This window comes from Kribbella sp. NPDC005582, assembly GCF_040605415.1.
GTDB lineage: Bacteria > Actinomycetota > Actinomycetes > Propionibacteriales > Kribbellaceae > Kribbella.
Genome location: NZ_JBEXCU010000002.1, coordinates 1,010,130 through 1,066,703 on the forward strand (window position 1 = coordinate 1,010,130; position 56,574 = coordinate 1,066,703).

General features: G+C 68.5%; 54 protein-coding genes (2 of these 54 running past the window's edge). 31 read left to right on the plus strand and 23 right to left on the minus strand.

The window, feature by feature from the left end; genetic code table 11:
- Positions 1-844 carry the 5' portion of an MFS transporter gene (locus tag ABZS29_RS16410; protein WP_355462609.1) on the minus strand. The gene continues 347 nt to the left of window position 1, outside the view, so 844 of the gene's 1,191 nt are visible here — the first part of the coding sequence; it begins with the start codon at positions 842-844; its stop codon lies off the left edge, out of view.
- A gap of 180 nt (positions 845-1,024) precedes the next feature.
- Here ABZS29_RS16410 and ABZS29_RS16415 point away from each other — a divergent pair, with 180 nt between their 5' ends.
- Positions 1,025-1,951 carry a helix-turn-helix transcriptional regulator gene (locus ABZS29_RS16415; protein ID WP_355462611.1) on the plus strand — a complete coding sequence of 309 codons (927 nt, stop codon included), beginning with the start codon at positions 1,025-1,027 and terminating at the stop codon, positions 1,949-1,951.
- On the opposite strand, the gene ABZS29_RS16420 is transcribed toward ABZS29_RS16415, so the two are convergent.
- The 5 genes from ABZS29_RS16420 to ABZS29_RS16440 all read right to left on the minus strand — a co-directional run bounded on the left by ABZS29_RS16420 (position 1,948) and on the right by ABZS29_RS16440 (position 5,354).
- Positions 1,948-2,655, minus strand: coding sequence for a GAF and ANTAR domain-containing protein (locus ABZS29_RS16420; protein ID WP_355462613.1), 708 nt, complete (start codon positions 2,653-2,655; stop codon positions 1,948-1,950). The genes ABZS29_RS16415 and ABZS29_RS16420 overlap by 4 nt on opposite strands.
- Before the next feature lie 163 nt (positions 2,656-2,818).
- Positions 2,819-2,992, minus strand: a complete 174-nt coding sequence (locus tag ABZS29_RS16425; RefSeq protein WP_355462615.1) for a hypothetical protein — start codon at positions 2,990-2,992, stop codon at positions 2,819-2,821.
- 10 nt (positions 2,993-3,002) lie between these two features.
- Positions 3,003-3,968 (minus strand): TIGR03557 family F420-dependent LLM class oxidoreductase, encoded by a 966-nt coding sequence (locus ABZS29_RS16430; protein WP_355462616.1) that lies wholly within the window; start codon positions 3,966-3,968, stop codon positions 3,003-3,005.
- Positions 3,969-4,027: 59 nt separating this feature from the next.
- Complete coding sequence (locus ABZS29_RS16435; RefSeq protein WP_355462618.1) at positions 4,028-4,672, minus strand: HAD hydrolase-like protein; 645 nt, start codon at positions 4,670-4,672, stop codon at positions 4,028-4,030.
- Positions 4,673-4,682: 10 nt separating this feature from the next.
- Positions 4,683-5,354, minus strand: a complete 672-nt coding sequence (locus ABZS29_RS16440; RefSeq protein WP_355462620.1) for a TetR/AcrR family transcriptional regulator — start codon at positions 5,352-5,354, stop codon at positions 4,683-4,685.
- A 100-nt stretch (positions 5,355-5,454) separates the two neighbouring features.
- On the opposite strand from ABZS29_RS16440, the gene ABZS29_RS16445 reads away from it, so the two are divergent.
- Entirely contained in the window at positions 5,455-6,792 is a 1,338-nt protein-coding gene (locus ABZS29_RS16445) for an MFS transporter (protein WP_355462622.1), read from the plus strand.
- Here the strand turns inward: ABZS29_RS16445 and ABZS29_RS16450 are convergent.
- Entirely contained in the window at positions 6,779-7,663 is an 885-nt protein-coding gene (locus tag ABZS29_RS16450) for a polysaccharide lyase (RefSeq protein ID WP_355462623.1), read from the minus strand. The genes ABZS29_RS16445 and ABZS29_RS16450 overlap by 14 nt on opposite strands.
- Positions 7,664-7,805: 142 nt before the next feature.
- On the opposite strand from ABZS29_RS16450, the gene ABZS29_RS16455 reads away from it, so the two are divergent.
- The 9 genes from ABZS29_RS16455 to ABZS29_RS16495 all read left to right on the plus strand — a co-directional run bounded on the left by ABZS29_RS16455 (position 7,806) and on the right by ABZS29_RS16495 (position 24,326).
- Positions 7,806-8,930, plus strand: a complete 1,125-nt coding sequence (locus ABZS29_RS16455; protein WP_355462625.1) for a substrate-binding domain-containing protein — start codon at positions 7,806-7,808, stop codon at positions 8,928-8,930.
- Complete coding sequence (locus ABZS29_RS16460; RefSeq protein ID WP_355462626.1) at positions 8,927-13,273, plus strand: heparinase II/III family protein; 4,347 nt, start codon at positions 8,927-8,929, stop codon at positions 13,271-13,273. Before ABZS29_RS16455 ends, ABZS29_RS16460 begins: the two co-directional genes overlap by 4 nt.
- The gene (locus tag ABZS29_RS16465; protein WP_355462628.1) at positions 13,266-14,021 is read left to right on the plus strand and encodes an acyltransferase domain-containing protein; all 756 of its coding nucleotides are present in this window, start codon (positions 13,266-13,268) and stop codon (positions 14,019-14,021) included. The genes ABZS29_RS16460 and ABZS29_RS16465 overlap by 8 nt, the downstream gene beginning before the upstream one ends.
- Entirely contained in the window at positions 14,018-14,545 is a 528-nt protein-coding gene (locus ABZS29_RS16470) for a CDP-alcohol phosphatidyltransferase family protein (protein ID WP_355462630.1), read from the plus strand. The genes ABZS29_RS16465 and ABZS29_RS16470 overlap by 4 nt, the downstream gene beginning before the upstream one ends.
- Positions 14,546-14,642: 97 nt before the next feature.
- Positions 14,643-15,833 carry a hypothetical protein gene (locus ABZS29_RS16475; protein ID WP_355462631.1) on the plus strand — a complete coding sequence of 397 codons (1,191 nt, stop codon included), beginning with the start codon at positions 14,643-14,645 and terminating at the stop codon, positions 15,831-15,833.
- Positions 15,830-17,437, plus strand: a complete 1,608-nt coding sequence (locus ABZS29_RS16480) for an IucA/IucC family protein (RefSeq protein ID WP_355462632.1) — start codon at positions 15,830-15,832, stop codon at positions 17,435-17,437. Before ABZS29_RS16475 ends, ABZS29_RS16480 begins: the two co-directional genes overlap by 4 nt.
- Entirely contained in the window at positions 17,434-20,349 is a 2,916-nt protein-coding gene (locus ABZS29_RS16485; protein ID WP_355462633.1) for an MFS transporter, read from the plus strand. Before ABZS29_RS16480 ends, ABZS29_RS16485 begins: the two co-directional genes overlap by 4 nt.
- Complete coding sequence (locus ABZS29_RS16490) at positions 20,346-21,581, plus strand: type III PLP-dependent enzyme (RefSeq protein WP_355462634.1); 1,236 nt, start codon at positions 20,346-20,348, stop codon at positions 21,579-21,581. The genes ABZS29_RS16485 and ABZS29_RS16490 overlap by 4 nt, the downstream gene beginning before the upstream one ends.
- A gap of 123 nt (positions 21,582-21,704) precedes the next feature.
- On the plus strand, positions 21,705-24,326 hold the full coding sequence (locus ABZS29_RS16495) for a YfhO family protein (RefSeq protein WP_355462636.1): 2,622 nt from the start codon (positions 21,705-21,707) through the stop codon (positions 24,324-24,326).
- 1 nt (position 24,327) lies between these two features.
- On the opposite strand, the gene ABZS29_RS16500 is transcribed toward ABZS29_RS16495, so the two are convergent.
- Complete coding sequence (locus ABZS29_RS16500) at positions 24,328-24,762, minus strand: Rrf2 family transcriptional regulator (RefSeq protein ID WP_355462638.1); 435 nt, start codon at positions 24,760-24,762, stop codon at positions 24,328-24,330.
- Between the two features lie 78 nt (positions 24,763-24,840).
- Here ABZS29_RS16500 and ABZS29_RS16505 point away from each other — a divergent pair, with 78 nt between their 5' ends.
- Positions 24,841-25,587: an SDR family oxidoreductase gene (locus ABZS29_RS16505; protein ID WP_355462639.1), complete on the plus strand. Its 747-nt coding sequence runs from the start codon at positions 24,841-24,843 to the stop codon at positions 25,585-25,587.
- Here ABZS29_RS16505 and ABZS29_RS16510 read toward each other — a convergent pair.
- Positions 25,584-26,489, minus strand: coding sequence for an alpha/beta hydrolase (locus ABZS29_RS16510; protein WP_355462641.1), 906 nt, complete (start codon positions 26,487-26,489; stop codon positions 25,584-25,586). The two genes, ABZS29_RS16505 and ABZS29_RS16510, sit on opposite strands and share 4 nt — an antisense overlap.
- Positions 26,490-26,617: 128 nt before the next feature.
- On the opposite strand from ABZS29_RS16510, the gene ABZS29_RS16515 reads away from it, so the two are divergent.
- Complete coding sequence (locus ABZS29_RS16515) at positions 26,618-27,448, plus strand: helix-turn-helix domain-containing protein (protein WP_355462643.1); 831 nt, start codon at positions 26,618-26,620, stop codon at positions 27,446-27,448.
- On the opposite strand, the gene ABZS29_RS16520 is transcribed toward ABZS29_RS16515, so the two are convergent.
- Both ABZS29_RS16520 and ABZS29_RS16525 read right to left on the minus strand, forming a co-directional pair.
- Positions 27,429-28,622 (minus strand): MFS transporter, encoded by a 1,194-nt coding sequence (locus tag ABZS29_RS16520; RefSeq protein WP_355462645.1) that lies wholly within the window; start codon positions 28,620-28,622, stop codon positions 27,429-27,431. The two genes, ABZS29_RS16515 and ABZS29_RS16520, sit on opposite strands and share 20 nt — an antisense overlap.
- 89 nt (positions 28,623-28,711) lie before the next feature.
- A complete protein-coding gene (locus ABZS29_RS16525) occupies positions 28,712-29,137 on the minus strand; it encodes a hypothetical protein (protein WP_355462647.1) in 426 nt (141 codons plus the stop codon).
- A 115-nt stretch (positions 29,138-29,252) separates the two neighbouring features.
- On the opposite strand from ABZS29_RS16525, the gene ABZS29_RS16530 reads away from it, so the two are divergent.
- From ABZS29_RS16530 to ABZS29_RS16545, 4 genes are all read left to right on the plus strand, one after another.
- Positions 29,253-29,930, plus strand: coding sequence for a response regulator transcription factor (locus ABZS29_RS16530; RefSeq protein ID WP_355462648.1), 678 nt, complete (start codon positions 29,253-29,255; stop codon positions 29,928-29,930).
- A 1-nt stretch (position 29,931) separates the two neighbouring features.
- Positions 29,932-31,440, plus strand: coding sequence for a HAMP domain-containing sensor histidine kinase (locus ABZS29_RS16535; RefSeq protein ID WP_355462649.1), 1,509 nt, complete (start codon positions 29,932-29,934; stop codon positions 31,438-31,440).
- 115 nt (positions 31,441-31,555) lie between these two features.
- Entirely contained in the window at positions 31,556-32,293 is a 738-nt protein-coding gene (locus tag ABZS29_RS16540; protein ID WP_355462651.1) for a peptide deformylase, read from the plus strand.
- A 106-nt stretch (positions 32,294-32,399) separates the two neighbouring features.
- Positions 32,400-33,743, plus strand: coding sequence for an FAD-dependent oxidoreductase (locus ABZS29_RS16545; protein ID WP_355462653.1), 1,344 nt, complete (start codon positions 32,400-32,402; stop codon positions 33,741-33,743).
- Positions 33,744-33,746: 3 nt separating this feature from the next.
- Here the strand turns inward: ABZS29_RS16545 and ABZS29_RS16550 are convergent, their stop codons facing one another.
- On the minus strand, positions 33,747-34,370 hold the full coding sequence (locus tag ABZS29_RS16550) for a VOC family protein (RefSeq protein WP_355462655.1): 624 nt from the start codon (positions 34,368-34,370) through the stop codon (positions 33,747-33,749).
- Positions 34,367-35,212: an NAD(P)-dependent oxidoreductase gene (locus ABZS29_RS16555; RefSeq protein WP_355462656.1), complete on the minus strand. Its 846-nt coding sequence runs from the start codon at positions 35,210-35,212 to the stop codon at positions 34,367-34,369. The genes ABZS29_RS16550 and ABZS29_RS16555 overlap by 4 nt, the downstream gene beginning before the upstream one ends.
- A gap of 29 nt (positions 35,213-35,241) precedes the next feature.
- Here ABZS29_RS16555 and ABZS29_RS16560 point away from each other — a divergent pair, with 29 nt between their 5' ends.
- The gene (locus tag ABZS29_RS16560; RefSeq protein WP_355462658.1) at positions 35,242-35,589 is read left to right on the plus strand and encodes a hypothetical protein; all 348 of its coding nucleotides are present in this window, start codon (positions 35,242-35,244) and stop codon (positions 35,587-35,589) included.
- Between the two features lie 49 nt (positions 35,590-35,638).
- Here ABZS29_RS16560 and ABZS29_RS16565 read toward each other — a convergent pair whose 3' ends face one another.
- Together ABZS29_RS16565 and ABZS29_RS16570 are read right to left on the minus strand one after the other, a co-directional pair.
- Complete coding sequence (locus tag ABZS29_RS16565) at positions 35,639-38,419, minus strand: hypothetical protein (protein WP_355462660.1); 2,781 nt, start codon at positions 38,417-38,419, stop codon at positions 35,639-35,641.
- Positions 38,416-39,000, minus strand: coding sequence for a hypothetical protein (locus ABZS29_RS16570; protein ID WP_355462661.1), 585 nt, complete (start codon positions 38,998-39,000; stop codon positions 38,416-38,418). The genes ABZS29_RS16565 and ABZS29_RS16570 overlap by 4 nt, the downstream gene beginning before the upstream one ends.
- A 219-nt stretch (positions 39,001-39,219) precedes the next feature.
- Here ABZS29_RS16570 and ABZS29_RS16575 point away from each other — a divergent pair, with 219 nt between their 5' ends.
- From ABZS29_RS16575 to ABZS29_RS16600, 6 genes are all read left to right on the plus strand, one after another.
- Entirely contained in the window at positions 39,220-39,651 is a 432-nt protein-coding gene (locus tag ABZS29_RS16575; protein ID WP_355462663.1) for a hypothetical protein, read from the plus strand.
- Positions 39,648-40,877 carry a divalent metal cation transporter gene (locus ABZS29_RS16580; RefSeq protein ID WP_355462664.1) on the plus strand — a complete coding sequence of 410 codons (1,230 nt, stop codon included), beginning with the start codon at positions 39,648-39,650 and terminating at the stop codon, positions 40,875-40,877. Before ABZS29_RS16575 ends, ABZS29_RS16580 begins: the two co-directional genes overlap by 4 nt.
- A gap of 1 nt (position 40,878) precedes the next feature.
- Positions 40,879-41,172 (plus strand): hypothetical protein, encoded by a 294-nt coding sequence (locus ABZS29_RS16585; RefSeq protein WP_355462666.1) that lies wholly within the window; start codon positions 40,879-40,881, stop codon positions 41,170-41,172.
- Positions 41,159-41,497 (plus strand): hypothetical protein, encoded by a 339-nt coding sequence (locus tag ABZS29_RS16590; protein ID WP_355462668.1) that lies wholly within the window; start codon positions 41,159-41,161, stop codon positions 41,495-41,497. The genes ABZS29_RS16585 and ABZS29_RS16590 overlap by 14 nt, the downstream gene beginning before the upstream one ends.
- A 67-nt stretch (positions 41,498-41,564) precedes the next feature.
- The gene (locus tag ABZS29_RS16595; protein ID WP_355462670.1) at positions 41,565-42,569 is read left to right on the plus strand and encodes a 1-aminocyclopropane-1-carboxylate deaminase; all 1,005 of its coding nucleotides are present in this window, start codon (positions 41,565-41,567) and stop codon (positions 42,567-42,569) included.
- 32 nt (positions 42,570-42,601) lie between these two features.
- The gene (locus ABZS29_RS16600) at positions 42,602-43,321 is read left to right on the plus strand and encodes a GNAT family N-acetyltransferase (RefSeq protein ID WP_355462672.1); all 720 of its coding nucleotides are present in this window, start codon (positions 42,602-42,604) and stop codon (positions 43,319-43,321) included.
- Here the strand turns inward: ABZS29_RS16600 and ABZS29_RS16605 are convergent.
- The 3 genes from ABZS29_RS16605 to ABZS29_RS16615 are packed head-to-tail and all read right to left on the minus strand — an operon-like array spanning position 43,284 to position 45,178.
- A complete protein-coding gene (locus ABZS29_RS16605) occupies positions 43,284-44,036 on the minus strand; it encodes a DUF4184 family protein (RefSeq protein WP_355462674.1) in 753 nt (250 codons plus the stop codon). The genes ABZS29_RS16600 and ABZS29_RS16605 overlap by 38 nt on opposite strands.
- 57 nt (positions 44,037-44,093) lie before the next feature.
- Positions 44,094-44,846 carry a hypothetical protein gene (locus ABZS29_RS16610; protein ID WP_355462676.1) on the minus strand — a complete coding sequence of 251 codons (753 nt, stop codon included), beginning with the start codon at positions 44,844-44,846 and terminating at the stop codon, positions 44,094-44,096.
- On the minus strand, positions 44,843-45,178 hold the full coding sequence (locus ABZS29_RS16615) for a PadR family transcriptional regulator (RefSeq protein ID WP_355462678.1): 336 nt from the start codon (positions 45,176-45,178) through the stop codon (positions 44,843-44,845). The genes ABZS29_RS16610 and ABZS29_RS16615 overlap by 4 nt, the downstream gene beginning before the upstream one ends.
- 99 nt (positions 45,179-45,277) lie before the next feature.
- Here ABZS29_RS16615 and ABZS29_RS16620 point away from each other — a divergent pair, with 99 nt between their 5' ends.
- Positions 45,278-47,182, plus strand: coding sequence for a protein-arginine deiminase family protein (locus ABZS29_RS16620; protein ID WP_355462679.1), 1,905 nt, complete (start codon positions 45,278-45,280; stop codon positions 47,180-47,182).
- On the opposite strand, the gene ABZS29_RS16625 is transcribed toward ABZS29_RS16620, so the two are convergent.
- Positions 47,151-48,170, minus strand: coding sequence for a saccharopine dehydrogenase NADP-binding domain-containing protein (locus ABZS29_RS16625; RefSeq protein ID WP_355462681.1), 1,020 nt, complete (start codon positions 48,168-48,170; stop codon positions 47,151-47,153). The two genes, ABZS29_RS16620 and ABZS29_RS16625, sit on opposite strands and share 32 nt — an antisense overlap.
- Before the next feature lie 70 nt (positions 48,171-48,240).
- Here ABZS29_RS16625 and ABZS29_RS16630 point away from each other — a divergent pair, with 70 nt between their 5' ends.
- A complete protein-coding gene (locus ABZS29_RS16630) occupies positions 48,241-49,185 on the plus strand; it encodes a helix-turn-helix domain-containing protein (protein ID WP_355462683.1) in 945 nt (314 codons plus the stop codon).
- Here ABZS29_RS16630 and ABZS29_RS16635 read toward each other — a convergent pair.
- Genes ABZS29_RS16635 through ABZS29_RS16645 form a run of 3 tightly spaced genes read right to left on the minus strand, consistent with a single transcriptional unit; the run spans position 49,168 to position 52,555 of the window.
- Entirely contained in the window at positions 49,168-50,937 is a 1,770-nt protein-coding gene (locus ABZS29_RS16635) for an ATP-binding protein (protein ID WP_355462685.1), read from the minus strand. The two genes, ABZS29_RS16630 and ABZS29_RS16635, sit on opposite strands and share 18 nt — an antisense overlap.
- A gap of 1 nt (position 50,938) precedes the next feature.
- Positions 50,939-51,622, minus strand: a complete 684-nt coding sequence (locus ABZS29_RS16640; protein ID WP_355462686.1) for a response regulator transcription factor — start codon at positions 51,620-51,622, stop codon at positions 50,939-50,941.
- Positions 51,623-51,643: 21 nt separating this feature from the next.
- Positions 51,644-52,555 (minus strand): chlorophyllase, encoded by a 912-nt coding sequence (locus ABZS29_RS16645; protein WP_355462687.1) that lies wholly within the window; start codon positions 52,553-52,555, stop codon positions 51,644-51,646.
- A gap of 120 nt (positions 52,556-52,675) precedes the next feature.
- On the opposite strand from ABZS29_RS16645, the gene ABZS29_RS16650 reads away from it, so the two are divergent.
- Positions 52,676-53,239, plus strand: coding sequence for a TetR/AcrR family transcriptional regulator (locus ABZS29_RS16650; protein ID WP_355462689.1), 564 nt, complete (start codon positions 52,676-52,678; stop codon positions 53,237-53,239).
- Here ABZS29_RS16650 and ABZS29_RS16655 read toward each other — a convergent pair.
- Complete coding sequence (locus tag ABZS29_RS16655; protein ID WP_355463201.1) at positions 53,205-53,798, minus strand: TetR/AcrR family transcriptional regulator; 594 nt, start codon at positions 53,796-53,798, stop codon at positions 53,205-53,207. The two genes, ABZS29_RS16650 and ABZS29_RS16655, sit on opposite strands and share 35 nt — an antisense overlap.
- Positions 53,799-53,864: 66 nt before the next feature.
- On the opposite strand from ABZS29_RS16655, the gene ABZS29_RS16660 reads away from it, so the two are divergent.
- The 4 genes in view from ABZS29_RS16660 to ABZS29_RS16675 are tightly spaced (at most 41 nt apart) and all read left to right on the plus strand, a layout consistent with a single transcriptional unit that may run on beyond the window.
- Positions 53,865-54,461: a DUF2867 domain-containing protein gene (locus ABZS29_RS16660; protein ID WP_355462691.1), complete on the plus strand. Its 597-nt coding sequence runs from the start codon at positions 53,865-53,867 to the stop codon at positions 54,459-54,461.
- A 41-nt stretch (positions 54,462-54,502) separates the two neighbouring features.
- Entirely contained in the window at positions 54,503-55,090 is a 588-nt protein-coding gene (locus ABZS29_RS16665; RefSeq protein ID WP_355462693.1) for a helix-turn-helix domain-containing protein, read from the plus strand.
- Between the two features lie 4 nt (positions 55,091-55,094).
- A complete protein-coding gene (locus tag ABZS29_RS16670) occupies positions 55,095-56,165 on the plus strand; it encodes an epoxide hydrolase family protein (protein WP_355462694.1) in 1,071 nt (356 codons plus the stop codon).
- Positions 56,166-56,203: 38 nt separating this feature from the next.
- Positions 56,204-56,574, plus strand: the start of a protein-coding gene (locus ABZS29_RS16675; protein ID WP_355462696.1) for a BTAD domain-containing putative transcriptional regulator. Its footprint extends 2,758 nt past the window's final position; the window shows 371 of its 3,129 coding nt (coding positions 1-371); it begins with the start codon at positions 56,204-56,206; the stop codon falls past the right edge of the window.

Sequence of the window (56,574 nt, forward strand, 5' to 3'; positions counted from 1 at the left end):
GGCCGGCCAGAACGACGGTCAGCACTCGGAGCGGGGTGAAGCGGTCGGTGAGCCGGCCGGTCACGGCGTTCCCGAGCATGCTGCTCAGGCCGTAGCCGAACATGATCACGATGATCGCCCAGTCGGCCTTGAAGGTCGGCCCGAAGATCAGCGTCGCGTAGGTGAAACAGGTGTAGCTGCTGCACAGGATGCCGACCGTGACGAGCAGGCCGGCCAGAAGTCGCGGCTGGCCGAGTGGCCGGAGCCGGTCGGCCAACGTGCCGGCCGGAAGATGCAGGTGCGGGAGCTTCAGCAGGATGCCGATCAGCGCGATCGTGCCGACCACCGCGACCAGGATCATCGGGAAGCGCCAGTTGGACTGCCCGATCACCAGCCCGACCGGTACGCCGAGCGCGGTCGCGGTCATCCAGCCGCCGAGGACGAACGAGAGCGCCTTGCCGCGGTGCCGGATCGGTGTCTGCGCGATCACGTAGCCGAGCATGACCGCGTTCAGCAGGCAGCCGCCGAGCGCCGCGATCACCCGGCCGCCGAGGGCGATCCCGTAGTTCGGCGCGAGGGCGACGACCAGGTTGCCGATCACGAAGACGGCCAGTGACCACGCGATCGTCCGGCGGCGCTCCCACCGGCTGGTCGCCGTACCGAGGATCGGGGCCGCGATCGCGGAGGTCAGCGCGAAGACGGTCATCAGCTGGCCGGCGGCCGGCTCGGTGACGTCGAGGTCGGCGGCGATGGCGGGCAGCAGCCCGGCCAGCACGTAGCCGTCGATACCGGTCGAGAACGCCGCCACGGCGAGCCAGATCAACGTCCGGTACGAGACTCCGTCGTCCTGCCGAGTGTGCTCCACATCCGCTATCGAACCGCTGCTGCCCTGCTCGGTGCAAGCGCAAAGCCGCGCATTCTCGCCCTATAGACACAACTTTGCGCAGCGGTAGGCCCAATGGCCCGATCGGTTGCGGAGGGTGATTACGATGTCCTCCGGCTCAAGAATCGGGCCGGCAGTGCGGTAGTCGGTGGGGGGAGTCTGGTGGAATCCCTGAAGTTCGAGAGCCGTGATCTGGAGGTCACCGAGGCGTTCCTGAACCGGGCGTACACGAAGATGCGGATCGGGAGCTCCGACCAGGACGTCAGTGCCCGGATCAGCCGGCAGGCGGTGGCCTCGATCAGTCTCGATCGGCTCGAGCTCGGGTTCGAGATGCGGTACGAAGCGGACCCGCTCGGCCGGATCTGCTTGTGCGTGGTCGAGTCCGGGTCGTTGCAGGACCACAGCACGGACGGGTGGAGCGACTCGTTCGGGCCGGGTGACGTGGTGTCGATCGCGCCGCCCGACCGGCCTTACGCCGGCAAGGTGGTCCGGGCTCGGTGCAGCATCACGATGTTCGATCCGGCCCTGCTCACCCGGGTCGCCGGGCCGGGCGAACCGGTCCGGTTGCTCGGTCACCGGCCGCGGTCAGCAGCTGCGGCCGGACAGGTGACGCGGACGATCAGCTACCTGAGCGACGACGTTCTGCCGAACCCGGCCGCCCGGACCTCCCGGTTGTTGCTGCGCTCGGTCGAAGACCTGCTGGCGTCGAGCGTGCTGGCTGCCTTCCCCAACACCGCCATGGACTCCGGCAGGCGGGATGTCGTCCGTCCGCAGACGGTCCGGCGGGCGCTGACCTTCCTGGAGTCGAGTGTCGACCGGGAGGTCAGTATCGGGGATATCGCCGCGGCCGCGGGGGTCACCGTCCGCGCGGTGCAGAGCGCCTTCCAGCGCAGCCTGGGGACGACGCCGCTGGCCTACCTGCGGCAGCTTCGGCTGGCCGAGGCGAGAGCCGAGTTGCTGGCCGCCGATCCGGGCCGGGTGACCGTGACGGCGGTCGGGGCGCGTTGGGGGTTCCACCACCTCGGACGCTTCGCATCGGCGTACAAGGAGCGGTACGGCGAGACCCCCAGCGAGACCCTTCGGCGCTAGCGGGGCAGTCGCCGCGTGTCGATCAGCTCGGCGGCGACATCGCGCAGCTTGGTGTTGGTGTCCTGGGAGTAGCGGCGCAGGACGGCGAACGCCTGGTCGGGGCTGATGTCGAAGCGTTCCATCAGGATGCCCATCGCCTGACCGACCAGTTTGCGGGCGTCCACCGCCTGGGTCAGGTTGGCCTGGTGCCGAGCGGTGCCGACGGCGACCATCGCGTGCCGGGCCAGGATGTGCGCCACGGCCTCGTCGTCGGGTCCGAAGGCGTCCGGCTCCGGGCTGTACAAGCCCAGTACGCCGACCGGGCCCGTACCCGGGACGCTGGAGATCAACGGCACGTCCAGCACGCTCCGCACGCCGAGGGCAGCGACCTTGGCGGCCCACCCGGGCCAGCGCTCCTCGGACAGAGTGTCCGGGACCAGCACGGTGGTCCGGCTCTCCAGCGACGTGATCAGCGGACCTTCGCCACTCCCGAGCTGGACTTCGTAGATATCGGCGACGACCGGGTCGGTCACCGCGGCGATCTCGGGCGCGGATCGCGACGCCCAGAGCGCCAGGCCGGCGTACGAGCAGCTCAACGCCTGCAGGGCGAACTCGACGACGGCTTCGACCGTCTCTTCCACCCCGTCGAGGTTGTGCAGCTCCAGCGCCAGCCGGGCGAAGTCGGCGGCGGTGTTGTTCCCCGTCACCGGGTCGGTCGCGAACATGCAGAAACTCCTGGGCACGCGTGGGTACGGCTGACACCCACGCTGCAGGAGTGTCAGCCGTCAGTATCCACAGCTAAGGAAGCGTTTGCACGCTCCCGGGGAGCTTCGGTCCGAGTTGTGATCAGGTTTGCGTTTCGGAGTGCATCGTCGTGCGTTTGGTGGCTCAGTCGCGCGGGAGCTGCTCGTTCGGGTCCTCGTCCGGATCGGGTTCCGGCGCGGGCGACGGATCGAGATCGGGATCCGGGTCGAGGTCCGGCCGGCCCTGGCCCGGGAACGGGCGATCGGGATCGGTCGGGTCCGGCAGCGGCGGGACGGGTGGGATCGGCGTCGTACTCATGGTTGTCCTCCTAGGGATGACGGCGACGCAGTTCGGGGAGTACCTCGGTGCGGTAGAGATTCATCATGTCGACGGAGTGCGGGCCCATGTTGGCCACGTAGATCTCGTCGAACCCCGCCTCGACGTACGGCGTGAAGGCGTCCAGGTGGTCGTCGGCCTTCGGGCCGCAGGCGACCGACTTGGCCGTCGCCTCCTTGGTGACCAGCTGACTGGCCTGCTCGAAGTGCCGCGGCGACGGCAGCACCTGGGCCAGCTCACCCGGCAGGCCCGCGTTGCCCCAGATCCGGTGCGCCTGTTCGGCGCCCTCGGCCTCGGTCGGCGCGTAGCTGACCTTGAACCCGGCCTGGGCGGGCTTGCTGCCGCCGCCGTTGGTGCGGAAGCGGTCGAGCAGTTCGGCGTCGGGCGAGGTCGTGATGTAGCCGTCCGCGATCCGGGCGGCGACATCGGTGGCCTCGGGGCCGAAGCCGGACATGTAGATCGGCAACGGCTCGTCCGGCCGGGTGTAGATCCGGGCGGTGTCCACGGTGTAGTGCTTCCCGTGGTGGGAGACGAACCCCTCCTCCGTCCACAACCGTCGCATCACCTCGACCGCTTCCTCGAGCATCTCCAGCCGGACGTCGACCGTCGGCCAGACCGTCCCGAGGATGTGCTCGTTCAGGGCCTCGCCGGTGCCGATGCCGAGCCGGAACCGCCCGTTCAGCAGAACGGCGCTGGTGGCCGCCGCCTGGGCGATCACGACCGGATGGATCCGCACGGTCGGGCACGTCACCGCGGTCGTGACCGGCAACTCGCACACCTGCGAGATCGCCCCGATCGTCGACCAGACGAAGGCGCTCTGGCCCTGCTCGTCGTTCCACGGGTGGAAGTGGTCACTGATCCACAGCCCGTCGAACCCGGCGTCCTCCGCCATCTTGGCCTGCTCGATCAGCTGGGCCGGCGTGTACTCCTCGCTCGACAGGAAGTACCCGATCTTCACGGTCTCCTCCGTTCGTAGGCTCTGCGGTTCCGGTGCCCGCGACCTGAGGATCCATGCGCCTACCGCAGTAGCGCGACAGCGTCCTGGATGGAGCCGGTGACCAGGCAGCCGGTCGCTTCGAGCGCCTCGCGGCTCATCGCGCCGGTGCTCACCAGGATGCTGCCGGCACCGGCCGCGCGGGCCGCGTCGGCGTCGTCGACCACGTCACCGATCAGTACGACGCCGGCCGGGTCGAGGTGCTGCGCCTCGAGATGCCGGACCAGGCTGTCCGCCTTCGAACCGCCGCCGACCTCGGCGACCAGCCCGTCGATCCGGGTGAAGTACGACGTCAGGCCGTACTCGTCGATCGTCGGCGTCAGCCGGTCGTGGAACCACATCGACAGCAGCGACTGCGTCCGCCCGGACCCGGCCACCTCCTTGAGCACTGTCTGCGCTCCGTCGGCGAGTCCGGATTCGGCGAGCAGGGCGTCGTACCGGTCGTGGTAGAGCTTGTCGACCCGCGCCCACTCCTCCTCGTCGAGCACCCGCGCCAGGATCGTCTCGTACGAGACGCGCATCGGCCGCGTGTACGCCGCCTGCCACTCCGCCCACGTGATCGCGGTCCCGCCGAACTCGGTGAACACCTCGTTGACCGCGGCCAGCACGATGTCGTTGTCGTGCAGCAAGGTGCCGTTCCAGTCCCAGACCACATGAGAAATGTTCACCGGCAGGAGTTTAGGTCGCGCTCGGGAGCAGCCCGTTGACCAGGGCTCGGAGGCCGTGGGGATAGGTATCGGCAGCGGCGTACGTTTTCCAGTCCGCGCCGATGGCGGTGAGATGCGGGGTCTGGGCCGGGTCAAGGTTGGCCGGGAAGTCGAAGTGGAGCTCGGCGCCGGTGACCGGGCGGTGTGGGGAGCGAGCGCGGACGAGGATCTCGCCGACGGTGTAGTACCAGATGCTGCGGAACGCGACGACGGCTTGCTGCTGGGTGCAGCCGGCGTCGATGGCGGCCGCGACGATCGCTTCCACCGGCCAGAGGGCCGCGTCGTCGAGCAGGCCGACGAACCCGTCGGCGGTGAGGACCTCGACGGCCCAGGGCCAGGTGGCGAACGCGTCGTGCAGAAAGGTCGCCGCGGCAACGATGCGGTCCTGGGGGCCCGCAGGCAGCTCGGGCCGGGGGAGCTGCCCGGCGTACTCGTTGAGGACGAGGAGCAGCAGGTCTTCCTTGTCGCGGACGTGGTGGTAGAGCGTCGTGGTCCCGATCCCGAGCTCGGCGGCGAGCTTGCGGACGGTCAGACGCTCCCAGCTGTCCTGGTCGATCAGCCGGCGGGCCGCGGCCAGGATCTCGGCGCGCGAGGTGACCGGTGGCCGGCCGGTGCGGCCGTTCGGAGCCTTCGATGGGGGCACTCGCCCATCATCCACGATCCGGATGTGCTACTTTCGGAACATGTTCCTAAAGTCCACTGATTCGATCGCGCCACCGCGGCCCGGCTTGACGTTGGCCGCCGTGGCAGTCGTGCAGTTCATGGTGTCGCTGGACCTGTCCGTGGTGAACGTCGGTCTTCCGCAGATCGCCGACGGACTCGGCTTCAGCGCCGTCAACCTGACCTGGGTGATCCATGCCTACGCGCTCACCTTCGGCGGCCTGCTCCTGCTCGGGGGCAAGGCGGCCGACCGGTACGGGCGCCGTCGCGTTCTCCTGTTCGGGCTGCTGCTGTTCGGTCTGGCGTCGCTGCTCGGCGGCTTCGCGCAGACGCCCGGCCAGCTGATCGCCGCCCGGGCCGCGCAGGGGATCGGCGCGGCCGCGCTGGCTCCGGCGGCGCTTGCGTTGCTCACGGCAACCTTTCCGGGCGGCCGCGAACGCGTGCGTGCCTTCGGTATCTGGAGTGCGATGAACGCAGCCGGTGGCGCCCTCGGAGTGCTGGCCGGTGGTCTGCTGACGGAGTACCTCGGCTGGCGGTGGGTGATGTTCCTCAGCGTGCCGATGGCCGCGGTCGCGTACTTCCTCGCGGTCCGAGTCCAGGCCGACGTACCAGGTCAGCCCACCGGCCGCCCCGACGTACTGGGTGCGGTGCTGGCTACCAGTGGGCTGACGACGTTGGTCTTCGGCGTCGTGCGTACCGAACGCGTCGGGTGGGCCTCGATCACGACGGCAATCACGCTCGGGGCAGCCGTGATTTTGCTGATCGCGTTCGTGATGGTCGAGCGGACCACGAAGCGGGAGCCGCTGCTTCGGCTGGGCTTGTTCAGGTATCGCTCGGTGAGTGCGGCCAACGCCTTCAACTTGCTCGTCGGCGCGGCGATGGCCTCGTCGTTCTACTTCATGTCGCTCTACCTGCAACGCGTGCTCGGTCACGGACCTGCACTGTCCGGCGTGATGTTCCTGCCGTTCGCGCTGGGCGTTGTCGTCGGGGCGTTCCTCGCAGTCAAGCTCGGCGATCGGTTCCAAGCTCAGCGATTGATGGCCGGAGGTGCACTGATGACGGCGATCGGGTTCGCCTGGTTCAGTCTCATCTCGGCCGACGGCAGTTTCCTCGTCAACGTGCTCGGTCCGTCGATAGTCGCCAGCATCGGCTTCGGTCTGTGTCTCGGTCCCGTCGTGTCGACCGCAACTGCGGACGTCGCACCGCACGAGGCCGGTACGGCGTCCGGGCTGCTGAACAGCACCCGGCAGATCGGCGCCTCGCTCGGGCTGGCCGCCTTCGGGACCGCTGCCCTGCACCACTCCGGTGCGAGCAGCAGTCCCGAGGCGTTGACCAGTGGCTATGCCTTGGGTCTGCGGCTGGCCGCGCTGGTCCTCTTGGTTGCCGTCGGCATCGTCCTGCCGAGGTTCAGCAGGAGCTGAGCTCGCAGATGTCCGACGCCCGGGTGGAGACCTTCAGGTCGTCGTACCAGATCCAGGAGTCGTTGGCCGGGGCGAACGAGGCGGTCGCCCCGCCGGCGAACGACGAGAAGTACGCCTTGTCGACCTGGTCGCCGTTACGGACGAACCGCAGGCCCGAGATGTTCGCGGCCGAGACGCCGTTGAACCAGACCTGGATCTGACCATCCGGATTGGCCACACCGTTCGTCACGGTGTTCACCCGGAAGCGCTGGATGACGTTCACCCAGGAGCCGCGTGGCCATCTCAGGCCGGCTCCGGAGCTGTTGGTGAGGTTCTGGTAGTCGCCGTACTCGCCGTTGTGGTTCAGGCTGTAGTAGTAGATGGCCGCCTGTCCGCCGCTGCGCCAGATCAGCCGCGACGTGAAGCCGTTGTAGCCGTCGCACGGCTGGCCGCCGGAGCAAGATTTGCCGCCGGCCAGTCCGACGCCGACCTTGCCGGCGTACTCGGTGGTGCCCCAGCTGAAGTCGCTGCTGAACCGCACCCATTGCGAGACGTAGTACTCGCGTGCCGGAGTCAGCTGGAACGGTGCCTGCGCACCGGAGTCGGCCGGACCGATCTTGCCTTTCGGATAGAAAACCCGCAGTGATTTGGAGCCGTTGTGATGGAAATTGACGCCGTCGATCCAGGTCCGGGTGCTCATTCCTTCGTCCCAGTCGGCGGTCCAGCCGTCGGTTTTCCAATCGGCCAACGTGTACGCCGATTGCGACGCCGGTCGTTCGAACGTGTTGATCAGCAGGGCGGTGGTGCCGCCCGAGGCCGGAGCCTGGGCGAGCCCTGCGGCGAGCAGGGAGAGGGCGGTGAGCAGGGCCAGTGAGCGGATTCTTCGCCTCATCGGAAACCTTCCATTGAGAGAATGAATTACTAGCAGCGCTGTGCCGCTCAGCGTGGGCCCCTGAGCATTTCTCGTCAAGAGTTCGCAATTCATTCCTAATACACGCCTTGACGAGGGAGGAATTGCCTTTCAGGATGGCCGCATGACGAGCGAGCAGGGGTTGGCCGAGGTGCCGCGCGGAATGAAGTTCCGGGCGCTGGCCGAGCAGTTGCGCGAGCAGATCGCGGCCGGCGTGTGGACGGTCGGCGGCCGGTTGCCGACCGAACCGGAGCTGGCCCGGACGGCCGGGGTCGGGATCAACACCGTCCGGCGGGCGGTCGATCTGCTGATCGAGGACGACATCGTCCAGCGGCGGCAGGGCTCCGGGACGTACGTCCTGGCGCAGCCGTCGGGCATCCGGCTGCAGCGCCGCTTCGTCGGAGTGCTGGTGCCGTCGACGTCGTACTTCTACCCGAAGGTGATCGAGGGGATCGAGCGGGTCCTCAGCCCGGCCGGGGTCCGCGTGATCCTGTCGAGCTCGGAGTACAACCTCGACGTGGAGGCCGAGCAGACCCGGCAGCTGCTCCAGGCCGGTGTCGACGGCCTGCTGCTGGTGCCGAACCTGCATCTGATGGACGACCCCGACCTCTTCTTCGAGGACCTGCCTGATCTGCCGGTTCCGTACGTCCTGATCGAACGCCGGCCGCCGAATCCCACGCTGGACGACGCCACGCCGTACGTGTGCACCAATCACCAAGGCGGTGCGTACGCCGCTGTGCGGCACCTGACTGAGCTGGGCCACACGCGGATCGGGCACCTCGGCCGCCTCCGCACCGGTACGGCGGATGCCGTGCAGGCGGGCTTCGACGCGGCGATCACGGAGTTCGGACTGCCGGTGGTTGCCGAGGTCAACCAGCGTCGTGAGGTCTGGAGCAGCGAGGAGATCGCCGAGTACGCCCGGACCTGCGTCGACAACCAGGTCAGCGCGGTCTTCTGCCTGGGAGACCGGGACGCCTCGGCGCTGGTCCTGCATGCGCGCCGGCTCGGTCTCGATATCCCCGGCGATCTCGCGATCGTCGCCTACGACGACGAAGTGGCCGACCTGGGGGAAGTGCCGCTGACCGCCGTCTCGCCGCCGAAGGCCGAGGTCGGAGCGCTCGCCGCCGAGCTGCTGCTGCGCCGCCTCACCCAGGGCGAGACGGCTCCCATCCATCAGGTGCAGCTGCGTCCGCGGCTGGTCATCCGTGCCTCCTGCGGCGCGGCGACTCGAGAGTTGGTGCAGCTGTGAGGGCTTATCTGCTGTCGGCTGCGTTGATCGCGGCGGTGCTTCAACCAGTGAGCGCGAGCGCGGCGCCGCCGGCGCGGATCGAGGGGCTGGCGGCGATCTCGCAGGCGACCGGCTCTGTTGCTAGCGGCAACTTCATCGTGAACCCGGGGTTCGAGGCGGCGGCGACGCCGAGCGGATGGACCGCGTCGGCGCGGGCGACCGTGGACTCCATCGCGCAGCAGGGCGAGCGCGCACTCAAGGTCACCTCCACCACCGGGACCGGCTGGGAGGGCGCGAACTCAGCTTCGTTCGGGCTGGACGGCCGCCGCACGGCTCGAGTGACGCTGTCCGCGCAGGTCAAGCTCGACGGTGTGGTGCAAGGAGCGACGCCCGACAACGCGGCCAAGCTCTACATCGCCTTCGTCAACGCGGCCGGAGTGAAGGCCTGGCAGGGTGTCCGGTTGCAGGGCACCCAGGACTGGACCGAGCAGACAGCGACCTATGCAGTGCCCGCGGGGACGGTGTCGGCGTTCGTCAGCGTGGCGCTCGACCGCGCCGTCGGCACGGTCCGCTTCGACGACGTACGGGTTGCGGCGAGTGCGCCGGTCAACCTGGTGACCAACTCCGGCTTCGACACCACGACGACCGATCCGAACTGCCCGGCAGCCGGCTGGTGCACGCCGTACCTGAGTCAGGTCTACGACCTCAGCGACGGCGCGATGCGGCTGAAAGGCGTGGCCGGGAAGAAGGTCGGCGGCTTCGTGACCACGCAGGTCGACCAGGCCGTCTGGCCGGTGGTGACGGTCGCAGCCGACGTGAAGACCGATCAACTGGTGTCGTCGGACTTCACCGACGTCCCGGGCGGACTCCGCGTCAGCCTCAGCTTCTCGTACGTCGAGAACGGCCAGACCGTTTACACGGGCTCGTCGATCATCGCCGGCGTCATCACCGGAAGCCGCGGCTGGTCCCGGATCTCCGGCACGATGCGGTTGCCTGCCAAAACCAAGCGGATCCAGGTCATCCCGACCGTCACCAACGCGACCGGCACGGCGTGGATCGACAACGTGAGCGTCAGTACGGAGTCGAGCTGGATCTCGCCGGACACCGTCACCAAGTCGGTCGCCGCCGGCTCCGAGGTCGTGCACTACACGACGATCACCAACCGCCGCGACACCACGGAGACGTTCCGCCTGAGCCTCGACCAGTCGGCGGCCGCGCCGTACTCGGCCAGGCTTGAAGCGGACTCGATCACGCTGGCTCCTGGCGCGGCTGCCCAGGTCAAGGTCTTTGTCGCTACACCGGAAGGACTGCCCGCCGGTACGACGCGCGAGGTCAAGCTGGTCGCGACACCGGCTGGTGCACCGGAGCTGACCCAGCTCGCGTGGCTCCAGACAGCCGTCGCGACTGCGGCCGGACGTGGCGAGAAGCCGCAGGTTTTCAACACAGCAAGCGAAATCGACGCCTTGCGGCAGAAGGTCAAGGACCAAGGCTGGGCGAACGATGCCTTCACCAAGGTGGTGAAGACCGAGGCGGACAACTGGTTGCCGCGACCGCTCGACAAGACGATGTTCCACAACGCCTGGACCGGCAACTACAAGTGCCCGGGCACGAACACCAGCCTGCGGTTCGACTACGACAAGCCGACCGAGCACACCTGTCCGATCGACGGGAAGGTCTACACCGGCGAGCCCTATGACAGCGCCTGGATCGAGACCTGGCACTACAACGCGGCGCAGGGTGCTGCGGACCTCGGGCTCGCCTATCAGTTGACGGCCGACCCGCGGTACGCCGCGAAGGCGCGGGACCTCCTGCGCTACTACGCCGATCAGTTCGTCTCGGTGCCGTTGAACGCGCTCTACGGCCGGGTGCACTACCAGGTGCTGGACGAGGCGGTGTCGTCGATCGCGCTGGTCGACGCCTACGACCTGATCCACGAATCGCTGACTCCTGCCGAGCGAGTGGAGATCGAGCAGAACCTGCTCCGGCCGATGGCCGACCTGATGATGTCGTGGCCGACGTCGACCTCGAACTTCCAAGCCTGGAACGACGCCGGGATCTACGCTATCGGGGCGGCGATCGGCGACGCGGCGTACCGGGAGTATGCATTGCGGGACTCCGAGGACGGGCTGGAGTTCCTGCTGAACAAGGCCCGGATGGACGACGGCTGGTGGTGGGAGGGTTCGGCCAGCTACCACGTCTATGCGTTACAGGCGCTGACGAGTCTGGCCATCGCAGCTCGCGGGGAGCACGACTACCTCGGCGATCCGCGGTTCAAGCAGATGTACACGGCCTTGCTGCCCTACCTGTATCCCGATCTGACCGTTCCGGCGGCAGGCGACGGCGGTAACTGGGGGCGGCGGTTCGGCGTCAGCTTCACGCAGTTCGCCGAGTTCGCCTACGGCCGGTACGGCGATCCGCGGTTTGCGGCCGCTCTCGACTATGCATACACGAACGCGAAGGTGCCGCGGACCGATCGTTGGGCACTGCGGTACGGCGCCGACAGCATCCCGGCGAGTTCGGGGTTGCGGGTCGGGAGCACGAACTTCGCCAGTCTCGGTGAGGCGGTTCTGCAGTCGCACAACGGGCGGAACCTCGCCCCGAACCCAGGGCTGGAGGACGAGTCCACAGCGGCGAACGGCGTACCGGCGTACTGGATGTTGGAGGGTGCGTCGTGGGTGACGGATGTCGTGATGGACGGCAAGCGTGCGGCGAAGGTCGCGGGTGATCTCGCCGGCTGGCATGGACTGCGGCAGGACGTTCCGCTCGACGGGCGCAAGACGCCGACCATCAGGTTGTCCGCGATGGCCAAGACCTCGGCGGCGACGGCCGGTCGGGTGACCGTGACCTTCCTGGATGGGCGCGGTACGGCGTTGGCGACGAAGAGTGTGGCATTGCGGCGGGACGCGGACTGGACGGCGTACGACGTGGACGCGACTGTGCCGATGGCGACTCGCAGCGTCCGGCTCAGCCTCGGCAGCGAGCGGGGGACCGGGACGCTGTGGTTCGACCAGGTCGACCTGTGGACGAACCAGTTGCTGGTTGACGGCCGGCGTGAGGTTCCTGTTCGTGGTGGCAACGTCGGATCGCTGACGCTGAGCGGAGCCGGCCCAGTGCAGCTGACCTTCCTGGACAAGGACGGCGCCGTGCTGGGGACCAAGGCAGGGAAGTTCCGGGTGCAGGCCGAGGTGCCGACCCAGACGGTCAAGGTGCGAACCTCAGCCGTCCGGGCAGTGCTGAGCTTCGAGCACGGAATAGACGCCTTCCAGGCGAACTACTTGCGGCTCGACTACGGCATCGCGGGCGGCACCCACGGTCACGCCGACAAGCTGCATCTCGATGTGGTCGGTGCCAGTGAGCTGCAGTCGACCGACCTCGGCCAGGTGTACGGCGCCTCCAACGCCGACCTGACGGAGAACTGGTACCGCGAGACGGTCTCGCACAACACCGTCGTCGTGGACGGGACCAGTCAGGACCGGAACCTGCGTGGCAGCCTCAAGTACTTCGGCAGCACGCCGCGACTGCAGGTCGCCGACGCGGAGGTCAAGGGTGCGTACGCCAGTGTCCCGGCCTTGAGCGATGTCGAGCTGGAGCGCGCGGTGCTGCTGACCGACGACTACGCGCTGGACGTCTTCGATGCCAAAGGCACCAAACCGCACCGGTTCGACCAGTCCTGGCACGGCGCCGGCGCGCTGACGATCGGAACGGTCCCGATGACCGAGGCGCCGTGCTGCGTGCTCGACCCGAACAACACGAACTTCGGCTACCACCTGCTGAAGAACGTTGCCCAGGGCACCGCTGCGGACGGCCGGTGGACCGGGACCTGGTCGAGCGGTCTGAAGCTGACCGCGTTGGAGCCGGAGCCGACGACCGTCCTGCACGAGACCGGCCCAGGGACTGCCTCCACCGGTACGGCGATCCCGTTCGTCCTGGCCCGGCGCGAGGGCGTCACGGCGACGCGGTACACGACGCTGCTGGAGACGTCACCCAAGGTCTCGTCCGTGCAGCGGGTCGCGGACGGGCACGTGCGGATCGACCTGGCGGCCGGTCGTGACGATCTCTTGTACGACGAAGGTTTCGCCCTGGTGAAGCGGACCACGTCGGTGCAGAGCATCGACCTCCTGCAGCGAGCCAAGGTCGCCGTCGACGGCCGCACGTACGTCGAGGCGGCGCGGAGGCTGGACAACGCCTCGATCGAGTACGCCGGTGACACCCTCCGGATCGACGTACGACGGTCTGCCGCGGCGCCGACCCCCGTGGACGTGCGGATCTACGCGCCCGGCGTACGGTCGGTGACGCTGAACAACCAACCGGTCCCAGCGGTGCCGGTGGGTGGCGGCTATCTGAAGGTCGTGGTGAATGCGTGAACTGATGGAGTGGGTCGGCGTTCCGGAAGCGGAACAGGCCGCCGTGCTCGCGTCGCCGCCGGACGAGCAGCAGCTCGCGGCGGCGGTCGCGAGGCTCCGGCGCGACCTCGGGACGCTCGACGGCCGAGCCGACTGGCCGGACGACAGCGGGACGCTGCCGCTGTGCGCTTACCTGACGATCCTGCCGGAGGTGCTCGCCTGGCATGCCGCGCGAGGCATCCCGCGCGAGGTGTCGCAGGCAACGATGCGGCAGCTCGGTTCCCGGGTCCGCGACGGACAGATCATTCGTCCGTATTGGTTCGACCGCCACTTCCGCGGCAGTATCTACCGGCTCGGTCGCCTCCAGTTCGACCGGACCACCCGGCACGGCGAGCCGGTTCTCGACATTCATGTTCCCGGCGACGGTCCGCTCACCCCGGAGGCGGTCGACGAATCCCTCGCCGCGGCCCGTCCGTTCTTCGCCAGGCACTTCCCGGCCGAGGAGTACAAGCGGGCCGTCTGCACGTCCTGGCTGCTCGACCCGCAGTTGGCGGAGTACCTGCCGGCCGACTCCAACATCCTCGGCTTCCAACGCCGCTTCACCCCCGAGACAGTCGTGTCCCAGGCCGACGAGGAGGTCATCACGTTCGTCTTCGACCTGCCACCCGATGCGGAGTTGCCCCGCCGTACGCGCCTGGAGCGGGCCATCGCCGATCATCTTGCCGAGGGCAAACATTGGCACCACGTCACCGGCTGGTTGCCGCTGTGACCCGGTTCGGTCTGGCGAACACCGTGACCTCGATCAGAGGGCTCGGTGGGCTCGGCATCGTCGCGCTGTTCGCCTGGGGCTCGGCGATCCCGGTCGCCGCGGTGGCCACGGTCTGCCTCATCCTCGACGGCGTCGACGGCCGGATCGCCCGCCGGCGGAACGAGGTCAGCCGCTTCGGTGCCTGGTTCGACAACGAGACCGACGCGGCCATCACGATGGTGCTGTGCGTCGGCCTGCTGGTCTTCGACGTGGCGGATTGGTGGGTGCTCGCCATCGGCGCCTTGCGTTACCTCTATCTCCTCGCCGCCGTCTTCCTCCCGCCGCTGCGAGCTCCGCTGCCCTTCAGCCAGGTTCGCCGTGTGATCGGCCTCGGCCAAGCCATCCTGCTGGTGGTGGCAATCCTCATGGCAGGCCTGTTCCCCGACCTCGCCGCCGACGGCCGCCTTGCCGTCCTGCCCGCCGTCGGCCTGCTCGCCCTGATCTGGTCCTTCGGTCGCGACACCTGGCACCAGCTCAGGGCGTGACGGAGCTCTCGCCGTTCGGGGCCCGCCTGGATTGACTAAGGATAGCCTTACCGAAGAAGATCGAGTCACTCGCCCAGCTCAGGAGGACTCGTTCGGTATGCGGCTGTACCTGCTCGCCCTCAATCCGACCGATTCCGTCACCGAAGGCTTTCTGCCCGCGGCGGCGCGCCTCGGGCTCGAGGTCATCGTGCTGACAGACTCGGTCGACGCGCATCGCCAGGCCTACAAGGACTTTCCGCACCCGCCGGAGCTGCGGGAGTGCGCGGTTCGGGATTTCCGGGCCGTGATCAGCGAAATCTCCCGCCACGACGCGCCGAACGCGGTCTTCACCAACAGCGATCACCTGCAGACGCAGGCGGCGTTGGTGGCGCAGTACTTCGGACTTCCGGGGAAGGACTGGCAGGCGGCGTTCCGCGCCAAGAACAAGGCGGAGACCCGGCGGTGCCTGAGCGCGGCCGGCCTCGACACGGTCTGGGCCGCCGAGCTCGCGCCGGGGCAGGATCCGGCAATGCTCAGCGGGATCCCGTTTCCGTGTGTTGTGAAGCCTCGCGAGGGCGTCGCCAGTGAGGATGTTGCACTCGTCAACGATCTCGACGGTCTGGTCCAGTTCGCCGCGGAGGTGCACGAGCGCCGGCCGGACGCCGTACTGCTGGTCGAGGAGTTCCTGGCCGGTCAGCTGTGCACGCTGGAGACACTCGGCGACGGCACGACCTTGCAGGTGATCGGTGGTTTTCGGACCGCCGTCTCCGAGCCGCCGGCGTTCATCGAGCTGTCGCTGGAATTTGCCGGAGCACACCCGCAAACCGATCAGGTGCTGGCCCAGCTCGACGCGCTCGGGGTCGGGTTCGGTGCCTGCCATACCGAGTTCGTCGTCCAGCCCGACGGGCGGGCTCGGCTGATCGAGGTCAACTACCGCGCGATCGGCGACCGGATGGACCTCGCGCTCGAGCAGATCCTCGGCATCCCGTACTTCGAGCACGTGCTGCGGGTCCACCTCGGGGAGCCGCTTCCCGCGGATCTCCGGGCCCGGACCGACCTGACGTCGTACAGCCTCTACGTCTGTGCCGACCGGGCCGGAACGCTGACCGCGGCGCCGGAGCCGTTCGACCGGACGGTCGACGGGATCGCGCTGTCCTACCGCACCTTCCGCGAGATCGGCGCGGAGCATCCGCACTACCGCACCAACCGCGACTACCTCGGTGTGATCCAAGGCATCGGGCCGGATCAAGCCGCGTTGCAGCGGATTGCGCAGGAGTTCGTCAGCGCCAACGTCTGGGACATCCGGTGACCGCGGCTGCAACCTTGGGCTTGCGTGTTCTCTCGACGTTGATCCGTGAAGATGTGCTCGGGCTCCGCACGCGCAGCACGCTCGTCGATCGGAGGCTCCAGTTGGAGCTCGGTGGTCGGGTACTCGCGGTACCGGTTGTCGAGGAAGGCTTCCAGTCCGAGTACGCCGCTCGCCGGCCGGTGCTCGAGGTCGACGGCACGGAGCTCACCGCACTCGACGACATCCTCGCCGTACTGCGGGAGCTGGCTGACCCCGAGGACCGCGGCGGCTATGACACGTTCGCGGACGAATGCCGGCAGACGCTGGCCACGATGGAGTTGCACGACGAGGTCCAGGCGGGAGTGCTGGCTGAGCTCGCGGACCGGTACGGCGATGATCCGACCGAGTGGACGGGGCTCGGGGGCTCGCTGGCGTTCGACACGCTGGCCGCCTTCCTCGATCACCCCGTCTACCCGACGGCACGCGGCCGGATCGGACTGACGCCGGACCAGGTGCGGGCGTACACGCCTGAGTTCCATCCGACCTTTCAGCTGCGCTGGGTCGCCGTACCGGGGCCGGCGAAGGCCGATTGGCCGGACTGGTGGCCGACTGTTGCCGACATCGGGCTGCCCGAGCTCACCGATCACACGACCCTCCCGATTCATCCGCTGACTGAGCCGGTGGACGGCATCCTCGGTCCGCTTCCGTATCTGGACGTCGTACCGACGTTGTCCACCCGGACGGTGGCGGTTGTCCAGGATCCGCGCTTTCACCTGAAGTTGCCGTTGGCAACGGCGACGCTCGGTGCCCGCAACCGCCGGACGATCAAGGCCGGTGTGCTCGTCGACGGGGCCGCGGGGGAGCGGCTGATGCACGGGATCATCGCGCGCGAACCGCGGTTCGCCACCACGATCCTGAACGCTGATGAGCAAACCTACTTCGAGAGCGGCCACGAGCTCTTCGCGGTCCTGCTGCGCCGCTACCCGGACGGTCTCGACGACGTCTTGACCGTCCCGCTGGCTGCCTTTGCAACGCAGGCCCCGAGCGGTCGCCTGGTTGTCGAGCATCTCGCCGACCGCTTCTACGACGGCAAACTCCTCGACCTGTACGACGCTCTCATCACGCTGCTGCTGGACTGGCAGACCACACTGTTCGGCTACGGGATCGCCCTGGAGTCGCACCAGCAGAACACCTCGGTGATCTTCGACCGCGTCGACGGCGTCACCCGGATTCGCCTGCTGTACAAGGACAATGACGGTCTGCGGATCAACCGTCAGCGCTGGTCGGACCCGGGTGAGTTCACCGATCCGCGGATGTTCAGCGACGACGACCGCGCCCTCACCGACCTCTTCACCACGATCACCGTCCATCTCTGTACGGCGTCCCTCGCCTTTGCCCGGGGAGACCGCGCCATGGTTGACCTCCTGCGCACCCGCCTCACCGAGGCCGTCGACCGGCTCGGTCCGGTCGGCGACTCGCTGCGAGCAAACCTGTTGGAGGCTGACCGGCTGCCGGTGAAGGCGATGGTCACCGCCGGCACGCTGCTGAGCAAGCAGCGGTCCGGCGCAGCCGACATCAACAAGCACTACACGACCGGCCCGAACTACTTGCGGCTCGCGCGGTGACTCTTCTCGCTGCGAGGCCGGTCGACGCGCGACCGCGGCCCGAGCTCAGTCGGGCCCATGTTCCGGCGATCGCCGGCTGCTACTTCGTGGCGTCGTTCGCGGCGCTCGGGCTGCCGCCGTACTTGACTGAGATCCTGCCGTCGCTCGGGGATCAGACCGGACGCTGGGCAGGTCTGCTGTATGTCGTTCCGACCGTGTTCAGCGCGATCGGCGCGCCGTTCTGGGGCCGGCTGGCCGACCGGTACGGACGCAAGCGGTTGCTGCTGCGGGCTCAGCTCGGGTTGTCGATCGCCTTCCTGGCCGCAGGGCTGGCGAACAGTTTGCCGGCGTTCACGCTGGCGCTCGTCCTGCAGGGGTTCCTCGGTGGGACGTTTGCCGCCAGCAACGGTTATCTGGCCGCGGCGCTGACCGGCGACAAGCTGTCGAAGGCGCTCACGTTGATGCAGGGCAGCGCCCGAGCCGCCTTGGTCGTCGCGCCGATCCTGGTCGGCTCGCTGAGTCCGTGGATCTCGCCGCATCGCCAGTACCTGCTCATGGCCGTGCTGCCGCTGGCGGCCGCCGTACTGCTGGTGCTGCTGCCTGAGCCCGACCAGCCCATCGTTGAAGAGCATGAGGACTTGCCCGCGCAACCGCCGCCGTCGCTGCGGACCTTGCGACTGCTCTACTTCTTCGAGTTCGCCTTCGTCTTCGCGACGATCATCTCGTTCCCGTACCTGATCGCGCTGATCGAGCAGCGGATGCCTGATACCTCAGGGGCGGTCGCCGGGGTGCTGTTCGCCTTACCGCACTTGTGTTACCTCGTGCTGGCGAGCGCCGTACACAAACGTTTCCTCGAGCGCTCGCGCCTCGGGCTCGCGGCCGGCTTCGGCTTCGTCGCGCTCGGTCTGGCCGCGCACGCGATGGTCGAGACCCTGCCCGGTTTCGTCGTCGCGCGCCTCCTGCTCGGGATCGGGCTGACGCTCGGTCTGGTCTGTCTGTCGATTCTGGCCGCGGATGCCGCGAGAGGGCGCGCACCCGGCCGGATGTTCGGTACCGTCGAATTCTTCTCCAAGGGCGGGGCGGTCGCCGCCGGCGCCGTTGCCGCAGTCGCGAACAGTGCGTTCGGTGCCACCGCGCCGGTGCTGATCGGGACCGTCGCCGCCTTGGTCACAGCCGTTTCCGCCGCGTTGCTCACTCGTCCCCGTACGACTTCGGAGTCACCTATGTCTGTCATGCAGTCCCTTCCCCCGGCTGCGACCGCACTACCGCGCGCCGATCACGTCGTCGCGCACACCCTGCTCAACTGCCTGCTGCGGGAGGTGTCCGGTCCGGAACACCAGAGTGCTGTCGACGATGGCTGGCTGCTGCTCCGATTGCCGCGCGTCGGAGTCCAGTTGCGCGTCGAGCTGCGCCGTACGTCGTTGATCGGGTCGCACCGCTTCACCGGGCCGGTGTTCTCGGAGCACGGCGAGCTGACCTGGCACGAGCTCGCCGATCTCGTCCGGCGTGAGCTCGCCCTGCGCAGCGGCTTCGAGAACGAAGAGTTTCTCCCGCAGATCGAGTCGAGCCACGAAGGTGTGACCCGGGCGCTGACTCGGACCCGGCCCGCCGGTTCCGACCGGTTCCTCGAGTCCGAGCAGGCGATGATGTTCGGGCACCGCTTCCACCCGGCGCCGAAGTCCCGGACCGAGGACCGTGACGACTGGGCGGCGTACGCCCCCGAGGCGCGCGCTGCGTTCCAGTTGCGGCATCTCGCGGTGCGTGCGGAGTTGCTCGCCGAGGAAAGCCTCGACCCGCAGATCACCGCACTGCTCGACGACCTTCGGGAGGTGCCGGAGGGCTACCGGTTGCTGCCCGCGCATCCATGGCAGTTCTCGATGATGCGCGACAACCCGCTGTTCCAGGCTGCGCTCGACCGCAGCGACGTCATCGATCTCGGTACCGGCGGCGTGCCGTTCACGGCGACCTCCTCGGTGCGCACGCTGGCCGGTCCGGACGTGTTCCTGAAGTTCAGCCTGAACATCCGGATCACCAACTGCCTGCGCAAGAACGCGGCATACGAGATGACCGGTGCGGTCGCGCTCACCCGGCTGCTCGCGCCGGTGCTGGCCGACCTCGCGGCGCGGTTCCCGGGTGCCGCCGTACTGCGGGAGCCGGCGTTCCGCACGCTGGCTCTGCCGGGCGCTGACGGTACGGCGGACCTGTCGGTCTACGAGGGCTTCGGACTGATCGTGCGGTCCGGGCTGAGCGACGTACTGCGGCCCGGCGTGACGCCGTTGATGGCGGCTGCCGTGGCTGACGAGTACGCGACCAGCTCGGCGCACATCTCGCAGCTGCTCGACGGTGCCGACGACTCCGAGATCGTGTCCTGGTGGGCGGCGTACCTGCGACTGCTCGTTCCGCCGGTGCTGGCGGCGTACCTCGACCACGGCGTCGTGCTGGAGCCGCACCTGCAGAACGTGCTGATCGGCGTCGACGCGAGCAACCGGCCGGTGCAGGTGCTTTTCCGCGACCTGGAAGGCACCAAGCTCGTCGACGAGCGGCACACCGACACGCTCGCGGGGCTGCCCGCGGATGTGGCCGGCCCGATGACGTACGACGCTCAGCGCGGCTGGGACCGGGTCGTCTACTGCCTGCTCGTGAACCACGTCTCGGACCTGCTCAGTGCGGTCGCCGACCTGAGCCCGGTGCTCGAGGGCCGGTTGTGGGCCGAGGTGCGGGCGGTGATTGCGGAGTACGCCGAGCAGAACGGCTGCCCGCCACTCCTCGCGGCGCTGCTGGCCGGCGTACCGCTGCCGGCGAAGACCAACATGCTGACGCGGTGGGGCCGGCTGCCGGACCGGAGTGCCGGCTACGTTCGGCTGCCGTCGCCGATCGCTGAATCGGTGCTCGCCGCCGCAGCCGAGCCCGTCGCGGCCCAGGCCAACCGGTGACTCCTACCTCGCAGCTCCACCAGACCGTCGAGTGCGCCACCGCGACGCTCGCTCCCACCGTTCGTGAGTTTGCGGCCGGCCTGCCGAGTGAGGCGCTGCCTGCCTACATCTACGACCTGGGCGCGCTGCGCACCCACGTGACCGCGATTCGGGCCGCGCTGCCGAGCGAGGTCGAGCTGTACTACGCCGCCAAGGCGAACCCGGACGCCGCCGTACTGGAGGCGTTGCGGGACGCGGTCGACGGCTATGAGGTGTCCAGTGCGGGCGAGTTGGCTCACGTGCGTCAGGTGGCGCCCGGCGCGCCGCTCGCCTTCGGTGGACCGGGCAAGACGCCGGCCGAGATCGCGGCTGCGGTTTCGGCCGGCGTGTACCGCTGGCACCTGGAGAGCGTGCAGGAGCTCTACCAGCTCGCGTCCGCGCTGAGCAGTACGCCGGACCAGCAGGTCGACGTACTGCTGCGGGTTAACGTTCCAGTGGCGGAGGGCTCGCTCGAGTCGGTCGCCCTGGCGATGGGTGGTCGGCCGAGCCCGTTCGGACTCGATCCGGCCGATGTCGCGCGGGCTTTGGAGTTGCTGGCCGGTCCGATCGGCCGGCAGCTTCGGCTGCGCGGGATTCATGCGCACCTCGGCAGCGGGCTCAGTGCGGCCGAGCATCTCGCGGTGGCCGAGCAGATCGTGAACTGGTCGGCTGCGCTGGCCGCGCGGCACGGTCTGCGGTTCGACGAGGTGAACATCGGTGGCGGGATGGCGGTCGACTACGCGGATCCGTCGGCGCGATTCGACTGGGTCGAGTTCGGGACCGGACTGCGGACGCTGCTCGACCATCGACCGGAGTTGCGGCTTCGGATCGAGCCCGGGCGCGCGCTGACGGCGTACTGCGGGTACTACGCGACCGAAGTGCTGGACGTGAAAGTCAGTCAGGGTGAACCGTTCGCCGTCGTCCGGGGTGGTACGCATCACCTGCGGACACCGGCGACGAAAGGGCACAGTCAGCCGTTCGCCGTCGTACCAGTCGAGGAGTGGTCGCATCCGTGGCCGCGGTCCGAGGCGGCCGGACCGGTCTCGCTGACCGGTCAGCTGTGTACGCCGAAAGACCTGCTGGCACAGGGAATTCCGGTCCCGGTGATCCGGTCCGGGGACCGGGTGGTGTTTGCTATGGCCGGTGCGTACGCGTGGAACATCTCGCATCACGAGTTCCTCATGCATCCACGCCCGGGCTTTCATTACATCTGAACCGGTCTATGTCAGGTTCCCGATAAGGAACAGCTGCTTGTGCACGGCAACTTTCATCCCTCGCCCGCCCTCTCGGATATGGTCGGACGGCGCAGCGGGGTCACGAGCGAGGGATGAGAACTGATGGCGGTAGCCCGGGGGCGAGGGCGCGGGTGGTTGGCGGTGCCGTTGGCGGCGCTCGCCGCCGCAGCGGCGTACATCGCGGGCGGGATCATCCGCGGCAGCTACCCGTTCGGCCAGCTCCCGCGCAACATCCTCGACCTCGGGCAGCAGTTCATCCCGATGCACGCCCATCTGCGCGACATCCTGACCGGTGCCGCGCCGGGTGACTTCTTCTTCAACTGGTCCAGCGGGTACGGCGTGCCCTACATCGGCGACTTCATGGCCTACAACGGCGCCGCGCTGTCGTGGATCGTGCTGCTGTTCCCGCGGGACAAGATCGACCTCGCCCTGTACGTGATCTCGGCCGCCGCGATCGCGGCGGCCGCGGGCGCGATGACGGCGTACCTGCGGAAGCTGCGGCCCAATGGCCCGGCCTGGCTGGCGGCGCTGGCCGGGATCTCGTACGCCACCTGTGGCTGGGCGATCGACGACGGCGGCTACATGACCGGCTGGCTGTACGGCCTGATCGCGTTCCCGGTCATCTGTTTGCTCTGCGAGTGGGTGTGGCGATCGCGGTCACTGCCGTCGATGATCGTCTCGCCGTTCGTCATCACGCTGTTCTGGTACTCGCACTTCTATACCGTCTACATGGCCTCGCTCGGCGCGGCCATCGTCGTGATCGCGCGCGTCCTGTCCGACCCCGAGGGCGGCGACTGGCCACGGCGGATCGGTGGCGCGGTGCGCTGCCTGATCGTGGTCGTGATCGGGATCGTGCTGTCCGCGCCGCTGCTGGTGCCGACCTTCAAGTCGGTGGGGTACGCAACGCCGAGCCCGGACGAGACCTTCCACCCGATCGGCTGGCTGTACTTCTTCGGCCGGCTGCTGCCCGGTTCCGAGGGGGTCGGGAAGACGCCGAGCCTGGCCGTCGGCACCCTGATGCTGCTCCTCGCGCTGAGCTTCCCCTTCAACTGGAAGATCGCACTCCGCGAGCGGATCGTCTGGTCGATCGCCATTCTGCTGGCCATCGGCAGTATGCAGCTCACCGTCACGCACATGATCTGGCACGGCTTCGACGCGCCGAACGGCAACCCGTACCGGCAGGCGTTCGTGATCGCCGGACTGATCGTGATCGCGGGCTGGATGTCGGTCGCCGCCGGGATCGCCAAGGTGTCGACGGTCGTCGTACCGGCTGTTCTCGTCGCGGCGCTCTATGCCTTCGCCTGGAACAACTGGACCTCGACCGCGGTGACGGCGGTCGCCGTACCGGTGGTCGGGGTGCTGGTGATCACGGCCTGGGCCGTGGCCCGGTGGAAGCCGACCAGGCAGGTACTGCGGACCGCCGCGATCGTGATCGTGGCCGCGGTGCTCGTGGAGTCGGGAGCGTCGTCGTACGCGATCGAGGCCCACCGCGGGGAGACCTACCGCACCGGGCGGGCCTGGGGTGCTCGGCAGGAGACCAGCCGGGCACTGGTGATGGGTGACAACGACTGGCCACGGCAGCGGGTCGCGCCGGGCGCGTTCACCACCGTGAACGATCCGATGCTGATCGGCGGTGAGGGGCCGGAGTACTACAGCTCGACGATTCCGGACGAGCTGACCAAGGAACTGCTCAATCTCGGCTTCGGGTACTCGGCGTTCGGCCGGTCGATCGTCGACCCGGTCAACCCAGTGGTCGACGCGGTCTTCTCGGTCGGCGGGCGGCTGGCGCTGGACCCCAAGGGCGACTTGCGGCTGGCGCGCAGCCAGGTGGCGCCGTTCGTCACTGTGCGTCCGGTGAAGCCGTGGGTCTCGCAGCTGGGAGCGCCGTACGGGCTGCAGGAGACGGCGCTGGGCGCGAGCGTCTACACGACGCCGAAGCTGCGGGCATACGTCGACGAGGGTTCGCCGGTCACGGTCAGCGACAAGCAGCCGGGCCAGCTGAGGATCCATCTTCCGGAAGGGCTGGAGAAGGCGGGGGAGTTCCGGCTCACCGCCCGCTGCCGGCCGGGTTCCGAGGTGTACTTGTTCGGGCCGGAGTTCGTCGGTGACGTCCTCGTGGACGGTCACAAATGGACGATCAGCCTGACCACCGGGGCGAAGCGGCCGGGGATCTTCCGTGGTGCGCCGGTTCGCCGGGTCAGTACGGCGGGCCCCAGCGGAGCGGTCGACGTGACGCTCCGAGTGCCGGAGTCGACGAACCTGCCGGACCGCCCGATCGGCTGCCTGGACCGCACCAAGCTCGATGCCGCGGTCAGCACATTGCGGCGGAGCCAGCCGGCCGAGGTGCACGTGGGCGGCCACAGCATCGACGTCAAACTCAACCCCGGGACTCGCGGACTCGTCGTCATGGGCGTCGTCCGGACGCCCGGCTGGCGCTGCCAGGTCGACAAGCAGGCTGCCCGGAAGCCGACCCAGCTGGCCGGCCTGATGGCGATGCCGGTCGGTGAGACCGCGAGCAAGGTGTCATGCGTGTACCACCCAGCCGGTCTGCGCCTCGGGCTCTTGGGTGGAGCCGGTGGGCTCGGCATGCTGCTGCTGACGGTGGCCGTTCTCGAGTTGCTCCGGCGACGCCGCCTGCGGCCCGCTGCTCCGGCTGGTCCGCCAGTTGGCCCGCCGGCCGAGCCGGCTGCTCCCGAGGCGCCGGCTGGTCCGCCGGCCGTCTAGGTCAGCGGGGGACGGCGAGGACTGCCTGGAGGACGTCCTCCAGGGTGGTTTTGCTCAGCTCCTGACGCACGGTGCACTCGATGCCGGCGTACACGTCCTGCAGGGCGGGCTGGATGCCGTGCCCGATCACGCAGCCTTGGTCGGGGTCGGCCCGGTGGAGCGCGAACAGCGGTCCTGGCTCGATCGCGTCGTACACGTCGAGCAGCGTCATCGCCTTGAGGTCGCGGGTCAGTGACCAGCCGGCGCCACCACCTCGGCGCGACTCGACCAGCCCGGCTTCGCGCAGCTCGCCGAGCAATCGGCGGATCACCACCGGGTTGGTGTTCGCGCTGCCCGCGATCTGTTCCGAGGTGGCGACCGCGTGCCCTTGGCGCTGGTACAGGCCGATCCAGGCCAGCGTGTGGGCCGCGATGGTCAGCCGGCTGTTCGCGCTCATCCTGCTCCTTGTCGTCGTAACTAAGTATGTTACCTTGAATCCGAAGTAACCATTCTTGTTACGACGAAGGAGCTGGCTATGAGTAAGGCATTGGCAGGCAAGGTTGCGCTCGTCACCGGTGGATCCCGGGGGCTGGGCGCGGCGACGGTCCGGCTGCTGGCCGGGCAGGGCGCGGATGTCGCGTTCACCTATGTGAACTCGGCGGACAAGGCCCAAGGCGTGGTCGACGAGGTGCAGGCGCTCGGGGCCAAGGCGGTCGCCTTCCAGGTCGACCACGCGGACACGACGCAGGCGCCGGTGCTGATCGATCAGGTCGTCGCCGCGTACGGCGGTCTCGACATCCTGGTGAACAACGCAGCGATCGGCGTCAACTACCGGGTCGACGACCCCGAGGCGGACACCACCGCACTCGACCGGATGCACGCGATCAACTACCTCGGCGTGATCGCCGTCATCCGCGCCGCCGCGCCCGTCCTCCGCGACAACGGCCGGATCATCACCGTCAGCTCCGGCCTCGGCACCCGCGTCGGCCTCCCCGGCCTGGCCGACTACGCCGCCACCAAGGCGGGTATCGAGCGCTACACCCTCGGCGCCGCCCGCGACCTCGGCCCCCGCGGCATCACTGCCAACGTCGTCGAGGCCGGCCTGATGGAGACCGGCATGTCCGCCGACCCCGACGTACTGAAGGTCCTGCTCGCGGGCCTGTCCATCCAGCGCGTCGGCCACCCTGACGAGATCGCCGCCGCCATCGGCTTCCTCGCCGGCCCCACCGCCACCTACGTCACCGGCGCCGTCCTCGACGCCCACGGCGGCTACAACGCCTAACCGGCGGCGAAGAACTCCGCGAGCTTGGCGACGACCGGTACGACGTACTCGGGCTTGTCGTAAAGGTCGACGTGGCTCGCGCCCTCGACCCAGTGCAGCTCCTTCGGCCCAGTGGCCCGCTGGAAGGCCTCAACGCTCATCCAGGCGCTGACGGCTCGAGTGCCGGCGACCATGAGCAGCGGCCGCGAGCCCAGGAGCGGTACGGCGGCGAACGCGTCGAAGGTGGCCATTCTGTCCACCGAACTCCAGGGCATCGTCCCGGCCGAACGGGGGTGCTCGCCGCGCGGGGTGCGGTAGTAGTCGAAGCCTTCGGCGCCGTGTTCGCCGCCGAGCTCGCGAGCCTGCTCGATCGTGTCCGGGAACAGGGTGAGGTCCTGCTCGGCCTCACCACGAGCCTCCGCCGTGCGGACCGCGGCGGCGTGGTCGAGCAGTCCCTGGAACACCGCCGGGTCCTGAGTGCCGTCGGCGCCGAGCCGGAAGACGCGCGCGATATCGGCGGCACTGACGGTGGCGAGGCGGCGGACGCGATGGTCGGTCGCGGCCGCCGCCAGGCCGTAGCCGCCGGACGCACAGATGCCGAGCAGGTTGATCTGGTCAGCGGCCACCGAGCTCTGGGTGGTGAGGTACGAGACGGCTGCCTTCAGGTCCTCGACCCGCTGGGCCGGGTCCTCGAGACCGCGCGGTTTCCCGCCGCTCTCACCCTGGTAGGCGGCGTCGAAGGCCAGGGCGACGAACCCGGCCTCGGACAGCAGGCGTGCGTAGAGTCCAGCGGCCTGCTCCTTCACGCCGCTGCCGGGATGCCCGACGACGACCGCCGGGTGCGGTCCCGCGCCGTCGGGCCGGTACAGGTGGCCGGCGAGCGTGATGCCGTTGCTGTCGAAGCTAATATCGAACTTGCTCATCGAGCGTCTCCGTTCTGAGGTGATGACTTCACCTTCGCGCGCTCGGCTTCGCCGCAAAATCGGCAGTTTTCTGCCTGGGAAGGATTGTTCCCTCCCAGCCGGTGCCGTCCGGGGAAGAGAATGGGGTCATGAGCCCCGATGCCGACGATGTCGGCGCCTTCCTGACCGCGCGGCGCGCTGCTCTTCGCCCGGAGGACGTCGGCCTGCCGCCGACGGCGCATCGCAAGGTCGCCGGTCTGCGCCGTGAAGAGGTCGCGCAGCTCGCGGCGATCAGCGTCGACTACTACACGCGGCTCGAGCAGGGCCGGGTGCGGGCTTCCGCCTCGGTGCTGTCCACGCTGGCTCGCGCACTCCGCCTCGACGACGACCAGCAGACCTACCTGTACGCCGTCGCCGGCAAGAACGACGCCCGCCCGCGGCGCCGCCGTACGGTGCAGAAGGTTCGGCCGGCGATGCTGCGGTTGCTCGAACAGATCACCGAGACGCCGGCCGTTGTCCTGGGCAAGCGGCTGGACATCCTTGCCTGGAACCAGGCGGCTGTTGCCCTGTACACCGACTTCGCCGAGCTGCCTGTTGCCCAACGCAACTACTTGCGGTTGCTGTTCGAGCACCCGGCCGTCCGCGGGCTGCATACGGAGTGGGCGCACGACGCGCGGGAGGCCGTTGCCGCGCTGCGGATGGAAGCTGTCGCCGACCCGGACGACCCTGACCTGGCGCGATTGGTCGGCGAGCTGTCCGTTCAGGACCCCGATTTCCGCTCGTGGTGGGCCGAACACCACGTCAGCACCGGCAACTACGGCACCAAGCACTACCTGCACCCGGTCGTCGGTGCCCTGAGGCTCGACTGCGATCTCTGGACCAGCCCGGACGGGCCGGCGCAACGCCTGATGGTGCTGACCGCGCCCGCGGACAGCCCGTCGTACGACGCCTTGCGGAAGCTCAGCGGGTGCGGAGGCTGAGGACGACGAAGCCGATGGCGGCGAGGGTGGTGAGGGCGGCAGGGACGAAGAAGACCTGGGGGAGGCCGATGGCGGCGACGCCGATGCCGCCGATCGCGCCGCCGATGGCGGAGCCGACAGGGATGGCGCCGAGGAAGACGCCGGAGGCGGTGCCGACGCCTTCGGGGTAGAGGTCCTGGGCGATCGAGACCCCGATGGCGGCGACGCAGGCCCACAGGCCGGCGGTGAGGGCTTGGCCCAGGAAGAGCATGCCGACGCCGGTGCTGGTGGCGAAGGCGAGGTTGCCGGAGAGGCCGAGTACGACGCCGCCGGTCATCACGGGGAGGCCGCCGAAGCGGTCGGCGAGGCGGGCGACGACGGGCAGCATCAGCAGCTCGATCAGGGGCTGGATGCCGATCACCGCGCCGCGGACCGAGTCGGACAGCTGCAGTTCGTCGGCCATGTAGATCGGGAGGTAGCCGAACTTGATGGTGTCGCCGGTCATCGCCAGCACGCAGAGCCCGGTGAACGTCAGCAGCGGCAGCATGTGGGTGATCTCGCGCTTGCCGGGTGCTCGGAGGGTCGACTTCGGCGCCTGGAAGCGCTCGATGCGCTGGCGGCCGAACGGGATGATCTGCGCGAACACGCAGATCGCGGTCGCCACGAGCAGCGAGCGGAGGCCGAACACGCCGCCGTACCAGCTGCCGAGGACCGGGCCGAGGATCCAGCCGATCGTGAAGCCCATCCGGACGGTGGCGACCACCCGGTTGTCGGCTCGGGTCGGGTTGCGGCTGAGCTCGTCGCGGCAGGCGGCGAAGAGTTGCGCCATCGAACCGCCGCCGATGCTGAGGACGACGACGCTGATCACGAACGGCTGCCAGACGGCGTGGGCGGACGCCATGGCCAGCCAGCCGGCGGTGCCGACGAGAGCGCAGATCCGGAGCAGCCGGAGGCGGTCGTGGCTGCGGTCGGACAGGCGGCCGAGCAGGTACCCGGCGATCGGGGCGGCGAGGTTGGTGACGTAGTAGAGGCCGGCCACAGGGAGCGGCGTACCGAGGTCGCGGACCAGGAAGAGCGTCAGCTGGGGTGTCGCCGCCGACATTCCGATCCCGGCGATCAGCAACGACAGGAACGCCGCCCGGTAGAACCTCGACCGGGCGACGACACGTAGTGCGGACTCGGGCCGGTCGAACACAGTGCAAACGTTATCCGCTGGTCGTGAGGCGTGCGTCGGCGTCTCGCCGTACGAGCGCGGCCGGGGGCTCGGCCGCGCTCGTTTCGGGGTCAGTTGTCGTCGTGACCCGAGCGGTCGTCGTCGTGGCGGTCGCCGCCGTGGTCGTCGTTCCGGTCGTCCGCGCTGTCGTTGCCGCTGTCGTCCGAGCGGTTGTCGGCGCGGTTGGAGAGGAGCTTGCCGTTGGGGTCGTAGCTCAGCTCACGCCAGCCAGCCGTGGTGTGCACGTCCAGCTCCCACCTGCTGTCGTCCCAGTCGACATCGGTCACGACACCACCCGGGACGTCCTTCACGGCCTGCTCGGCCGCCTTCGCGGCGGTCAGCGAACCGGTCGGTACGCCGGCCGAGCTGCCGGCCGACGGGCTCGCGGTCGGGCTGCTCGTGGCCGGCTTGTCGTCGGACTGGACGGCGTACGCCGTGGCGACGCCGCCGGTGGCGAGCAGGGCGGCTGCGGTCAGGGTCAGTGCGAGGCGCTTCATCAGGCGGCCTTTCGTTCGGGGGAACTCCTTGACGACCACCACAGTGCCGAGGCTGCCTGAAGCGGTCCTGAAGCAACCTGAAGCGGGCTTCAGGTGCGTCTGTCAGGCTGGGGGCATGCGGTTGCTGATCGTCGAGGACGAGAAACGGCTGGCCAACTCGCTCGCGAAGGGCCTGGCCGCCGAGGGATTCGCGGTGGACGTCGCGTACGACGGACTCACCGGACTCGACCGTGCGCTGAGCGGTGAGTACGACCTGATCCTGCTCGACATCATGCTCCCCGGCCGGAACGGCTACCGCGTCTGCGCCGACCTGCGCGCGGCCGGCTCCGAGGTCCCCGTCCTGATGCTGACCGCCAAGGACGGCGAGTACGACGAAGCCGAGGGACTCGACACCGGCGCCGACGACTACCTGACCAAACCCTTCTCGTACGTCGTCCTGCTCGCCCGCATCCGCGCATTGCTCCGCCGACGGACCCGGGGTGCCGCTCCGGTGATCGAGCTCGGCGACCTGCGGATCGAGCCCGCCGCACACCGGGTCTACCGCGGCTCCGACGAGATTGAGCTGACGGCGAAGGAGTACGCCGTACTGGAGCATCTGGCCACGAACGCCGGTCAGGTGGTGTCCAAGACGCAGATCCTCGACCACGTCTGGGACGCGGCGTACGACGGCGATCCGAACATCATCGAGGTCTATGTCAGCGCACTCCGCCGCAAGCTGGATGCGCCGTTCGGTCGCAAGGCGATCACCACGGTCCGCGGCTCGGGGTATCGGCTGGCTCGGGACGGTGGCTGACATGCGCGGCTCACTCCGCACCCGAACCACCGTCGCCGCCACCGCGGTGGTTGCCGTCGCGCTCGTGATCGCGGGATTGGCCGTCGTACTGCTGCTGCGCGCGAACCTCGCCAGCCAGGCGCAGCTGCAAGCCGAAGTCACCGCGCGTCAGCTGGCCTCGCAGCTCGCCGGCGGTACGGCGGTCGCCAAGCTGGACCTGGACGACGAGCGCCCGGTGCGTATCACCGATGCCAACGGCAAACTCCTCGCGGCCTCGGAAAAGCTGACGGCGATCAACAACACTCCCATCCAGTTGCCCCGGGCAACATCAAAGCCCGCCAGCAACCCGACCGCGCCCACCCCATCCTCCTCGGCGACGCGGCCTCCCACCCCCTCGTCCACGGTCTCCAGCGACGACGACGGCGACGACGGGGACGACCACAAGGGGCGCGGGAGTGACGATCCGGATGACGACGACACGCCCACCCCGCAACCCCAGCCGGGGCGGGTGGCTGAGGGGGACGCCGACTACTCCACCGGCTCGGCGACGGTTGACGGGCGGACGGCGGAGTACCGGTTCGCGGCGCTGAAGGTCACGTTGCCGGCGGGCGCAGGAGAGGTGACCGTGCAGGCAGGCGCCGAGCTGGCGACGGCGCGGGATGCGGTGCAGTCGGTGAGCCGGACGATGCTGATCGGGCTGCCGCTGCTGCTGGCGGTCGTTGCCTTGGTCACCTGGATGGTCACGCGCCGCGCGCTGGCACCGGTCGAGGCGATCCGGGCCGAGCTCGCCGGGATCACCGCCGCCCGCGACCTGCGCCGACGTGTTCCGGTACCGGACTCGCGCGACGAGGTGGCCCGCCTCGCCCGGACGACGAACGATACGTTGACCGCTCTGGAGGCCTCGGTCGCCCAGCAACGCGGTTTCGTCGCGGACGCCTCGCACGAACTCCGCAGCCCGATCGCCTCGCTGCGCACTCAACTCGAGGTCGCCGCCGCGCACCCCGAACTGCTCGAGCTGGACGAATTGATCGCCGACACCGTCCGTCTCCAGCACCTCGCCGCGGACCTGCTGCTGCTCGCCCGCCTCGACGCCGGCGACCACCCCGACCCCGAGCGCATCGAGGTCTCGGACCTCGTCCGCGACGCGATCGAAGGCCGCACCGCCCGCCTCGACCTCACCGGCGAACCAGTTGTCCTAGGCAACAAAACGCGACTGGCGCGCGTCCTGGCCAACCTGCTCGACAACGCCGAACGCCATGCCGACCACGAGATCCGCGTCGTCGTCAGAGCGATCGACGGTCAGGCGGTCATCCAGGTGCAGGACGATGGTCCCGGCGTACCGGAGGCCGACCGGGAGCGGATCTTCGAGCGCTTCGTCCGCCTCGACGACGCCCGCAGCCGCGACGAGGGCGGCGCCGGCCTCGGCCTGGCGATCGCCCGCGACCTGGCCCAGGCCCACAACGGCACCCTCACCGTCACCACGTCGCCGGCCGGCGGCGCCTCCTTCGACCTCCGCCTCCCCCTCGCGTAGCGAAGAACACGTAGTAGTCCTCCACGCAACGCGTCCCCCCGCTTGGCCTCGCCGGGCCGCGTCCACAAGGCGGCACCTCTCCGTGTTCTTACCGACAGCCCGGCAGAATGTGCGGATGGCACTGACCCGGCGTACCTTGCTCACCGGTGCTGCGGCGTTGCCGCTCGCCGGTTCCGCCCCGACAGCCTCAGGAGTTGGCGACCACACGATGACCGATGCGCACACGGTGAAGAACCTGATCGAGGAGCTCGTCGAGAAGTACGGCGACGGTGGCGTGGCGCCGATCGTGTCGCTCGGGGACCCAGTACTGCGACAGGTCGCGGAACCGTTCGACGGGCAGGTGGACGACAACGTCCTGGCCGAGTTCATCGCGCTCATGCAGCGGACGATGCGAGCGGCACCCGGCGTCGGCGTGGCTGCGCCGCAGATCGGCGTACCGGTGCAGATCGCCGTACTGGAGGATCCGGCGACGGTTCCGGCCGAGGTCGCGGAGGCGCGGCACCGCTACAAGCTGGAGTTCTTCGCCGCGATCAACCCGGCCTACCGCTCGGCCGGGCACGAGCGCCGCGGTTTCTACGAGGGCTGCCTGAGCATGCCTGGCTACACCGGCGTGGTGAACCGCTACTTCGCCGTCGACGCCAAGTACGTCGACCCGGCCGGCCAGACCCACCGCAAGACGTTCGAAGGCTGGCAGGCCCGCATCGTCCAGCACGAGACCGACCACCTCCGCGGCACGGTCTACGTGGACAAGCTCGAGACCCGCTCGCTGTGCACCACCGAGAACTACAGCACCCACTGGGCCGACCCGGTCCCCACCCGCGCCGCGAAGGCCCTCGGCTTCCACCTCGACTAACACACCACAGCGGCTTGTGAAATGAATCTCAAGACGTGGAACCGGCCTGGGTTGTCCTCAAACGCTCGTTAAAGTTAGGGGTACCTAACTCATAGGAGTGTTTGTTGTGAAGGATCTCCGCATCGCCGTCATCGGTGCCGGACCGGCCGGTATCTACGCCGCCGACATCGTGACCAAGGAGCACTCCGGGGCCCGAGTGGACCTGATCGAGCGCCTGCCCGCGCCGTTCGGCCTGGTCCGGTACGGCGTCGCTCCGGACCACCCGCGAATCAAAGAGATCATCAAGGCACTCCACCGAGTGCTCCAGAGCGACCGCATCCGCTTTATCGGCAACGTCGAGTACGGCGTCGACGTGAAGCTCGACGATCTGCGCCGGCACTACGACGCGGTGATCTTCGCGACCGGCGCGATCACCGACCGGCCGCTCGACATCCCGGGGATCGACCTGCCCGGCAGCCACGGCGCCGCAGACTTCGTCTCCTGGTACGCCGGGCATCCCGACGTACCCCGGGAGTGGCCGCTGGAGGCGCGCGAGGTCGCCGTACTGGGTGCGGGGAACGTGGCGCTCGACGTGGCCCGGATGCTGGCCAAGCCGGCCGACGAGCAGCTCAGCACCGAGATCGCCGACAACGTGTACCAAGGCCTGAAGCTCAACCAGGCAACGGATATCCACGTCTTTGCGCGACGCGGCCCGGCGCAGATCAAGTTCACCCCGATGGAGCTGCGCGAGCTCTCGCACTCGCCGTCGGTCGACGTGATCGTGCACCCCGAGGGCTTCGAGATCGACGAGGCCAGCCAGGCCGCGATCAGCTCCAGCAAGAGCACCCGCCTGGTCGTCGACACTCTGCTCAAGCACCTCGACGCCGAGCCGACCGGCGCTCCGCACCGGATCCACATCCACCTGTGCCACGCCCCGGTCGAGGTGCTCGGCACCGACCGCGTCGAGGGTCTGCGCACCGAGAAGACCGAGTTGCAAGGTGACGGCACCGCGCGCGGCACCGGGGAGTACGTCGATACGCCAGTGCAGGCCGTCTACCGTGCCGTCGGGTACCTGTCGTCGCACCTGCCGGAGCTGCCATTCGACCACCAGGCCGGTGTCATCAGCAACGACCGCGGTCGGGTGCTCGACCTGGACGGCGTACCGCTCGAGGGCATGTACGTCACCGGCTGGATCAAGCGCGGCCCGATCGGCCTGATCGGCCACACCAAGTCCGACGCCGCCGAGACGATCGCCAACCTGCTCGCCGACGCCGACACCCTGCCGGCGCCGGAGGAGTCCGACCCGGACGCGATCCTCCATCACCTCAAGGCGAACGGTGCGGTCATCGTCGACGCGGCCGGCTGGGCCCGCCTCGACGCCCACGAGATCGCCCTCGGCGAGCCCCACGGCCGCGCGCGCATCAAGGTCGTCCCGCGCGAGGACATGCTCCGCGCGGCGGTGGGGGAGTAGGCGCTACTCGGGGAGCTCCTGGCCGGTCCGTTCCGCGACCATGTACGTCGCGTACCAGGCCGGCCACTGCTCGTCGTACTCGCCGCCGTGGCGCTTCTCGTGCTCACCGTGCGCGGTAGCAGCACGCTGCAGCGCCTGAGCGAGATCGTCCGCGGACGCGTAGGTCGCTTCAGTCACGCGGCCGGGGAGCCTGGTGGTGACTTCCTGCAGGAGCCACGTGTTGCCGTCCGGGTCCTGGAACGTCGCAAACGAGCCGTAGCTGCCGCCGTTCTCGTCGCGTCCGTCCGCACGGTTGCCGGCGCCCGGCGCAAACTGCGCGCCCGGTGCACCCGGGTGGAAGACCTCACTGATCTCCACACCCAGTTTGCTCAACTCGGCGCGAGCCGCCTCGATGTCGTCGACCACCAGATACAGCCCTTGCGCGGAACCCGGCGCCGCGGTGGTGACCGCCGTACCGAACTGGACCGACGCGGGCGACCCCGGCGGCGTGAACTGCACGATCCGAAAACCGTTGTCGAAGGCAAAGTCGGCGTCCAGCCGCCAGCCCAGACCGCTGTAGAAGGTCTTCGCCCGGTCCACATCCGCCACCGGAACGACAACCGCCTCGAGCTTCAGATCGGTACTCATCGCTCTCCTCCTGTGTACTTCATACCCAGTAGTTCCCCGGCGATCGGCCCGTAGCGGTCGAGGGCCTCCCGATACAGGGTTGCCGTCGATCCAGTGACCGCCGCCGGTGCGTCGTTCACTCGGGCGAACTGCTCTATCGCTTCCAACTCCTCGACGATCCGGTCCATTCCGAACGTCGTCAACAGGTCGCCCGCCAGGTACGCCGGTACGACGTCGCGCACGAACACCGAGTCCGCCGGACTGTCCAGGAGCGTCTCGTGCAGCTGCGCCGGATCGATCCCGCCGATCCGCCCCAGCCGCAACACCTCGCCGACCGCCACCGCCTGGTTGAACCACAAGAGGTTGATCAACAACTTGCTCAGGTAACCGCTGCCATGCGGCCCGGCGTACTTGAGCTTCTGCGCGAAGGTCCCGAGCAGCGGGGTCATCCGATCGAACGTCGCCCGCTCGCCACCGGCGTACACGGTCAACGTCCCACTTGCCGCCGCCTCCGGCCCACCACCGAGGGGTGCCTCCAGATAGTCCACCCCCTGCGCTTTCGCAGCGGCCGCCAGTTCCCGCCCCAACTCCGGCGAAGCACTAGTCAGATCCACCCACGCCGCACCGGCCCTCAGCTGCGGCAGCAGCTCCTGCGCGACCTCCCGCAGCTCCGGACTCCCCGGCAACACGGTGACCAACACATCAACGTCAACCGTCCCACCCCACCGCGCCCCAGCCGCGCGAACCTGCTGTTCCAACTCCCGCCGTACATCGAACACCCGCACGCCGTACCCGGCCGCCACCAGCCGCCGTACCACCGGCATCCCGATGCGCCCCGCACCAACGACACTTACTTCAACCATGTCCCCAACGTAGCGAGGCGCAGGCAGAAATGATCGACAGAGCTGCGATCCACCACGTAGTCGGCATCGTTGTCGGGCTGCTCGTCGACGGCGAGTACGACGTGCTCGAAAGCCTGACGCGGCGCGAGCGACTCACGGCCGATGAGATCCGAACGGCGATTGACGAGTATCCCGGGACTCTCGTTCACCCGCCCTCGGAAACCTGGGGGATCAAAGACGTCATCGAGCTCGAGAACTCAGAGCCGCCCGCGGTCGCTGTTGTGGTCGACCTGTGGACGCTCGAGGAGGGGGAGTCGGACCTGTCCATGGAGCTCGAGCTGGTCGAGCGATACCCAGGGATCCCGCTGCCACAGATCTTGAACATTCACGTCATGTAGTTCGAGGACCAGGTCGTGGCCGGTACCGCGACCTGGTCCTCAGCAAAGGTCAGTGCCGAGCGCGCCGACGGATCATCCCCGTCGCCCCGATCGCCACCGCGAACAACGCCAGCCCCGCCAGCAACCGAATCCAGCTCCGACCGCCCTCACCAGTGGCTCCCGCCAACTTCAACGAGTAGGCAGTAGCGCTAGCGGCGCCGTCCGGAGCGCCGTACGGCATCGCTTCGGTCTTGGCGCGCTTGGCCGCGGCCGACAGCAACCCATACCGCCGCCCGAAGTCCAGCGCGGTGTCAGCGCCCTTCTTCTTCAGCACCTGAGCACCCTCAGTAGAAAGCCGCCCAGCGCCCTCGGGGATCGCAGTCGCTCCATCAGCAGCCGTGGTCAGCCCGTCCGCCAACTTGCCCGAGCCCTCAGCAGCTGTCCCAATCCCGGTCGCCAGCTCCTTGGACCCTGCTGCCAGTTGGTCTGATCCATCGCGAGCCTTGCCAACCCCGTCAGACAGCTTCCCAGTCCCACCGGACAGCAGGAACAGTCCGTCGTCCAACCGCTTGGTGCCATTGACCAGTACGCCGACTCCAGCCTTGAGCTGCCCAGTGCCAGCAGCCAACGTGCCAGCACCGGTCTTCAGCTGCCCAGTGCCGGCAGCCAACGTGCCAGCACCGGTCTTCAACTGCCCAGTGCCGGCAACCAAAGTTTTGGCGCCACCGTCGAGCTGGTCTGCACCGTCCGACAGTTGAGTAAGCCCGGACAGCAGTGTCTTGCCGCCCGCCTGAATCTGTCCGACGCCCGCTTGCAGTCCGTTGATCCCACCGCGCAGAGTTTTGTTCGTCGGTGTGTCTTTCGGCGTGCCGATGCCGCCCTGCACCTTTCCGACCACTGTGGAGACCAAGGTGCTCACTCCGGCGTCGACGGCCTGGAGGCCCTGCTGCAGACCGGGGGGCGCCTTCTCCGGGCAGCCTGCGACGCTGTTGTCCAGCCCACACTGCAGCTGGGTCAGGCCGGGCACGGCCCTGTTGGTCAGTCGACCCTTGAGATACGCCAGCGCCTGCTGAAGTGTCGCGGAGTTCGGCAACGGCGCGTCCAAGTCTGGCGCGTCCTGACCAATAGTGCCCAGCTGGGCGAGCGCAGAGTCCAAGATCAGCTTCTTGATCGGATTCGACTCGGGGAGCTTGTTCGGCGCGCCGGCCGGACCGTTCAGCAGCGCAGCCGCTGCGCCGTAACAAGCCTCGGTGTACTCGTCATCCTTGCCCTTGCTGACCCCCTGGATGGCGTCGGCCAGGCAGTGCACGCCGCCGCGCATCTTGTCGATGCCTGGGCCGGATGCGTTGAGTTGGTCCTTCAGACGCTGCAGACCGCCGAGCAGAGTCGCGGGGTTGTTGACCGAGCCGATTCCTGCGCGGAGCTGCGCGATGCCCGCGTGCAGCGGCTCGGCCTCCTTGGGCAGCGTGCCGATCTGGCCGTACATGAGAGTCAAGCCGTCCTGGACGTCCTTCAGGCCGCCGCCGACCTTGGTCAAGCCATCGATCAGAGCAGGCGCCTTGCCGGTGGCTTCGTCTAGTCCGTTGGCGAGCTTGCCAGTGCCGGCTTTCAGTTGGCCCGCGCCGGCGTTCAGGTCCTTGGCGCCGTTGGCGAGTTTGTTGGCGCCGGCGTTGAGGTCCTTGGTGCCGTTCGAAAGTTTGTTGGCGCCTGCGTTGAGGTCGTTGGTGCCCTTCTGCAGCTTGCCCGCGCCGGTGTTGAGCTTGTCGGCGCCTGCGGCGGCTTCGCCGGTTTTGGTGCGGAGGAGGGAGGCGCCGGTGTCTAGTTCGGCGAGGCCGCCGGCCAGTTGGGCCGCGCCGGTGGAGAGTTGGGTGGCGCCGGGAGCGGCCTTGTTCGCTAGGCCCTCGTTGAGGGATTTGGCGCCGGCGTTGAGTTGGAGGAGTCCGCTGAGGAGCTTTTGGGAACCGTCGCGGAGCTTGATCAGGTTGGTATCAAGCGTGGTGCCGCCGTCGACGAGGTCGACGCCCTTTTCGGCGCCGGTCTGGTAGCCGGAGACGGCGGACTTGAAGCTGGGGCTGTCGAGGGGGCTGACGGGGAGCGCGGTCAGTTCGGCCTCGGGGACGATGGCGTCCTTCACGTCGGCCGACCAGCCGAACTCAGCCGTTGCCGCGCCGACTGGCGGGAAGAGCGTGACCGTGAAGCTGAGTTTGGTGCCGCCCTTGCCGTCGCCGGCCTTGTTGGCCTCGTTCGACGCGACCGAACCGAACTCGGGCGGCAGGACGGTCGTGAGCTGGCCGACCATCGGGATGACGACGTCGACCTGCTCGGTCACCTGCTTGCCGTAGCCGTCGGTGACGGTGACTGGCTCCGACCGGGCCGAGGTGTTCTCGACGACGTAGTGCGCCTCGAGGTGGCCCTTCTTGCCGACCACGTCACTCGGCTTCTTGAGTTGCTTGCCATTCAGCGTGTACGTGACGGCGAGCTTGATCGGGAGGTTCTTCTTGTCGAAGTCGCTGACCGTCCGCAGCCGCTGCTCGCCGTCGACCGTGGTGTCGACGACCATCTTGCCGTTCTTGACCGAGTAGCCGCCCCAGCTGTCGAGGTTGCGCAGGCCCTTGGTCGAGACCGGGTTGATCAGCTTCACCTTTCCCTTACCAGTAAGGGCGAGCTGCTCGTAGATGCGGGCGCTGTCGACCTTGCCGCTCGGGTCGAGCCGGGCCTGCACGGTCTCGGTGTTGGTGACGGACACCGGGTCCGCGGTGGCGGAGGCCAGCGCGGGGGAGGTGGTCAGGACGAAAACAGTGGGGACGGCGACGACGGCGGCCAGTCCCCGGGTGATCCGGCGGGCGGTCACGGACGCTCTCCTTCGGTGGTGGCGAACTCACGGGTCTCTTCAGCGGGCTCGTCGCCGGTGGGCGGAGCCTCAGCCGGTACGTCGGCCGCGGGCGCGCGCCCGGGCCATTGGAGCGAGGTCGCCAGGAACCCGATCCCCGCCGCGAGCAGTACGCCGGTCGCCGCCGACGGCGATTGCGCCAGGAACGCCGGGCTGTCCGCGGTGTAGCTCTCCTCGTAGACCGCCACCATCGCGGCCGCGCCGAGCAGCAGGGTCCACAGCGGAAGCCGGTTCCCCGAGCCCGCCGCGAACAACACGCACACGGCCACCACGACGACCGCGGCGACGGCTCGGCCGGACGCCGAGTCCGGCAGATAGAGCGCCCGTACGGCGAACCCGAGCCAGGCCACGAAGAGCCCGATCAGGAAGCCGACCGCTCGCTGTGCCGGGGTGCGCTCCTGCACCAGCCCCACCACACCCCCCAGGGCGCCGCCGACCAGTGCCACATGTTGCGTGTCCAGACCGAGCGCTTCCCCGACCAGACACAACAGACCCGCGACCACGGCCAGCAACGCACCGCATAGCAAGGTACTGCGCTGCATTGAGTCCTCCACCTCACTGTCGGACTCCGGGACCCCCTCCGGAAAATCCAAGATTCACGTACTTGAACTACCGTTCAGTACGACGCTGATGGACGTTCCTACCAGGCGGTAACCACTGGCGGCAATAACGAACCGATACCGACTCGATATTCAAGTGTTTGAAGGACATGCGTACGGCGGGGTACCGGGTGTCCGATCATCGGAGAATCGAGGTGGCTGGTGCGTCGCTGGGCGACCGCGGTGTGCTGTTTGATGCTGGTCCTGGCCGGGTGCGGTGACCCCGATCAGAAGCTGCGGGACGCGGCGGCGCAGAGCGCTCGCGCGGCGGCTTCCGAGGTCGAGATGACGCGGCTGGTGGTCGAGCAGTTGCAGGCCCACCACTTGTGGCAGCAGCCGGCTGACCAGATGGTCGCCGACGCCGAGAAGTCGCTGGAGAAGGCGGCCAGTTCGTTCAGTTCCCAGCAGCCCTCGACAGCGCAGTCGCGTCGGCTCTACGAGCAGGTCGGGACCGCGTTGGACGACGCGCAGAAGGCCGTCACCGCCACCCGGATCGCGCTCCAGGGGAAGGACGTCGCGGCGGCGACCCGGGAGCTCGCCGTACTGCGGAAGTCGAGCGAGGAGCTGAAGCAGATCGGGGAGTTGGCCAAGTGAAAAAGGTTTTGGCCGTCACCCTCGGCATCCTGACCGCGATCGGCGGGTTCGTCGACATCGGTGACCTGGTCACCAACGCGCTGGTCGGCGCCCGGTTCGGGATGCGGATGGCGTGGGTCGTGGTGATCGGCGTGATCGGCATCTGCCTGTACGCCGAGATGTCGGGCCGCGTGGTCGCGATGTCGGGCCGGCCGGTCTTCGACCTGATCCGGGAGCGCCTCGGCCGGCGGACCGGCATGGTCACCCTGGTTGCGTCGTTCCTGGTCACGTTGCTGACGGTGATCGCCGAGATCGGTGGTGTGGCGCTCGCCTTCGAGTTGGCCAGCGGGGTGAACTATCTGCTGTGGGTTCCGCTGGCCGCGCTCGCCGTCTGGCTGGTCGTGTGGCGGGTGAAGTTCTCCAAGCTGGAAACAGTCTTCGGACTGATGGGACTGCTGCTGATCGTGTTCGCGGTCGCCTTGTTCAAGCTCGGTCCGGACTGGGGCCAGTTGATGCACCAGGCAACCAATCCGCATCCGGTCGGCCATGAGAGCTGGGGCACCTACGCGTATTACGCCATTGCCTTGTTCGGGGCGGCAATGACGCCGTACGAGGTGTTCTTCTTCTCGTCGGGTGGTGTCGAGGAGAAATGGGGCCGGAAGAGTCTGGGCACGATGCGATCGAACGTCTTCATCGGGTTCCCGCTCGGCGGCCTGCTGTCGCTGGCGATCGCGGGGTGTGCGGCAGTCCTCTTCCTGCCGGTGGGGATCGAGGTCGGGACACTGGGCCAGGTGGCGTTGCCGGTCGGTGTTGCCTTCGGCAAGCTTGGGTTGGCGATCGTGCTGATCGGCATCTTCGCGGCGACCTTCGGCGCCGCGCTGGAGACCGTGCTGTCGTGCGGCTACACGATCGCGCAGTACCGCGGCTGGCAGTGGGGCAAGTTCGTCCGGCCGCGCGAGGCCTCGCGCTTCCACCTGGTGATGATCGTCTGCTTGCTGCTGGCGATCATGACGCTGATGACCGCGGTCGATCCGGTGAAGGTGACGGAGTACTCGGTGGTCTTCGCCGCGATGGCGTTGCCGCTCACCTATCTGCCGATCCTGATCATCGCCAACGATCCGGACTACGTCGGCGACCAGACCAACGGCCGGGTGCGGAACTTCCTCGGTATCGGCTACCTGTTCCTGCTGATCGTCGCGTCGGTCGCGGCGATTCCCCTGATGATCATCACGAAGGCGGGGCAGTGAGATGACCGGACGGATCCTGCATGCCCAGCTGCACCTGCTCGACCGGCAGCTGATCGACCAGAGCACCGGGCGGCTGGTCGGCAAGGTCGACGACGTGGAGTTCGACCTCGAGGCCGACCCGCCGGTGGTCTGCGCGCTGATCTCGGGCCAGGTCCGGATCCCGGCCCGGCAGATCGCCGAGATCGACACCGCCGTCAAGCTCGACACCCGCGGTCTCGACCTCACCGCCCACGAGGCCTGGGTCGAGGAGAAGATCATCGACAAGATTCCCGGAGCGGGCCATGCGACTGAATGAGCTTCTCGGCCGCCCCGTCCTCGACGCCGGCGGTACGGCGATCGGCGGCGTCGCCGACGTGCGGCTGGTCCAGGACGGGCCGCTGCTCAGCTCGATGAACAGCGCCTTGCGGATCGACGGCCTGATCGTCGTCGAGCGGCACGCCACCCAGCTCTTCGGGTACGAGCGGCACGTCGGTCCCGCCCTGCTGCGCTGGCTGATGCACCGTCATCTCGGCGAGGTCTGGTACCTGCCGTGGGCTGAGGTGAGCGTCACGGGCGACAGCATCAGCACCCATGTGCCGCGCGCCGAGCTGCAGCGGCTCCAGGACGTGGCACGCCGCTGACCCGCTGGACAAGAGCACCGATCTACGCTCCAATATGCGATATATTGCAATCGCTGAGGAGTAAGAGATGGCCCTGGACGCGTTCGAGCGGTACCCGTTGCTGTTCGGCCCCAGCCCGATCCACCCCTTGGACCGGCTGACCGCCGAGCTGGGCGGGGCGCGGATCTGGGCCAAGCGCGAGGACTGCAACAGCGGTCTCGCGTACGGCGGCAACAAGACCCGTAAACTCGAGTACCTGGTTCCCGAGGCGCTGGCGCAGGGGGCCGACACACTCGTCACGATCGGCGGCGTGCAGTCGAACCACACCCGGCAGGTCGCGGCCGTCGCGGCGAAGCTCGGGCTGAAGGCCGTGCTGCTGCAGGAGAGCTGGGTGGACTGGCCGGATCCGGTGAACGACAAGGTCGGCAACATCCTGCTCAGCCGGATCATGGGCGCCCAGGTCAAGCTGGTGGACGCTGAGTTCGGCATCGGGTTCAAGGACAGCTGGCACCGTGCGTTGGACGATATTCGCGCTGCCGGTGGTACGCCGTACGCGATCCCAGCGGGTGCGTCGGATCATCGGCTCGGCGGACTGGGATTCGCCAACTGGGCTTACGAAGTGGAGCAGCAGGAGCGTGAGCTCGGCGTCTTCTTCGACACGATCGTCGTCTGCAGCGTCACCGGCAGCACACATGCCGGGATGATCGCCGGGTTCGCCGGTCAGGACCGGCCGCGGCGCGTGCTCGGGATCGACGCCTCCGCCAAACTCGCCGAGACGCACGCGCAGGTGGAGAAGATCGCTCGTGCGACCGCCGAGCTGATCGGCCTCGGTCGCGACCTGCGCCACGACGAGATCACCGTGCTCGAAGGCTGGGCCGGCGACCTGTATGGCGTACCGGTGCAGTCGACGCTGGACGCGATCCGGCTGACCGGTCGGCTCGAGGGGATGATCATCGACCCGGTCTACGAGGGCAAGTCGATGGCCGCGCTGATCGATCTGGTCCGCGACGGCGAGATCGGCAAGGACTCGAACGTCCTGTACGCGCATCTCGGCGGGCAGCCGGCCCTGAACGCCTACAGCGGTCTCTTCTGAAACTGTCGGCGCGATCTCGTAGGTTCGCCGGCATGGATGATTTGTTGCTGGCCAACCGGAACGGAGCTGCGTTCTGGCGCGCCCTGGGACCAGCTCGCGGCTACGAGCTGATCGAGCGACCGGGTTTTCTCGCCGCGCTCGATCCTGTCCGCAATGGTCTGCGCGTCGTCATCACATCACCGCAACCGTCCGCAGTCGATCTCGCCGAGCTGGCGGAGTTGCAGCAACGGCCTTGGCCGCGCATAAGCATCGAGGACCCGTACGGCGTGGTCCCGCCTCGTGGGCCTGCGCCGCTCACCCCGACGCGTTCGCCGGTGATGATCCGGCGCGCCGCGCCCCTGCCGGCGCCGGCGGCTGAGATCGTCCACGTGCAGACCGAGGAGCAACTCGCGGCGGTCGACAGGATCGTGGTGGAGGGCTTCCCGCTCCCGCACTTCCAGCCCTACGGCAGTGCCGCTGCTGTCCCTGCCGGCCTGCTCACTACGCCGGGCTTCGACGCCTACCTGATCGCCGTCGACGGCCAGTGGGCGGCGGCCGGCGCGACCATTACGCAGGACGACGTGGCCGGCGTCTACTTCGTCACCACACTGCCGGAGTTCCGCGGCCAAGGCCTCGCCCGCCAACTCATGTACGCCGTGCTGAATCAGCTCGATCCGTTACCGGTGACACTGACGGCTGCGGCGCCTGCGCAACACCTCTACAAGTCGTTGGGGTTCACGACGATCGCTGAAGCCACGTGGTGGTCCGGCTGATCAGCGCGTAGAGGAGGAGGGTGATCGCGAAGGCGGCGCCCGCTCGCTTGACGGCGCCGGTGAGCACGCCTTCGGCGACGCCGGTCCAGGTATCGCTCGCCTCTTGGTAGTTGATGAAGTCTGCAGGTGCCAGAACTGCGGCGGCGAGGAGGGGCGCGGCGATCAGCAGGCCGATGACTGCCCGGCGGGTGGAGTCGGGAAGGCGAGTGGCTGCGGGGAGCGGCGGGGTGGCGTCGGGGGAGCGGAGTTGGGTGCGGTGGTTCCAGGCGTACCAGGCGATGACGATCAGGCCGAAGGCCGTGCTGGCGTACTGCAACAGCCGGGGCACGGGGACGAAGTCGGCGTCGGTCAGGAAGTCCCAGAGCAGATGCGTGCCCGCGCCGATCAGAGCCGAGACGGCCAGCCATCCGAGGTTCGGCCGACCGAGCTTGGGGAGTGTCACGCCGAGCGCGGTGATGGGTGCCCGCAGCAACCAATACGCGCCGACCAGGATGACGGCGTACAGAAGGTCGATCGGCAGGCCGCGGAGCGAGTGCGTGGTGGTGGCGTTCAGGAACGATCCGTACCAATCGCCGGCGTGGGTGGAGCGGATGCCGATCGCGGTCAGGAAGTACGGCGTGTCAGGCGCCATCGAGCCGGTGATCAGCGCGACCGGAACGAAGGGGTGCCGCAACAGCGGGAGGACCGCTGCCGGGTGGGCCAGTGTGAACGGCATGGCGGCACTCCTCTGCGACGTGGATAGTACGTTGCAGAGAATACTCACTTAAACGGACTATAGGGAAATCGCGGCGTGCGCCAGGAAGAGCGGCGAGGCTGCGGCGACCGCTGCCAGTCCACGGAGACTCGGCGGCCGGGCGTACCAGGCGAGGCCGGTGAAAGCGAGCGCGAGGAGCGGCCACGCGCCGTAGTCCGTGCTGACGACGAAGCCGCGAGTCAGGATCAAGGCCGAGGGGAACCATGCGACCGCAGCCATCACGCCGGCCACGGCCGCCTGCTTCCGCTCCGGTCGTCGATCCGGCGGGCACGCCACGACGACAAGTGCGGTCAGTATGGCGGCGACGGCTTGGAGCGGAGTGTCATACAGGCCGGGAGCGACCAGCCAATCCGCGGCGAAAGCCAGCAGGCCGACGATGCTCAACGCAACGCCGAGCCGCCAATACTTGAGCAGAGCAACGATTCCGCCACCACACATCAACGCGAGGAACAGCACATGCAGTCCCTCGCGAAGATCGGTCGTCGCCACATGGCTCCACGTGGATCCCGGCGAAATCACGATCCCGGCGTACCAGCGCATCAGCAGGATGCCGCCGTACGCCGCGGTGACGCCGAGCGCGAACGGCGTCGTGAGCTCGAAGAACCGCCCGCCCGCGGACGCGGAGTCGAGACCGAGCCGCACCCGCACTGCGTGCGCCAAGAGGTCAGCGTCCGCGCGCAGCCGAGCTCCCCAGGAAAGGTCGGCTCGCATCTCCCGATGTACGTCGAGGATCTCGTCGGCGGCCGCGTAGCGCGCCGGGTACAACCTCATGTCGCGGGCGCAGTCCCACCGGCCAGTCGCCGGCGCATCTCCTGAGCTGTGGCGGCCAGTCGCTCGGCCTCGGTCTCCAGGCGGTCGCGTCCCGACGCGGTGAGCGCGAAGATCCGGCGCGCGCGTCCGCCCACGACTTCCTCCCGCTCGACCGAGATCAGGCCGTCGGCGAGCAGTCGGTCCAGAGCGCCGTACAGGGCGCCTGTCCGCGGTGCCACCCGGCCGTCGGTGATCGCCTTGACCTCCTGGGCGATCGCGTAGCCGTGCCGGGACTCGTTGGCCAGAGCGGTCAGCAACAGCAAGGCCAGTTCCTGCATCCCGCGGTCGGTCATGCGGCCAGAATACTCCGTCCAACGGACGGTCCGAGCGGGCGGACGAGGCGCGGACGGAAGGCTGACAAGTTCCTGACAAGTGGTCGAGAGCATGACCGCATGCTTGCTCGCACACTCTTGTTCCTGACCACGTCCGGCGCGCTCGCGATCGGAGCGCCGCTGGCCACCGCCGGTACGTCGTACGCCGGGCTCCGGACCGATTCGCCGCGCGGCCTGTTCCTGGCCAACCTCGATGACGACACCGGCCGCTGCCGGGCCGACGCGCGGAAGATCGCCGCAGATGCGGTCGACCGGGAGGCTGCCAACGACGACGCCTTCTACAAGCGTCGCGAAGAGCTGGAGAAGATGCCGGACAAGGAGGAGGCCGAACGGCTGTACCAGGAGCTGGTCCGCACGCATCAGCAGAAGCAGAACCTGGCCGACCGAGAGTTGGCCGGCTGCAACGACGCCGCCGACACAGTGGTCAACGGCAGCCGCGATGCGCTTGATCTAGCGAGGATCCACACCACGCGATGGCCGATGGCGGGGAAGTCGGCGGTCGGTTCGTTGCGGGTCTCACAGCCGAATCGCGTGCATCTGTTCATCAAGCGGGGCACGTGGGAGCTGGTGACGCCGGAGACCCGGCTGACCGCGGACGAGCTGCGGCGTGGTGCCGAGCTCGGGATCGAGGGCGTGGACATCATCCGCGACACCGCGCAGTGGGACGGCTCGATCGACGTCACGCTGACCGTGACCGGTGGCGGATCGAGCACGGTGACCATGCACGAGGCGCCGGTGCTGACGCAGCTGAACACCCAGCGGCTCGAGCAGGTGATCACCGCGACGCCTGGCGATGATGATGCCGAAGGCAAGCAATGGCGTGCGGAGGCGAGTGCGGTGATCACGAAGGCCGGTGTTCCGGGCGGGCTGCGGCAGCTCGATCTGAGCGGTGATCAGTGGGCTCAGGACATCTTCGAACCGGCCTACACCTCGATGCCCGGTCCCGGCGGCGGGCCGCAGGGGATGAAGCTGCTGATCGGCTCGGCGAACGACGATCGCCGGGTGGCGTCCCGGGTGATGTTCACCGAGCTGGCCGGTGCCGACGTGGGTGGCATCCATGTCGAGCACGTCCCCGTCCCGGGCGAGAACAGCAGTTACGACTCGATGGGCAACCTCGAGACGATTCCGGGCACGGCGTCGTACCCGAACGGCCGGGTGGTGATCGGCGGCGACGGCAAGGGCGGATCGGCCCCGGAGATGCTCACGCTGCTGAAGTCCCAAGGTGTGCAGGACCCGATCTCACTGGACACCTCGTGGCTCTCGATCGGGCATGTCGACGAGTTCATCCAGTTCGTCCCGGTGCCAGGGAGCCGGCTGGGCTGGAAGGCCGTCGTCGCCGATCCGGCCGCCGGGCTGAAGCTGCTTGGTCAGGTGCAGAAGGCCGGTCACGGTGGCGACAAGCTGCACGGCAATCTGCCGCCGCTCGAGTGGCCGTACGACGAGCGCATCGACCAGCGCACCACGAACCAGTTCCTCGCCGACGAGCAGTTCATCGGGACCAACGAGCGGGCGGCCGAGCGGATCCGGGCCAACCTCGACGTCCTGCGGCAGCAGGCCGGGCTGACCGAGGCCGACCTCGTTCGCCTGCCGGCCCTCTACACCGCGCGCGGACTCGAGTACGGGATGCTCGAGTCCACCATCAGCACGATGCCCGACGGACCGGCCAAGGACGCGAAGGTGCGCGAGCTGCACGCGATGCGGGACGGCGTCGCCGAGATCCCCGGGACCGTCAACGGCCTGGTGCTGAACGCCGGTCGCTACATCGCCCCGAAGCCGTTCGGTCCCGTTGTCGGCGGCAAGGATCTCTTCGCCGAGGCGATCACGAACGCCTTCCAGAAGATCGGCTACCAGGTAACCTACGTGAACGACCTGACCAGCACCCACGTCTCCGAGGGCGAGATCCACTGCGCCACCAACACACTGCGGGACGGCCTCACGAACCGTTGGTGGACGAAGCAAAGCTGACCGTCAGGTACGGCGACAGCTCGTCGAGGAAGTCGGTCGGGTCGAACATCGCCCCGGCCGACGCCACGCCCGTCGTCCGCCCTTCGCCGGCGAGCAGCCGTCGTACGGCGCCGACGGCGAGCGGAGCGGTGATCGCGTAGATGTCCTGACCGCGCGCGCCGGCTCGCAGCTCTCCGTCGGCGGTGCGGATCAGCACGTCGACGACGAAGGTCTGGTCGGATCTGCCGAGGTCGTCGACGGCCTTCGGCGCCGGGGTATCCGACTGGGCCAGGTCACCGGCGGCCTCCAGCGTCATCGCCGTCCGCAGCTTCGGTACGGCGACGTGGCTCGGAATGGTGACCACGTCGGCCATCGTGAACTCCTTGATCACCCGGCGGTTGCCCAGTGGCTCCGGGAACTGCCAGTCCTCCTGGCTCGGCTGGTCGTCGTGGTACTGCAACTCACCGTCGGCGAAGCGCACCCGGCGTCCGTTCCGGCGGTCGTGCGAGATCTGACCGGCCGTGCGGGTGCCCGGCGTCGGGTGCCAGCTGCTCAGGCCATACGCGACGATGATCTCGTCGGCGCTGGTCCGATCGCCGAGGGCGGCGGTGACGAGCAGGTCACCGAGTCCGCCGTAGAAAGCCATCGCCGGGACGATCGGCGTCGACGCGTCCGGGTGCGCGGCGAACATGTCGGCGTTGGCCTCGATCTCCGCGGCGACATCGACGTACGGGATGCCGGCGCGGACGGCGGCGGCCGAGACGGCAAGGCCGGTCAGCGCGAACGGGCCTGCTGTGTTGATCACCGCGTCCACGCCGATCAGGGCGGCATCCAGGGCCTGGCTGTCGTCGGCGGCGGCCGGGCGAGCCTCGAAGTCGGGCCACTGAGTCTTCAGTGCTTCGGCGTTCCGGCCGGACACGACGGGCGTGAACCCTTGGCGGACGAGCTCCGCCACTACGAAACGGCCGGTGTGCCCCGTGGCGCCGTACACGGCGATCTTGTGCGTCATGGGGCGAGTCTGATCGCTGGGCGCCGCTGCCGAGAGAGTCCGGAACGACACCATGCGTACACTTTCGGACATGCATACCGTTGCGGTCGCCGCGGCCGGGCAGCTCCTGCACTTCGAGCTCGGCGTCGCCTACGAGATCTTCGGCAATCCGCCGGTCGGCGTCCCCGACTGGTACGACGTTCAGCTGTGCGGACCGGGGCCGATCCGGGTCGGCCCGTTCATGGTCGAGCCGGACCACGGGCTCGATGCGTTGGCAGCAGCGGACACGGTGATCGTGCCGGCCTGTGTGGATGTCGACGTACCGCCGCCGGTCGAGCTGGTCGAGGCGGTGCGTACGGCGTACGAGAGTGGTGCGCGGGTGGCGTCGCTGTGTACGGGTGCGTTCGTACTGGGGGCGGCCGGGCTGCTGGACGGCCAGCGGGCGACGACGCACTGGGCGCACACCGACCAGCTGAGCCGGGCGTTTCCGGCGGCCGAGGTCGATCCGGACGTGCTCTACACGGACAACGGTCGCGTCCTCACCGCAGCCGGGAAGGCCGCGGCGGTCGACCTCTGCCTCCACCTCGTGCACCTCGATCGCGGCGCGGCCGTGGCCAATACGGTCGCCCGGCGGCTCGTCGTACCGCCGCATCGCTCTGGTGGACAGGCGCAGTTCGTGGCTCGGCCGGTGGCGCCTGCCGACGAGCACGCGTTGTCCCGGCTGCTGGCCTGGACCGAGGAGCGTCTCGATCAGCCGCTCACGGTCACCGACCTGGCTCGCGAGGCCAACACCAGCCCTCGCCATCTGGGCCGCTTGTTCCGCGCCACCACCGGTGAGACTCCGCTCCAGTGGCTCCTCACACGCCGCGTCCGCCGGGCCCAAGAGTTGCTAGAGGCAACCAATGACACCATCGACGCGATCGCGACGGCGACCGGCATGGGCACTCCGACGACGCTGCGTCGCCAGTTCAAGCGCACCGTCGGTGTCTCGCCGCAGACCTACCGCCAGACCTTCCGGCTAACGAGTCTGCGGTAGCCGGAGGGCGAAGGTCGAGCCTTGGTCGAGGCGGCTGGTGACCGAGGCGCTGCCGCCGTGGGCCTCGACAAGGCTGCGGACGATCGCGAGACCCAAGCCGCTGCCGCCGGTGTGCCGGTTGCGAGACTGCTCGGCACGCCAGAATCGATCGAAGACCTTGGGCAGATCCTCAGGAGCAATCCCAGCGCCGGTGTCGACAACTTCAATCAGTACGTCGGTGCCTTCGTGGCGCGCGTCGATCCGCACCGCGCCGCCGGCCGGGGTGAACCGGAGCGCGTTGGCGACCAGGTTGCCGACAGCCTGTCGAAGGCGGACCGGGTCGGCGTCCAGCTCGATGTCACCGTTGGTTGCCGAGGTCAACGTAATTCCGGCGTGCTCGGCCTGGCTGAGGTAAGTGGCGACCACCTGGTCGAGCAACAGGCCGAGGTAGACGCGCTCGGGATGGATGCGAAGGTTGCCGGCGTCGGCGGTGGCCAGGTCGCGGAGGTCGTCGATGATGTGCTGAAGCAGCCCGGCCTCCTCCGACAGCGAGGCGATGAAGGCCTCGTCGGGCTGCGCGACGCCGTCCTCGACGGCTTCGAGCCACCCGCGGATGTTGCTCAACGGCGTCCGTAGTTCGTGCGCGATATCGCTGACCATTGCCCGGCGCAACGATTCGGTCTTCGCCCGGGCGTCGGCGAGCTCGTTGAAGGCGAGCGAGAGTTGGCCGATCTCGTCCTGACCGCGGACCTTCACGCGGATCTGCTCGTCGCCACCGGTCATCTCCCGCGATGCCTTCGTCAGGGCTCGCAGTGGCTGCACCAAGCGGATTCCGCCGAGCACCGCGATCAGGACGGTGATGCCGAGAACGGCCGCGGCGACTCCGGCGATCCGCTTCTGGTTGGCCGCTGACAAGTCGAACTCGGCCGAGGCCGCGCTGCTCGGCGTACTCACGAACAGTAGAGCCGGCGGAGCGACGTACGGCTTGAGGATGTCGCGTCGCGCGTTCAGCAGGCAGGTGTCGACGGTCTCCGAGTCAGGGCGCGGTGGTGCGACCGCCGGGGCTTGCGCCGCCGGTGCGCTCGGAAACGACCAGCTGAAGTCGGACGCGATCTGGACCGGGGAGACCTTCCGGCGAGCGTTCAGGCAGGTGTTCACCGCCTTCTGCAGAGTCTCGTACCACGCTCGCTGGGGCGGCTCGAGATCGAGGAGGCGATCGCCGTCGCAGGTGGTGATGTTGATCGCCGGAGCATCTTCCAGGTGCGGCCGACCGGTCGGATCGACGACGATCTTGCCCTGGCCGGTGCGGCCCTGGACGCAGTTCAGTGCCCGCTGCGCGAGTTGGTCGTACTCCGTCTTCTGGGCCGGGGTCAGCGCGAACGGACCGACCACCCGCGGGTCGATCTGGTCACCGCCGGCCAGGTTGGGGTCGACCTGGAGCGGATAGACGACTGCCGATGGCTTCCGATCCGGCGGCACCGGCTGACCGGCGATCGGCTTGCGATCACGGGTGCTGAGACCGATCTGCCGCCCGGTCTCCTGGCCTAGTTGCGCGACCAGTCGCTCGACACCTGACCAGTTCCGGTGCGTTGCGGCGTACTCGAGCAGGGTGTTGTAGACCTTGGCGTCGTCGGCGAGCGCCTGGCCTTGTTGCTCCTGGATCGCCACCGTCGTACTGCGGGCTGCCAGCCAGGCCGTCGCGGCGATCGAGCAGAGCGCGATCAGGACGGCGCCGGCCAGCAGCCGCACGAGGATGCTGCGACGTGCGCCCATGTCAGCCGTCGGTCAGCTTGTAGCCGACGCCGTACACGGTCAGCAGCCGGACCGGCCGGCGCGGGTCCGGCTCGATCTTCTTGCGCAGGTTCAGGATGTGGGTGTCGATCGTGCGGGTGGTGATGTACTGGTCGATCCCGTGCAGGTTCTCCAGCAGTTGGGCCCGGGTGAAGACGCGGTGCGGCCGCGCGGCCATCGTCGCGATCAGGCGGAACTCGCCCGGCGTACAGCTGATCTTGGTGCCGTCGGCAACCAGTTCGTGCCGGTCGAGATCAACCACGACCGCACCGACCCGCAGCAGTGAGCTGGGCTCGGCGTTCACCCTCGTACGGCGGAGCAGGGTGCGGACCCGTGCCGCCAGTTCGCGCGGACTGAACGGCTTGGTCATGTAGTCGTCGGCACCGAGATCGAGGCCGAGCAGCAGGTCGTCCTCCTCGGTCCGCGCGGTCAGCATCAGCACCGGGATATCGGACTCACGTCGCAGGATCCGGCACACGTCGAGTCCGTCGACACCCGGCAGCATGACGTCGAGGACGAGCAGGTCGGGTTGGCGGCGCCGTACCTCCTCGAGCGCGGAGCGGCCGTCCGTCACCGCGATCACGGTGTGGTTCTCCCGCTCGAGGTAGCGCCGTACCAGCTCGGCCTGCTTCTCGTCGTCCTCGGCAAGCACGACCTGCGCACACATGCGCCCGACTATAGGCCGCGCCTACTTCGACTCGGTGGCGGCGAGGGCGGCCAGCTCTGTCGAGGCTTCCTGCCACGCCGAGTCGCCGGGGTGGAACTGCGAGCGGAGGTAGGCCGCGGTGAGGCGGGCGATGGCGGCGACCCGCTCCGGATCCTCGTCGGTGGTCTCGGCGGCGTCGTACCCCTGGATGCCGCCGAGCAGGTGTTCGGCGCCGTACACGGTGAGCAGGGTCTTGGGGGACGGCGCCAGGTGGTACGGGTCGGCGTGCCAGTCCGGGCCCATGTCGGTGAAGTGCCGCGAGTCGTCCTTGTCGCCGACGACAACCAGAGCCGGCGTCGTCATCGTGCCGAAGTCGATCGATCGGATGAAGTCGAGAGCGTCTGCCATCGGGCCGTTCAGCACGTCGCCGCGACCGGGAGCCGCGAACACGATGCCTTGTGTGATTCGCGGTTCGAGCAGGTCGGCGATCTCGCCCGTGGCGGGGTCGGTGATGCGGGCCCCGAGCAACTGAGTGGCCGTGAGGCCGCCCAGCGAGTGACCGGCCACGGCAACCTGGTCGCGATTCACACGCCCGGCCAGCTGCGGTACGGCGTCCTCGACGAGGTCGAACTGGTCGAGGATCTGCGACATGTCCTCGGCGCGCGATCGCCAGAAGTACGGCGCTCCCGGCGCATCGCCGACGCGACTCGTCAGCGTTCGTGAGCTCAGGTGGGTCGGCTGGACGACGACGAAGCCGAGTGCCGCCCAATGATTGGCGAGCGGGGCGTAGCCGTTGAGGGACGACAGGTTGTTCGCGAAGCCGTGGCCGTGCGACAGCAGGATGACCGGCAGGTCCGTACCGGTCGCCGGCGCCGAGACGCGGACCTCCAGATCGACGGGCCGGCCGGGTACGGACAGGACGACCGGGCTGTACGAGATGACGGGAGTACTCATGTCTCTTCCTTCGATGCCTTAGAGTGAGAAGCGGGACGTTGTTCCACTTACGATACGGAACAATGTTCCGGTTATCAAGTGGGACGTCGTTCCGCTTGTGTTGTCGAGAGGAGTCGGGTGATGGAAGCCGGTCGGAGCAAGCGGTCCGATGCGCTACGGAACGAGCAGAAGCTGCTGGCCGCGGCGGCTGAGGTGTTTCTGGTCTCCGGCGTCGATGCGCCGATCCGGGAGATCGCGGCGCAGGCCGGCGTCGGCACAGGGACGATCTACCGCAACTTCCCGACCCGCGCGGATCTGGTGGTCGCGGTCTATCGCCACCAGGTCGAAGCCTGCGTCGAGGCTGGGCCGCGACTGCTAAGCGAGCTGGAGTCGCCGCTCGAGGCGCTCCGGCAATGGGTCGATCTCTTCGTGGACTTCCTGGTCACGAAGCACGGCCTCGCGCACGCGATGCAGTCGGACAGCAGCGGCTTCGAGGCTCTGCACGGCTACTTCCTCGAGCGCCTGCTGCCAGTGTGTGCAGACCTGCTGACCGCCGCGACCAAGGCGGGCGAGATCGCTTCCGACATCCAGGCCTACGAACTGATGCGCGGGATCGGCAATCTCTGCATCGGCCGCGAGGGTGACACCACCTACGACCCGCGCCGCCTGGTCAAGCTTCTGCTGGACGGTCTCCAGGGTTCCTGAGGAGATACTCGCCGGCCAGCTGAACGGTCTCGGTCCGGGTGCGGCCGGGGTGGTCGAAGGCGATGAAGTGCCGGCCGATGGCGAGGGTGAAGGCGAGGATGCTCCGGGCCTCGACCTCGTCGGGGTCGGAGACGAACGAGCTGAACATCGTGCGCAGGAAGTCCATCCGCTCGGTGTCGATCCGGCGGAGCCGGTCGGCGACGGCCTCGTCGTGGCGCGCCCAGGCCCGGACCGCGAGATCGATCTGGTGGACGTCCTCGGAGAACGTCAGCTGACCCGCGCGCCGGATCCGCGTGGCCGGGTCGCCGCCGGCGGCCTCGACGTGCTGGAGGACCTCGTGCGTGCAGCGGCGCTCCCACTCGTCGAGCATCTCGTCGAGCAGTGCGTTCCGGCCGTCGAAGTACCCGTAGAAACCGCCCTTGGTGACGCCGAGCTCCGTCGCCAGCGCCTCGATCCGGACGGCGTCCGGTCCGCCGCGGGCCAAGGCGGTCAGACCGGCTTCGACCCAACGGGCTCGCGGCGTCCGGGCGGTGGCGGGAATGGGTCCTCCTCCATTGATGACGGTGGATTTATACGTTAGCGTACAGATCAAATATACGGTGCCGTATAAACGAGAGGTGGGACCGTGTCGCGACTCGACGAGAGTGCTCATACCGCGCTGGCCTGGCGGATTCACGAACTGACCCCCGACTTCACGGTCGAGGACGTGTGGTCGTTCCGTACGCCGGGGGCCGGCCCGGACGACTTCCCGGTGATGCTCGCGGCGATGGTGGCGGCCGGTGGGCTCGACAATCAGTCCCGGCCGGCGGGATTTCTGATGGCGTTGCGGTGGAAACTGGGCGCACTGCTGGGGTGGGACAAGCCGGCGGACGGCCTCGGTGCGCGGGTGCAGTCGCTCCGCGATCGGCTGCCGAGCGACCTCCGTGCCGCACCCAGGGGTGAGGACGACGAGCGGATACCGCTCAAGCCGGTGTACGAGCTGGATCGGGAAGTGGTTCGCGAGATCGCGAACAAGACCGTCCATGGCGTCATGCATCTCGGCTGGGTGCAGGGTGATGAGGGCGACTACGAGCTGCGGATGGCTGTGCTGGTCAAGCCCAATGGAGTCTTCGGCCGGTGCTACATGGCGGCGATCGCGCCGTTCCGCTATCTGATCGTCTATCCGGCCATGACCCGCCGCTGGGAACAGGCCTGGCTGGATCGGGAGCTTCTCTTGGCCTGATCTCGGTTGCAAAGAAATATTTGCAAAGCTATCTTTGCACCATGACCGAGTCTCGACGAGCGCCCGCTTTGGGTACGGCGGCCTTACGGGCGCTGGCGCATCCGTTGCGGGTGCGCATTCTCGACGAGCTGTCGATGTACGGGCCGCTCACAGCGAGCGGGCTGGGGGAGCGGCTCGGCGAGTCGAGCGGATCCACCAGCTACCACCTGCGCCAGTTGGAGAAGCACGGACTGGTCGCCGAGGACGTCGGGCGCGGCACCGGGCGCGAGCGCTGGTGGATGCGCGCCCCGGGCTCGATCACGCTGCCGGACGCACATCACCAGCCGGAGGGCAGTGCGGAGCGGCTCGCGACCGAGCTGATCGACAACGAGTGGATGCGCCAACGCGACGAGTCCCTGCGTGAGTTTCGTGAGCAGGGCGCGGACGTATTCGGCGCCGAGTGGCTCGACGTCGCGTCGTTCGACACCGTCAACCTGCGGCTCACCGCCGAGGAACTGCGCGACCTCGTGGCCGAGCTCGACGCCGTTATCGGCCGTCGGCTCACAACCACCGCTGCTGCAGGTGCCCGACCGGTGCAGCTGCAGCTCAACGCGTTCCCGCTGGTGCGCGGCGCAATCGACAAGGAGTAATCCGATGGACCCCTTCACGATCGCCGTCCCCGATGCGGAGCTGGACGATCTCCGGTCGCGACTCCGGCGGACGCGATTCGCCGTACCGACTGCGCCGGACTGGCGAGCCGGCACCGATCCGGACTATCTGCGCTCACTCGTCACGTACTGGGCTGAGGAGTTCGACTGGCGGGCCGTCGAGGCACGGTTGAACGAGTATCCGCAGCACGTCGTGGACGGCACGCACTTCGTGCACATTCGGCGCGATCCAAGCCGGCCGCCGGTGCTGCTCACGCACGGCTGGCCTAGCACCTTCGCCGAGTTGTTGCCGCTGGCCGACCTGCTCGACGTCGATGTCGTCATCCCGTCGCTGCCCGGCTTCCTGTGGTCGGCACCGATCGAAGGACCGGCCACGAAGGTCGCGATCGCCGAGCGGTACCACCTGCTGATGACGGAGACGCTCGGGTACGACCGGTACTTCGCCTTCGGTGGGGACATCGGCGGTTCGGTCTGCGGGTGGCTCGCGACGATGTATCCGGAACAGGTCGCCGGGATCCACGTCATCCACGGTCCGTTCCCCGAGGAGTTCACCGAGCCGATCACCGAGGCCGAGCAGATCTGGCTCGACTCCGACGACGAGCGCGGTGACGAGGACGGCGGTTACGGCGCCATCGTCGGAACCCGGCCCGACACCGTCGCCGCGGCCCTGCTCGACTCACCGTCCGGGCTGGCTGCCTTCATCATCGACAAGCTGCGTGCCTGGAGCGATTGCCACGGCGATCTCGAGACGCGGTTCAGCCGGGACGACCTCTGCACGATCCTCACGCTCTACTGGGTGACAGCCTCGATCGGTACGTCGTTCCGCCCGTACTTCGACGGTTCGCACAACGGCGATCGGCCGACCATCGCCGTACCGGTGGCGGTGACGCAAAGCCAGGAATGGAACATGCCGCTGTTCCCGCGATCGATCGCCGAGCGCGCCGCCAGCGACATCCGGCGGTACCTGGCGCCCGATGGCGGCGGCCACTTCATGGCCTTCGAGGAGCCGAAACTCGTGGCCGGTGAGCTCACCGCGTTCATGCGCGACATCGGCTGAGCCCTCGCCTGCACCTGCGGACAGTGACAATGGCCAGCGTGCCGCCCCTGTGGAGCTTCGGAGTGCTGGGCCCACTTGAGGTACGTCGCGATGCCGTGGCGATCGCGGTCCCGGCTGCGAAGCACCGCATCGTGCTGGCGACGCTGGCACTCCGAGCCGGCCAGACGGTACCGGTCGACCGACTGATCGAGATGCTGTGGGATCAGAAGCCGCCGAGCGGTGCGCGGGCCACCTGCCAGGCCTATGTGATGCGGCTGCGGCAGACGCTCGGCGATGCGGACGTGGTCCGGACTGTCCCAGGCGGCTACCGGCTCGACGTACCGAAGTCGCAGGTCGATCTGTTCCGGTTCACGGAGCTGGTCGACCAGGCTCGGCAGGCGGTGGATGCTCGGGCGCGCTCGGGGTTGTT

Bases quoted from the DNA above. Each gene is read 5' to 3' on its own strand.
- ABZS29_RS16420 (WP_355462613.1), bottom strand. From the start codon at position 2,655: ATGTTCGCGACCGACCCGGTGACGGGGAACAACACCGCCGCCGACTTC.
- ABZS29_RS16425 (WP_355462615.1), bottom strand. From the start codon at position 2,992: ATGAGTACGACGCCGATCCCACCCGTCCCGCCGCTGCCGGACCCGACC.
- ABZS29_RS16450 (WP_355462623.1), bottom strand. From the start codon at position 7,663: ATGAGGCGAAGAATCCGCTCACTGGCCCTGCTCACCGCCCTCTCCCTG.
- ABZS29_RS16455 (WP_355462625.1), top strand. From the start codon at position 7,806: ATGACGAGCGAGCAGGGGTTGGCCGAGGTGCCGCGCGGAATGAAGTTC.
- ABZS29_RS16465 (WP_355462628.1), top strand. From the start codon at position 13,266: ATGCGTGAACTGATGGAGTGGGTCGGCGTTCCGGAAGCGGAACAGGCC.
- ABZS29_RS16475 (WP_355462631.1), top strand. From the start codon at position 14,643: ATGCGGCTGTACCTGCTCGCCCTCAATCCGACCGATTCCGTCACCGAA.
- ABZS29_RS16495 (WP_355462636.1), top strand. From the start codon at position 21,705: ATGGCGGTAGCCCGGGGGCGAGGGCGCGGGTGGTTGGCGGTGCCGTTG.
- ABZS29_RS16500 (WP_355462638.1), bottom strand. From the start codon at position 24,762: ATGAGCGCGAACAGCCGGCTGACCATCGCGGCCCACACGCTGGCCTGG.
- ABZS29_RS16505 (WP_355462639.1), top strand. From the start codon at position 24,841: ATGAGTAAGGCATTGGCAGGCAAGGTTGCGCTCGTCACCGGTGGATCC.
- ABZS29_RS16510 (WP_355462641.1), bottom strand. From the start codon at position 26,489: ATGAGCAAGTTCGATATTAGCTTCGACAGCAACGGCATCACGCTCGCC.
- ABZS29_RS16515 (WP_355462643.1), top strand. From the start codon at position 26,618: ATGAGCCCCGATGCCGACGATGTCGGCGCCTTCCTGACCGCGCGGCGC.
- ABZS29_RS16525 (WP_355462647.1), bottom strand. From the start codon at position 29,137: ATGAAGCGCCTCGCACTGACCCTGACCGCAGCCGCCCTGCTCGCCACC.
- ABZS29_RS16530 (WP_355462648.1), top strand. From the start codon at position 29,253: ATGCGGTTGCTGATCGTCGAGGACGAGAAACGGCTGGCCAACTCGCTC.
- ABZS29_RS16535 (WP_355462649.1), top strand. From the start codon at position 29,932: ATGCGCGGCTCACTCCGCACCCGAACCACCGTCGCCGCCACCGCGGTG.
- ABZS29_RS16540 (WP_355462651.1), top strand. From the start codon at position 31,556: ATGGCACTGACCCGGCGTACCTTGCTCACCGGTGCTGCGGCGTTGCCG.
- ABZS29_RS16550 (WP_355462655.1), bottom strand. From the start codon at position 34,370: ATGAGTACCGATCTGAAGCTCGAGGCGGTTGTCGTTCCGGTGGCGGAT.
- ABZS29_RS16555 (WP_355462656.1), bottom strand. From the start codon at position 35,212: ATGGTTGAAGTAAGTGTCGTTGGTGCGGGGCGCATCGGGATGCCGGTG.
- ABZS29_RS16560 (WP_355462658.1), top strand. From the start codon at position 35,242: ATGATCGACAGAGCTGCGATCCACCACGTAGTCGGCATCGTTGTCGGG.
- ABZS29_RS16570 (WP_355462661.1), bottom strand. From the start codon at position 39,000: ATGCAGCGCAGTACCTTGCTATGCGGTGCGTTGCTGGCCGTGGTCGCG.
- ABZS29_RS16585 (WP_355462666.1), top strand. From the start codon at position 40,879: ATGACCGGACGGATCCTGCATGCCCAGCTGCACCTGCTCGACCGGCAG.
- ABZS29_RS16590 (WP_355462668.1), top strand. From the start codon at position 41,159: ATGCGACTGAATGAGCTTCTCGGCCGCCCCGTCCTCGACGCCGGCGGT.
- ABZS29_RS16595 (WP_355462670.1), top strand. From the start codon at position 41,565: ATGGCCCTGGACGCGTTCGAGCGGTACCCGTTGCTGTTCGGCCCCAGC.
- ABZS29_RS16600 (WP_355462672.1), top strand. From the start codon at position 42,602: ATGGATGATTTGTTGCTGGCCAACCGGAACGGAGCTGCGTTCTGGCGC.
- ABZS29_RS16605 (WP_355462674.1), bottom strand. From the start codon at position 44,036: ATGCCGTTCACACTGGCCCACCCGGCAGCGGTCCTCCCGCTGTTGCGG.
- ABZS29_RS16610 (WP_355462676.1), bottom strand. From the start codon at position 44,846: ATGAGGTTGTACCCGGCGCGCTACGCGGCCGCCGACGAGATCCTCGAC.
- ABZS29_RS16615 (WP_355462678.1), bottom strand. From the start codon at position 45,178: ATGACCGACCGCGGGATGCAGGAACTGGCCTTGCTGTTGCTGACCGCT.
- ABZS29_RS16620 (WP_355462679.1), top strand. From the start codon at position 45,278: ATGCTTGCTCGCACACTCTTGTTCCTGACCACGTCCGGCGCGCTCGCG.
- ABZS29_RS16625 (WP_355462681.1), bottom strand. From the start codon at position 48,170: ATGACGCACAAGATCGCCGTGTACGGCGCCACGGGGCACACCGGCCGT.
- ABZS29_RS16630 (WP_355462683.1), top strand. From the start codon at position 48,241: ATGCATACCGTTGCGGTCGCCGCGGCCGGGCAGCTCCTGCACTTCGAG.
- ABZS29_RS16635 (WP_355462685.1), bottom strand. From the start codon at position 50,937: ATGGGCGCACGTCGCAGCATCCTCGTGCGGCTGCTGGCCGGCGCCGTC.
- ABZS29_RS16640 (WP_355462686.1), bottom strand. From the start codon at position 51,622: ATGTGTGCGCAGGTCGTGCTTGCCGAGGACGACGAGAAGCAGGCCGAG.
- ABZS29_RS16645 (WP_355462687.1), bottom strand. From the start codon at position 52,555: ATGAGTACTCCCGTCATCTCGTACAGCCCGGTCGTCCTGTCCGTACCC.
- ABZS29_RS16650 (WP_355462689.1), top strand. From the start codon at position 52,676: ATGGAAGCCGGTCGGAGCAAGCGGTCCGATGCGCTACGGAACGAGCAG.
- ABZS29_RS16665 (WP_355462693.1), top strand. From the start codon at position 54,503: ATGACCGAGTCTCGACGAGCGCCCGCTTTGGGTACGGCGGCCTTACGG.
- ABZS29_RS16670 (WP_355462694.1), top strand. From the start codon at position 55,095: ATGGACCCCTTCACGATCGCCGTCCCCGATGCGGAGCTGGACGATCTC.